This is a genomic window from Streptomyces sp. NBC_00663 (assembly GCF_036226885.1).
In the GTDB taxonomy this organism is placed as follows: domain Bacteria; phylum Actinomycetota; class Actinomycetes; order Streptomycetales; family Streptomycetaceae; genus Streptomyces.
Window position 1 is genome coordinate 9,293,835 of the sequence record NZ_CP109027.1, and the last position, 57,671, is coordinate 9,351,505.

The 57,671-nt window shown below is 71.5% G+C and carries 33 protein-coding genes and 1 pseudogene (2 of these 34 cut by a window edge); 27 read left to right on the forward strand and 7 right to left on the reverse strand.

All coding sequences use genetic code 11. The features are described from left to right. Nucleotides 1-184: the start of a right-handed parallel beta-helix repeat-containing protein gene (locus tag OG866_RS42280; RefSeq protein WP_329343114.1), read on the reverse strand. Its footprint begins 3,131 nt before the window's first position; 184 of the gene's 3,315 nt are visible here — the first part of the coding sequence; its start codon is at nt 182-184; its stop codon lies off the left edge, out of view. Nucleotides 185-369: 185 nt separating this feature from the next. On the opposite strand from OG866_RS42280, the gene OG866_RS42285 reads away from it, so the two are divergent. Continuing rightward, nucleotides 370-1,557 (forward strand): S8 family serine peptidase, encoded by a 1,188-nt coding sequence (locus OG866_RS42285; RefSeq protein WP_329343117.1) that lies wholly within the window; start codon nt 370-372, stop codon nt 1,555-1,557. Nucleotides 1,558-1,753: 196 nt separating this feature from the next. Here OG866_RS42285 and eccCa read toward each other — a convergent pair whose 3' ends face one another. Then, nucleotides 1,754-5,749 carry a type VII secretion protein EccCa gene (gene eccCa / locus OG866_RS42290; protein ID WP_329344547.1) on the reverse strand — a complete coding sequence of 1,332 codons (3,996 nt, stop codon included), beginning with the start codon at nt 5,747-5,749 and terminating at the stop codon, nt 1,754-1,756. Between the two features lie 215 nt (nt 5,750-5,964). Between eccCa and eccD the strand changes: the two genes are divergently transcribed. The 13 genes from eccD (at nt 5,965) to OG866_RS42355 (ending at nt 36,984) form a co-directional block, all read left to right on the forward strand. After that, nucleotides 5,965-7,365, forward strand: coding sequence for a type VII secretion integral membrane protein EccD (gene eccD, locus OG866_RS42295; protein ID WP_329343119.1), 1,401 nt, complete (start codon nt 5,965-5,967; stop codon nt 7,363-7,365). A gap of 75 nt (nt 7,366-7,440) precedes the next feature. Then, the gene (gene eccB / locus OG866_RS42300; RefSeq protein ID WP_329343120.1) at nt 7,441-9,003 is read left to right on the forward strand and encodes a type VII secretion protein EccB; all 1,563 of its coding nucleotides are present in this window, start codon (nt 7,441-7,443) and stop codon (nt 9,001-9,003) included. Nucleotides 9,004-9,129: 126 nt separating this feature from the next. After that, nucleotides 9,130-9,474 (forward strand): hypothetical protein, encoded by a 345-nt coding sequence (locus OG866_RS42305; protein WP_329343122.1) that lies wholly within the window; start codon nt 9,130-9,132, stop codon nt 9,472-9,474. A 54-nt stretch (nt 9,475-9,528) separates the two neighbouring features. Next, nucleotides 9,529-9,849: a WXG100 family type VII secretion target gene (locus OG866_RS42310; RefSeq protein WP_329343124.1), complete on the forward strand. Its 321-nt coding sequence runs from the start codon at nt 9,529-9,531 to the stop codon at nt 9,847-9,849. 74 nt (nt 9,850-9,923) lie between these two features. After that, nucleotides 9,924-10,421: a type VII secretion system-associated protein gene (locus tag OG866_RS42315; protein WP_329343126.1), complete on the forward strand. Its 498-nt coding sequence runs from the start codon at nt 9,924-9,926 to the stop codon at nt 10,419-10,421. A 76-nt stretch (nt 10,422-10,497) separates the two neighbouring features. Beyond that, nucleotides 10,498-13,776 carry an AAWKG family protein gene (locus OG866_RS42320; RefSeq protein ID WP_329343128.1) on the forward strand — a complete coding sequence of 1,093 codons (3,279 nt, stop codon included), beginning with the start codon at nt 10,498-10,500 and terminating at the stop codon, nt 13,774-13,776. Nucleotides 13,777-13,784: 8 nt separating this feature from the next. After that, entirely contained in the window at nt 13,785-14,249 is a 465-nt protein-coding gene (locus tag OG866_RS42325; protein WP_329343130.1) for a YbaB/EbfC family nucleoid-associated protein, read from the forward strand. A 2-nt stretch (nt 14,250-14,251) separates the two neighbouring features. Next, the gene (locus OG866_RS42330; protein ID WP_329343131.1) at nt 14,252-14,617 is read left to right on the forward strand and encodes a hypothetical protein; all 366 of its coding nucleotides are present in this window, start codon (nt 14,252-14,254) and stop codon (nt 14,615-14,617) included. Nucleotides 14,618-14,670: 53 nt separating this feature from the next. Next, nucleotides 14,671-29,637 carry a hypothetical protein gene (locus OG866_RS42335; RefSeq protein WP_329343133.1) on the forward strand — a complete coding sequence of 4,989 codons (14,967 nt, stop codon included), beginning with the start codon at nt 14,671-14,673 and terminating at the stop codon, nt 29,635-29,637. Between the two features lie 264 nt (nt 29,638-29,901). Beyond that, nucleotides 29,902-32,835 carry a hypothetical protein gene (locus OG866_RS42340; RefSeq protein WP_329343135.1) on the forward strand — a complete coding sequence of 978 codons (2,934 nt, stop codon included), beginning with the start codon at nt 29,902-29,904 and terminating at the stop codon, nt 32,833-32,835. A gap of 423 nt (nt 32,836-33,258) precedes the next feature. After that, entirely contained in the window at nt 33,259-34,230 is a 972-nt protein-coding gene (locus OG866_RS42345; RefSeq protein WP_329343137.1) for an RICIN domain-containing protein, read from the forward strand. 61 nt (nt 34,231-34,291) lie between these two features. Further along, complete coding sequence (locus OG866_RS42350; RefSeq protein WP_329343138.1) at nt 34,292-35,419, forward strand: mannose-binding protein; 1,128 nt, start codon at nt 34,292-34,294, stop codon at nt 35,417-35,419. A 56-nt stretch (nt 35,420-35,475) separates the two neighbouring features. After that, on the forward strand, nt 35,476-36,984 hold the full coding sequence (locus tag OG866_RS42355) for a DUF4246 domain-containing protein (protein ID WP_329343140.1): 1,509 nt from the start codon (nt 35,476-35,478) through the stop codon (nt 36,982-36,984). Here OG866_RS42355 and OG866_RS42360 read toward each other — a convergent pair. Next, entirely contained in the window at nt 36,951-39,338 is a 2,388-nt protein-coding gene (locus OG866_RS42360; protein ID WP_329343142.1) for an ATP-binding protein, read from the reverse strand. The genes OG866_RS42355 and OG866_RS42360 overlap by 34 nt on opposite strands. A gap of 230 nt (nt 39,339-39,568) precedes the next feature. On the opposite strand from OG866_RS42360, the gene OG866_RS42365 reads away from it, so the two are divergent. Continuing rightward, nucleotides 39,569-40,249, forward strand: a complete 681-nt coding sequence (locus tag OG866_RS42365; protein ID WP_329343144.1) for a DUF4232 domain-containing protein — start codon at nt 39,569-39,571, stop codon at nt 40,247-40,249. Between the two features lie 125 nt (nt 40,250-40,374). Here OG866_RS42365 and OG866_RS42370 read toward each other — a convergent pair whose 3' ends face one another. Beyond that, nucleotides 40,375-41,064 (reverse strand): GAF and ANTAR domain-containing protein, encoded by a 690-nt coding sequence (locus OG866_RS42370; protein ID WP_329343146.1) that lies wholly within the window; start codon nt 41,062-41,064, stop codon nt 40,375-40,377. 267 nt (nt 41,065-41,331) lie between these two features. Here OG866_RS42370 and OG866_RS42375 point away from each other — a divergent pair, with 267 nt between their 5' ends. The 3 genes from OG866_RS42375 to OG866_RS42385 all read left to right on the forward strand — a co-directional run bounded on the left by OG866_RS42375 (nt 41,332) and on the right by OG866_RS42385 (nt 45,409). Then, complete coding sequence (locus OG866_RS42375; RefSeq protein ID WP_329343148.1) at nt 41,332-41,508, forward strand: hypothetical protein; 177 nt, start codon at nt 41,332-41,334, stop codon at nt 41,506-41,508. Nucleotides 41,509-41,748: 240 nt separating this feature from the next. Next, nucleotides 41,749-42,591, forward strand: coding sequence for a class II glutamine amidotransferase (locus OG866_RS42380; protein WP_329344549.1), 843 nt, complete (start codon nt 41,749-41,751; stop codon nt 42,589-42,591). 139 nt (nt 42,592-42,730) lie between these two features. Next, nucleotides 42,731-45,409, forward strand: coding sequence for a LuxR C-terminal-related transcriptional regulator (locus OG866_RS42385; RefSeq protein ID WP_329343150.1), 2,679 nt, complete (start codon nt 42,731-42,733; stop codon nt 45,407-45,409). Nucleotides 45,410-45,458: 49 nt separating this feature from the next. Here the strand turns inward: OG866_RS42385 and OG866_RS42390 are convergent, their stop codons facing one another. Continuing rightward, on the reverse strand, nt 45,459-47,528 hold the full coding sequence (locus OG866_RS42390) for a SpoIIE family protein phosphatase (RefSeq protein WP_329343152.1): 2,070 nt from the start codon (nt 47,526-47,528) through the stop codon (nt 45,459-45,461). Between the two features lie 227 nt (nt 47,529-47,755). Between OG866_RS42390 and OG866_RS42395 the strand changes: the two genes are divergently transcribed. The 3 genes from OG866_RS42395 (at nt 47,756) to OG866_RS42405 (ending at nt 50,240) form a co-directional block, all read left to right on the forward strand. Then, nucleotides 47,756-49,384 (forward strand): MFS transporter, encoded by a 1,629-nt coding sequence (locus tag OG866_RS42395; protein WP_329344551.1) that lies wholly within the window; start codon nt 47,756-47,758, stop codon nt 49,382-49,384. Nucleotides 49,385-49,402: 18 nt separating this feature from the next. Then, on the forward strand, nt 49,403-49,912 hold the full coding sequence (locus tag OG866_RS42400) for a hypothetical protein (protein WP_329343154.1): 510 nt from the start codon (nt 49,403-49,405) through the stop codon (nt 49,910-49,912). Nucleotides 49,913-50,042: 130 nt separating this feature from the next. Continuing rightward, nucleotides 50,043-50,240, forward strand: coding sequence for a hypothetical protein (locus OG866_RS42405; protein ID WP_059193549.1), 198 nt, complete (start codon nt 50,043-50,045; stop codon nt 50,238-50,240). A gap of 26 nt (nt 50,241-50,266) precedes the next feature. Here OG866_RS42405 and OG866_RS42410 read toward each other — a convergent pair whose 3' ends face one another. Next, complete coding sequence (locus tag OG866_RS42410; RefSeq protein WP_329343157.1) at nt 50,267-51,676, reverse strand: DUF2252 domain-containing protein; 1,410 nt, start codon at nt 51,674-51,676, stop codon at nt 50,267-50,269. Nucleotides 51,677-52,052: 376 nt separating this feature from the next. Here OG866_RS42410 and OG866_RS42415 point away from each other — a divergent pair, with 376 nt between their 5' ends. From OG866_RS42415 to OG866_RS42435, 5 genes are all read left to right on the forward strand, one after another. After that, nucleotides 52,053-52,712, forward strand: coding sequence for an HdeD family acid-resistance protein (locus OG866_RS42415; protein ID WP_443063623.1), 660 nt, complete (start codon nt 52,053-52,055; stop codon nt 52,710-52,712). Nucleotides 52,713-52,977: 265 nt separating this feature from the next. Beyond that, nucleotides 52,978-53,832, forward strand: a complete 855-nt coding sequence (locus OG866_RS42420; RefSeq protein WP_329343158.1) for a YhjD/YihY/BrkB family envelope integrity protein — start codon at nt 52,978-52,980, stop codon at nt 53,830-53,832. Between the two features lie 80 nt (nt 53,833-53,912). After that, the gene (locus OG866_RS42425; RefSeq protein WP_329343160.1) at nt 53,913-54,374 is read left to right on the forward strand and encodes an SHOCT domain-containing protein; all 462 of its coding nucleotides are present in this window, start codon (nt 53,913-53,915) and stop codon (nt 54,372-54,374) included. A gap of 30 nt (nt 54,375-54,404) precedes the next feature. Then, nucleotides 54,405-54,890 carry a DUF7144 family membrane protein gene (locus OG866_RS42430; RefSeq protein ID WP_329343162.1) on the forward strand — a complete coding sequence of 162 codons (486 nt, stop codon included), beginning with the start codon at nt 54,405-54,407 and terminating at the stop codon, nt 54,888-54,890. Nucleotides 54,891-55,091: 201 nt separating this feature from the next. Continuing rightward, entirely contained in the window at nt 55,092-55,826 is a 735-nt protein-coding gene (locus tag OG866_RS42435) for a D-Ala-D-Ala carboxypeptidase family metallohydrolase (protein ID WP_329343163.1), read from the forward strand. Between the two features lie 54 nt (nt 55,827-55,880). On the opposite strand, the pseudogene OG866_RS42440 reads toward OG866_RS42435, so the two are convergent. Continuing rightward, nucleotides 55,881-56,449, reverse strand: a pseudogene (locus OG866_RS42440) (amidohydrolase family protein); the annotation flags it as partial. Between the two features lie 297 nt (nt 56,450-56,746). On the opposite strand from OG866_RS42440, the gene OG866_RS42445 reads away from it, so the two are divergent. Then, on the forward strand, nt 56,747-57,671 hold the 5' end (the start) of the coding sequence (locus OG866_RS42445) for an MMPL family transporter (RefSeq protein WP_329343165.1). It continues 1,301 nt past the right edge of the window; only the first 925 of its 2,226 coding nucleotides appear in the window; its start codon is at nt 56,747-56,749; its stop codon lies off the right edge, out of view.

The window sequence follows — 57,671 nt, forward strand, 5'->3', positions numbered from 1 at the left end:
TCTCGGCGCTGCCCGGCTCGCCGTCGCCGACGATGGTGACGCGGGTCCTGACGGTCAGGTTCTCGTCGTAGCGCCCCGGAGCGACGCGGATCACCGCGCCCGTGCGTGCCTTCGCCAGGGCGTCGCCGATCTTCTGGAAGCTGTCCGACCGGCCTGGGCAGACCCTGAGCAACTGCCGTGACACGCTGTGATCCTCCTTGTGGTGATGCGCCCGCCGGTACCGCTGCGCCCGATCGGGGCGCGGTCGTACGGTGGTGCGCACGCGGTGAACGCTACGGGACGCCGACTGTCAACTTCCAGGACAGGCAGGGGAGATGGCGCGGGACACCGGCGCGGTGCGGGGTGTACGCCGTGCCTAGGATGTGCGCCATGCGCGCTGCTCGAACCCACCGTCCGCAGACCGTCGCGGCCGCTTCGGCGGTCGTCGCCGTGCTGCTGGCGGCCGTCGGGGCCGCTCCCGCGGCGGCCGAATCCGTGGAACTTCCCGCCGTACGGACCTCGTTGGGCTCGGACGAGCCCTGTGCGACGGCCTCGACCCAGCGGGTGGAGACGGAGCCGTGGGCTCTGTCCTCGCTCGGCGCGCGCCGGGCACTGACCCTCTCGGAGGGGGCCGGTACGACCGTGGCGGTCGTGGACACCGGTGTGAGCGAGAAGGCGTCCGGACTGGCGGGCCGGGTGACGGCGGTCGGTGACGCGGGCAGCGACTGTGTCGGGCACGGCACCTTCGCGGCGGGGCTGATCGCGGCGGCACCCGAGGCGGGTGCGGCGGGGCCGTCGGGGCTGGCGCCCCGGGCCCGGATCCTGGCCGTACGGGGCACGGACGAGCGGGGTGACGCCACCGCTCAGCGCCTCGCGGACGCGATCCGCCGGGCGGCCGACGAAGGGGCCGCGGTCATCTACGTCGGCCGGGCGCTGGCCGACGGCAAGGCGGTCCTGTCCGCCGCGGTCGCCTACGCGAGCAAGAAGGACGCGCTGGTGGTGGCGCCGCTCGCACCCGATGCGCTGGCCAAGGACCAGTCCGGGGAGTTGGTGAAGCCCGAGCCCTGGTACTGGCCCGCCGCGGCGCCCGGTGTCCTGGCGGTGACCGATTTCGGGCCTGACGGCAAGCGGCCCGAGAACGCCCCGGTGGTCTCCGGGGCCGACCTCGCGGCGCCCGGTGACGGCGTCGTCGGCATCGGTCCGGCCGGCAAGGGGCACTACATCGGCTCGGGTGCGTCCCTCGCCGCGGCGCATGTCGCGGGAGCGGCGGCCCAAGTCAGGGCGCGTTACCCGGAGTTGTCCGCGGCCGAGGTGTCCCGGCGGCTGACGGAGGCCGCCTACCCGGCCGGACCGCCCCGGCTCGACCCCTACGCCGCGCTGACCGCCGTGCTGCCGGAGACCTCCGGCACCGTACCGACCCCCGGGGTGGCCGTGGTCCCGGCGGCCGCCTCGGTCGAGCCCCGCAACCGTGCACTGGTGGTGGCCGCCGGCAGCGCGGGCCTGGTGGCGCTGGTGGTCGCGGCGGCGGTGGTGATCCCGCGCGGACGTGCGCGTGGCTGGCGTGCGGGCGAGAACTGAGCGTCCCGGCGCCGGCCGTCTGCTGAGCCCCGGTGCGCCGGGACAGCCGGCGGGTGGTGTCACGTCTGGGGCGAACCCTGTCGCAGGCAGGCCGAGTTGACGGCCCGGGCTCCCTTCTGGCGCAGCTCGGGACGGCGTACGCCGCCGGTGCCCCGGTCCCGCGGGCGGGGTGTCCGCCCGCGGGGCGTTGGTGGGTTCACGCATCCGCGCGGACCCCGTCGAGCAGTGCCGTCTGGAGTTGGGTCGACTTGCGGCGGGTCACCCGGGTCGCGCGGCCCGGCGGCAGGTTGCGGCCCTTGAGGCTGCCGATGATGAACCCCTCCGACGGCGGGCAGGAGAGCAGCAGGGTGGGGGAGTTGACCTCCTGGAGGCGGCGCAGCAGGGCTTCGTTCAGGCCGCGTCCCGCGCCCGCCGCCGAGCGGGAGACGATCAGGTGCAGGCCGACCTCCCAGCCGAGGGCGAGGTGGTTGAGCAGCGGGTCGAAGGGGGCGTTCATGGGCCCGGCGCCCAGCAGGTCGTAGTCGTCGACCAGGATGAACAGCCGTGGGCCCTTCCACCAGTCGCACTTGCGCATGCGGGACGGCGTGATCTCCGGGCCCGGCAGACGGGTGGTGACCGCCCGGGCGGCGCCGGAGATCATGTCCTTGAGGGCGTCCATGGAGACCGCGTGGCCCAGGCGGTACTCGTCCGGGATCGCCTCGACGAGTTCGCGGCGGTAGTCGACGACGAGGATGCGGGCCTCGGCGGGGGTGTAACGGTCCATGACGGCCTTGGCCGCCATCCGCAGCATGTTGGTCTTGCCGCTCTCGGTGTCCCCGACGACGATCATGTGCGGGGTCTCGGTGAAGTCGTGCCAGACGGTGGAGAGTTCCTCCTCCTCAAGACCGATCGGCATGCGGAAGCCGCCTTCGGGACCGGTCGCCTGCGCGGGGGCCGGCAGGTCGGCGTAGGGCAGCTTGGTCGGCAGCATGCGGACCGGCGGCGCCGGCGGGCCCTGCCAGCTCTCCTTGACCGCCGCCACCAGCTCGGCGACGCCTTCGGTCAGGTCGTCGGCCGACTCCGTGCCGTCGATGCGGGGCAGCGCGGTGAGGTAGTGCAGCTTGGTGTCGCGGGTCAGGCCGCGCCCCGGCAGCCGGGGCACGGTCGCGGCCCGCCGCATGTCGATCTCCGAGTCCATCGGATCGCCCATCCGCAGCTCCAGATGGGTGGCGGCCTGGTCGCGGATCGAGGACGTCAGCTCCACCCAGCGGGCGGTGGTGACGATCAGATGGATGCCGTAGTTGAGGCCGCGTGCGGCGATCGCGCCGAAGGTCTGGATGTGCCGGTCGAAGTCCTGGCGGACCGTGGACCAGCCGTCGATGACCAGGAACACGTCGCCGTGGCGCTCGTCCGGGAACTCACCGGCCGCGCGGCGGCGCCGGAAGGTGGCCATGGAGTCGATGCCGTGGTCGAGGAAGAACCGTTCGCGGGCCGCGAGCAGGGAGGTGACCTCGGCGATCGTACGACTGACGCGCTCGGTCTCCAGGCGGGCCGCGACACCGCTCATGTGCGGGAGCCCGGCCAGGCCCGACAGGGTGCCGCCGCCGAAGTCCAGGCAGTAGAACTGCACTTCGCGGGGGGTGTGGGTGAGGGCGAGCGCGGTGAGGATCGTACGGACCATGGTGCTCTTGCCGCTCTGCGGACCGCCGGCGACGGCGATGTGCCCGCCCGCCCCCGACAGGTCGAGGGTCAGCAGATCGCGGAGCTGGTCGAAGGGCCGGTCGACGATGCCGATGGGGATGGTGAGCCGGCCGTGTCCGGTCCGGCCCGCCGCGGTGAGACCCAGCTCGGGATCGGGGGTGAGCGGCGGCAGCACCTGGTCGAGCGTGGTGGGCCGGTCCAGCGGCGGCAGCCACACCTGGTGTGCCGCGGGGCCGGCGTCGCGCAGGCGTGCCACGGCGACGGACAGCAGGGTCTCGCCGTTCTCGTCGAGCTCGGGCTCCGGGTCGGGGTCCGGGGCGAGGGGCAGTTGCCGCGGCATGACGTACGTCGTCGTCCACGGCACGGTCTGGCTGGTGACGCGGGCCCGGTGGGCGAGCCCGCGCCGCTCCTGGTAGGGGCCGGAGACGTACGCGGCACGGAAGCGGGTCAGGGCCTCCACGCCGGACTTGAGGAAGCCGCTGCCCGGTGCGGGCGGCAACTGGTAGGCGTCCGGAACGCCCAGGACACCGCGGCTCTCCATCGCGGAGAACGTGCGCAGGCCGATCCGGTAGGACAGATGGCTCTCCAGCTGGTGCATACGGCCCTCGTCGAGGCGCTGAGAGGCGAGCAGCAGATGCACTCCGAGCGAGCGTCCGAGCCGCCCGATCATGACGAAGAGTTCCATGAACTCACGGTGGGCGGCGAGCAGTTCGCTGAACTCGTCGACCACCACGAAGAGGCTGGGCAGCGGTTCCAGCGGGACGCCGGAGGCGCGGGCCTTCTCGTAGTCCAGTGCCGAGGTGTAGTTGCCGGCGGAGCGCAGCAGCTCCTGGCGTCGCATCAACTCGCCGTGCAGGGCGTCCTGCATGCGGGAGACCAGGGCCGCCTCGCCGGCCAGGTTGGTGATCACGGCGGAGGTGTGGGGCAGTTCGTCCAGGCCGAGGAAGGTGGCGCCGCCCTTGAAGTCGACGAGGACGAAGTTGAGGGTCTCGGAGGAGTTGGTGAGGGCGAGGGCGAGGACGAGGGTGCGCAGCAGTTCGCTCTTGCCGGAGCCGGTGGCGCCGATGAGCATGCCGTGCGGTCCTGTGCCGCCCTGCGCGGACTCCTTGATGTCCAGTTCCACGGGCTGTCCGTCCGCGCCGACGGCGACGGGGACCCGCAGGCGCGCCGTGCCGGTGTGCTGCTGCCACAGGGCGGCCGGATCGTGCCGGTACAGGTCGGGGATGCCCAGCAGGGTGGTCAGTTCGACGTTGGTGGAGAGGGGTTCCGCGGCGTCGGCGCCGGTCCCCATGCCCATGCGGTACGGCGCGAGGCGCCGGGCCAGGGCGGTCGCGCCCGTGGTGCCGAAGGCGTCGGGGCGGCCGAGCACGGTGGTCTGTTCCTTGCGGTCCCGGTCGGTGCGCACCAGGGCGAAGGAGTCCCCGGACACCTCGAAGCGGAGCGTGACGCGACCCGGCCGCCAAGTGAGGGCGCCGGAGAGGTCGAGGACGACCGTGTTGCGGTAGCCGGGGCCGTCGAGGCGGTGGCCGCTCGGGACGGTGCCGCCGTCGATCACGATGACGGTGAAGGGCTCCTCCCGGCCGGGGACGGCGTCCGGGTCGAAGGCGGGCCGCTCCTGGAACTCCGCGCCGAGGAGGTCCTCCAGCTCACCCAGGGCGGAGACGGTCATGCGGACCGGGCCGGCGCCGTCGCTGTCGTGCGGATGCAGGGCGTGCGGGAGCCACTTGGTCCACTCCCAGTCCGCGCGCCGCTCGTCCGCGACACAGAAGGCCAGCCACAGGTCGTCCGGCGAGTGGAAGGTGGCCAGTTGGGCGAGGAGGGCACGGGTGAGGGCACGTATGTGCTCCTCCTCGCCGCGGAACAGCACCCGGGCCCAGGCCCGCAGGTAGATGGCGATCGGCTGGTCCGGCACGCTCGCGTAGGCGCGGATGAAGCTGCGCAGCGCGTGCGCGCTGAGCGGTTCCAGGTCCTCGACGGGACTGGTGGAGACAGGTGTGAGTTTCAGGCCAAGTTTCTGGTCACCGACGGCGACCCGGATCTCGCCGAAGTCCTCGTCGCGCGGCCGGCGTTCCCACAGCCGGGTGGTGCCGACCATCGACGACAGGGCCGCGGGCTCCGGGTGGCGCCAGGACAGCGCGCGCTGCTGGTCGGCCACGGCACCGCGCACTTTGCGCCGAATCTGGCCGAGGTAGCGCAGGTAGTCGCGCCGTTCGCCCTTGAGGCGCTGTTTGCGTTCGCTGCTGCGGCGCATCGCCTGCCCGACGATCATCGCGGCGGCGGCCACCACCATCACGCCCAGGGCGAGGTAGATGAATCCGCCGCTGCCCCGGGTGGCGCCGGGCCGCATGAACATGAACATCATCGAGACGGACATCAGGGCCATGGGGAGGTAGGTCCAGATGGCGGAGGAGTCCGGCACCACCTCGGGCAGGGGTGGTGGTTCCTGGAGGCTGAGTTCCCCGTCGGGCATCTCAGGGCCCCGGCGCCGGGCCGGGCGTCGGAACAGGACCACACTCAAGAGCCGTCTCCTTGTGGGACAGGGGAGGAGGGTGGGGCAGGACGCAACCACCGGTCGGCTGATATTACGATCGTCGGGCGGGCGGTGAACTACCGTCCCTCCTGGGCGACTTGGCTGCGCCTGGGGCATTAACCCGATGTTCAGCGGTGCGCCGTCCGGTGTTTCCGTGCCCTGTCAGCACCATCTTCGGAGAGGCGTGAGTCAGCCCGATGACTGACACTCAGGTGGCCGAGCTGTGCCGTCTGACGGTCCGTGCCCCGGCCAGGACCGTGGACCTCGCCGTGCCCGCCGACGTCCCCGTCGCCGACCTGCTGCCCGCGGTCCTCGGCTATGCGGGCGACGACCTGGAGGAGGCCGGACTCGACCACGGGGGCTGGGTCCTCCAGCGCCTCGGCGGCGAGCCGCTGGACGAGGAACGCACCCTGGACGCCTACGGAATGCGCGACGGCGAGACCCTCTTCCTGCGGCCTCGCACCGAGATGCTGCCCGAGGTGCATCTGGACGACCTGGTGGACGGCATCGCCACGACGATGCGTCAACGCCCCTACGGCTGGAGCCCGCAGGCGGGCCGTCGGCTGCTGCTCGGGATCGTCGTGGCGGTGCTCGGCGGAGGGCTGCTGCTGGCCGCCCTGCCCGGTGGCTCGGCGCTTCCCCGGGCCGTGTTCGCCTCCGTGGCCGGGCTGCTGCTGCTCGCCGGGGCGGGCGCCGCGAGCCGGGCGGTGGGGGACGCCGGGGCCGGAGCCGTTCTGGGCTTCATGGTCGCGCCGTACCTGGCGCTGGCGGGCTGGCTGCTGCCGGGCGGCGAACTGAGCGGCAGGCACGCCTACGAGGCACTGGGCGCACGGCTCTTGTCGGCGGGCGCGGCCGCGACCGGCGGCGCGGTCCTGGCGCTCGCGGTCGTGGCGGCGTTCGCCGCGCTGTTCCTCGGGCTCGCCGTGATCGCGGTGTTCGGCGCGGTGGCCGCGGCCCTGATGCTGGCCGCCGATCTGCCGCCCGCGCACGTCGCGGGGATCCTCGCCGTCGTGGCGGTGGCGCTCGGCGCCTTCGTGCCCTCGCTGTCGTTCCGCATGTCCGGCATGCGGATGCCGCCGCTGCCCACCAACGCCCAGCAGTTGCAGGAGGGCATCGACCCCCATCCGGCGTCGGCGGTCGCCGAACGTGCCGTCCTCGCCGATGGCTGGATGACCTCCCTGTACGCGGCGGTCGGGACGGTCGCCGCGGGCTGTGTCGCGGTCCTCGCCCGGGACGGCGGGCTCGCCGAGGTGATCACCACGGCGGTGCTGTCCCTGCTGCTGGTGCTGCACGCGCGGGGGCTGGGCAACGTCTGGCAGCGGCTGTCGCTGGCGGTCCCGGGCGTGGCCGGTCTGCTCCTGCTGGTCCTCGCCGACGCACCGGACCTGGCGCCGGGGACCCGGCTGGGCGTGGCCGCCGCTCTGCTGGCGGTCGCGGCGGCCCTGGCCATCGCGTCCTGGACCGTGCCCGGACGCCGCCTCGTGCCGTACTGGGGCCGGGCGGCGGAGCTGCTGCACTCCGCCCTGGCCATCAGCCTGCTGCCGCTCGCCCTGTGGGTGCTCGGCGTCTACGGCGCGCTGCGCTCCCTCAACGGCTGAGCGCGCCGCCGAGGACCGGATCGAGGCCGCCCGACGGCCGAACCCACGCTGAACCGAAAGGCACCGAACGCCGCCATGCAGTCCCGACGTGATCAGGTCCAGGCGCACATGTTCGTCATGGGGCGGCTCACCTCCAGCATGTTGCGCGCGGATCCGGACGCACCAGAGAGCCCCCAGGGACGGACCAACCGCGGAGTGGTGATCGGCGTGGTGATCGCCGTGCTGCTCTCCGCCGGGGCGTTCGTGCTCGGCATGCTCAAGCCGGGAGCCAAGGACTCCTGGCAGGAGCCGGGCACGCTCGTGGTCGACAAGGCGACCGGGTCGCGCTACCTGTATCTGGACGGCCGGCTGCGGCCGGTGCGCAACTACGCCTCGGCGCGGCTGCTGGCGGGGGCCGACATGACGGTCGCGACGGTCGGGGCGGGCTCCTTGAGCGGTACGCCCCACGGGGCGCCCGTCGGGATCACCGGCGCCCCTGACGTGCTTCCCGGCGGTGCTGAGCTGGACGACGGCCCCTGGCAGGTGTGTTCGGGCACCGCCACCGGTTCCACCGGCACCACGCTCGCCGTCGGCGTGCCGGCCGACGCGGCGGGCCTGCCCACCACGCAGGCGCTGCTGGTGACGGGGCCCGACAAGGCCGACTATCTGGTGTGGAGGGGCAGCAAGCTGCGGCTGGACCGGGACACCGGCGCCCGCGAGGCCCTGGGCTACGGCTCCACACCGCGCGTCGCGGTGTCGGCGGCCTTCTTGAACTCCGTGCCGTCCGGCCCCGACCTGACGCCGGCGGAGGTCCCGGGCCTGGGCGCGCAGGGCCCCGCGCTCGGCGGCCGGAGCACCCGGATCGGCGAGGTGTTCCGCGTCACCGTGCCCGGCTCCGCGGAGCGCTACTACCTGCTGCGCCGCGAGGGCCTGGCCCCCCTCACCGCCACCGGCGCGGCACTGCTGCTCGGCGCCCCGGACGTCCGCGAGAAGGTCTACGAAGGGCGCGCGGCGCAGGTCCGGACGCTGGGCGCGGACGCGCTGAGCGGCCATCTGGCGCCCGGGGCCGACACGTCGGCACAGGACACCGACCGGCCCGCCGCACCGCCGCGGATCGTCGGAGTCGAGGACGGCAGGACCGCCTGCGTCCGGGTGCAGCCGGGCGGGAAGGGCCCGCGCATCAGCGTCGCCCTGGTGGCGGCCGCCGACCTCGGCCCGGCGGCGCAGGCCCCGCCGGAGGGGCTGACACCGGCCTGTGTGCCGGTCGGCAGGATCACGGTGGCGCCGGGCGGCGGGGACCTGGTGCGGGTGCTCGGCGCGAGCGGCAGCGCGGTCGGCGGCACCCTCTACCTGGTGACGGACACCGGGATGAAGTACCGGGTGGGCTCGGCGCAGGCGCTGACGGCGCTCGGCTATGCGCAGGGCCAGGCCCGCGGGCTTCCCGCACCGCTGCTGGCGATGCTGCCGACCGGGCCCGATCTGACCCCGGAGGCGGCGGCGCTGGGGACGAGCACCACGACGGCACCGCGCTGCGGAACCGGTGGGGCAGGCGCTGCCGCGGACGGCCAGGCGGCCGGTGCGCCCGCGGCTGAGCCCCGTGGCACCGGCGCCGCGCGAACGGTCGGTGGACCGGACGGGGCGGAAGCGGACGGGGGATGAACTCTTGGCGTCATCCCATCGCTCGGGTTGGCCAGGCGACCGCGAGGTGAGGTAGACCAAAAATCATTCAACTCACCATCATCTAAGCTCACTTACTCACCCTGAACCTCAGGAGGCGCGGCCCCCATGACAACGCCCACCGGCAAGCAGCAGTCAGAGGAACAAGCGACACGGAACGGCGTCACCGCGCTGGAGCAGGCCTTCGCCGGCGTGCAGCGCTGCCGTCAGGATGTCGACAACATGAAGAACACCCTCTCGTCGGGGTACGCCGGCAGCGACGGCGGCGCGTTCCACCAGCTGCTGGAACGCTGGGACCAGCAGGCAGAGATCATTTCGGTCAACCTGAACAGCATGATCGACACTCTCAACGAGACGCTCCGGGCGAAGGGCTTGCAGCAGGGCTCGGCCGTCCAGTCGATCCAGCAGGCCTACGACCGCTCCGAAGCGATCTTCAACGAGCTGGCGGGCTGACGCCCCCCTCCGGCCCCTCCGCCCGACAAGCCCCGCCAAGAGACGAGGACAGCCATGCCCGACTTCACCGACGGACTCATCTACGTCGACTACTCCCACATGGAGAACGCCGCCGACGACATGGTCCAGCAGACCAAGGCGATCGACAGCATCCTCACCAACCTGGAGGCGGAACTCCAGGAGCTCCGCAACACCTGGGAAGGTGAGGACCGCTCCGTCTACACCGAGAAGCAGGCCGCCTGGGACAACGCTGTCGAGACGATGAAGCGGATTCTCGCCGAGAACTCGGCCCTGCTCACCGACGTCTCCGGGTCCTACAAGTACAGCGAGAACTCCCTGACACAGCTCTGGCAGAGCGTCCGCATCGGCGGCTGACCGCCCTCACTTCCTCCGCGGCCCCCTGACCCCGGGGCGGTAACCGACAGGCGCAGCATCCAAAGGAGTACGGCATGGCGGAGACCGCCCCCACGGTCAATCTGAACAAGGCCTGGTTGCAGAACTTCCTCGACAACGACGTGATCCCGTTCGCGGACGAACTGCGCAAGATGGGCCTGGAGGGCACGGCGCCGGGAGACACCTCCCTCGCGGTGCCGGCCCTCGTCGACCTGGAGGAGGGGGGAGGCAGCCGGGCGGGCTTCCTCACCGGCCAGGACAAGAACCCGATCGCGATCGGGCTGATGGCCGGCGACAACAGCTGGACCAACGGGCAGTACGTGGTGAAGGCGTTGAACGCCTTCATCGGCGAGGTGACCGCGATCCTCAAGCAGCAGGGTGAGCTCTTCGAGGAGATCCAGGACGGCCTGGAGGACACCATCGAGAAGCTCTTCAAGGCCCGTGACGTGAACCTCGACAAGATCAAGGGCGAGGACTTCCTCGACTTCTTCGAGGACGTGGACAGCGTCCTGTCCGAAGGGTCGGGTTCGGGAGCCGGCGACGAGGACGACTGACCTCCGCACCGCCGCCCCACACTCTCCCCGCCGCCGGTCCGACCACCGGCCCACCTGACGGAAAAGGCCCTTCGCCATGGCTCTCGACCCCAGCAAGATCACTGGTGATCTCAGTGCGACGAACGACCACTGGCACGAAGCCATCAAACTGTTCACCGGATACGTCGCACCGGCGCGGGACACCCTCTTCGACACCCTGGTCGGCAACGACGGCATCCCCCTGATGAAGGTCGAGATATCCGACGTCTCCCAGGTGGACTACGTCGACACCGAGGATCTCAACTGGCTCTACGAGAACGCCGGTTACCGGATCCAGAACACCGACTTCGTCATCCCCTTCTACCGCACGAGCGGGAACGGCGGAGCCGGGTCGGACGTGACGATGCACAAGGCGCGCATCACCCTCCTCGGCCAGAAGAGCGGGGACGACCCGCCGTCCGGCGGCTATGTCGAGGGCGGCACCTTCAGCAGCCAGTACGACAACCACCTGGGCATGGGCAAGCCCACCTGGGACACCCGGCCGCTGGCCCAATACAGCTACGGCACCGGGCTCGCCCTCGAAGCGCTGCTCAACAAGCCCGAGGGCACCCATGGCTTCTCCTGGAACGAGGTGTCCGTCGACGAGGCGGCGTCCGTCACCCTGAACAACTTCGACGTGGTGGCCGGGGCGTTCGACCGGGCCGCCAAGTTCTTCGTCGACCAGCAGAAGAAGATCGAGGAGTGGCAGACCCGGGTCGGCCTGGAGAAGAACGACGCCTGGCGCGGCACGGCCGCCGGTGTCTTCTGGGACCTCGTCAAGAAGCTCAACAAGCAGTACAGCGACTACGCCGACGACATGAGTCCCAACGGCAGCTACTTCTCCAAACAGGGCAACGAGATCCGCGACGCCAAGAAGGCGCTGCGCGGAGCCGCCTGGGACCTGCACACCAGCTGGGCCACCTGGGAGTACAAGGACGGCAACCCGCTGAGCTGGCTGCACGCCCTGCTGTCCCGCATCACGAAGTACGTGTGGGACCACAACATCACGAAGATCACCTACGAGATCGTTCCCAGCTACTCGGAGGCCCCGTCGACGGTCAACTACGTCGCGGAGGCCGAGTTCGACAACAACGCGAAGGACCCCGGGGACGCGAACACCCCCGCCCGCGAGTTCGGTGACCTGAAGGACCTCGCCACCTGGGCGAAGATCGGCAACCAGGCGATCCTCGACTGGCAGAAGTCCGTCGTCGACCAGCTCGACAAGGCCGCCGTCGCCGCCCTCAAGGACGTCAAGGACGCCTGGAGCAAGTCCACTTTCGACCTCGGCGACATCAAGTCCCGCGGAGGCAGCTCCCTGGAGGAGGGCCTCTCCAAGGACGAGGCCGAGGTCAAAGAGGAGGAGGCGGAGAAGAAGGCGGAGGAAGCCGCCGCTCAGCAGGCCGCCTACATGCAGTGGATGAAGGACCAGGCGGCGAAGGCCGAGGCGGCGGCCGCGAAGGCCAAGGCCGAGCAGGAGGCCAAGGAGAAGGCGGCGGAGGAGAAGGCCGCCAAGGAGAAAGCCGAGCAGGAAGCCAAGGAGGCCGCCGCCAAGGCTGAGCAGGAGGCGAAGGAAAAGGAGGCCGAGGCCAAGGCGGAGCAGAAGGAGAAGGAGCAGGAGGCCAAGCAGGCCGAGGCGGAGAGGAAGGCCGAGGAGAAGGAGGCCGCCGCCAAGGCTGAGCAGGAGGCCAAGGAGAAGGAGGCCGAGGCCAAGGCGGAGCAGAAGGAGAAGGAACAAGAGGCCAAGCAGGCCGAGGCCGAGGCCAAGCAGGAACAGAAGGAGAAGGAAGCCGAAGCCAAGGCCGCCGAGGCACAGGCGCGTCAGGAACAGCTCCAGATCGCCCAGATGAACCAGTCCAAGGCCGAACAGGAGCGCCAGCGCAAGGAACAGGAGCAGAAGGAAGCCGAAGCCGAGGCGAAGGCCGAACAGAAGGAGCAGGAGGCCGAGGCCAAGCAGGCGGAGCAGGAAGCAGAGCAGGAGGCCAAGGAGAAGGAGGCCGAGGCGAAGGCGGAGCAGAAGGAGAAGGAGCAGGAGGCCAAGCAGGCCGAGGCGGAGAGGAAGGCCGAGGAGAAGGAGGCCGCCGCCAAGGCCGAGCAGGAGGCCAAGGAGAAGGAGGCCGAGGCCAAGGCGGAGCAGAAGGAGAAGGAGCAGGAGGCCAAGCAGGCCCAGGCGGAGGCGAAGGCCGAGCAGAAGCAGGCCGAGCAGGAGGCCAAGCAGGAGCAGCTCCAGGCCGAGCAGGAGAAGAAGCAGGCCCAGGCCGAGGCCGAGCAGCGGCAGTTGGAGCAGGAGGCGGCCAAGCGGGAGCAGGAAGCGCTCGCCCAGTACGACGACGCGCGCCAGGGGATCCTCAACAACGGCGACCCGTCACAACTGTCGCCCACCACCATCAGCGGCCCGGTCAACGACGCCACCCTGGACCTTCCCGGCGGCGGCGAGACCCACATCGACTCCTCCGGGCGCGTGGTCACCGAGTACCCCGACGGCAGCTCCACCACCATCGACCCGCTCACCCACAGCTCCACTGTCACCCGCGCCGACGGCACCACCCTCTCCGGCCCGCTCAACACCGGTGATCTGCTGACCAATCCGGACGGCAGCGTCACCCACCTCGACTCCGGCGGGCAGGTGGTCACGGAGTACGGGGACGGAACCGTCCAGACCGTCGACCCGGACACCGGGGCCACCACCATCACGCTCCCGGACGGCTCGACGTCCTCCGGCTACCTCAACGGCGGTGACCTGCCGACGTACGGCTCGTCCGCCGGCCCCCAGCCGTCGTACGACTACCCCTCCTACGAGGAGGAGCTGTACGACGACACCCCCTACCAATCCCCCCTGGACTACGGCTCGTCGGGCACCGCCCAGCCGGCGTCGAGCAATCGCCAACTGCTGAACACGGGTGCCTTCCCGGGCCTCGCCACGACCGGCGGCGGGCAGGACAGCGCCGCCGGGACGGGGTCGTCCACCGGCAGCGGAACTCCCATGGGAGGCATGCCGATGGGCGGCATGGGCGGCATGGGTGCGGGCGGCGGCGCGGGCAACAACGACGGTGAGCGGGTCCGCAACGTCATCGACAGCGACGTCATCAGCAACCGCCGCACACGCACCGGTTCGGGCGCGGCCCGCGGCAACGGCGGCTACGCGGACGACGAGGTGCGGGTGGCGGCCGGCGGCCCCACGGCCGGTGCGACCCCGTTCGTCCCGCCGGCCGGCGGCCAGGGAGCGCCGGGGCGGCCGGAGACACAGAGCGGAAACCGCGCCCGTGAGGCGTGGGAGCCCGAGGACGAGGACGTCTGGGGCGCGGACGAAGGAGGCGCACCCGCCGTGATCGGCCGATGAGTGAGTCGATGAAGCAGAAACTGGCCCAGGCCATGGCCGAGTTGGAGGCCGTGCAGGAAGCCGTGGCACGCGCCGAGGGCGAACTCAACCAGGCCTCGGCCACCGCGCGCTCCCGGGACCGCACGGTGGAGGCCACGGTCGGCGCGCAGGGAGAGCTGACCGGGCTGAAGTTCCTGGACGGCCGGTTCCGCAACCTGCCCGGCCCCCAGCTGGCCGCTTCGATCATGGAGGCCGTGCAGGAGGCTCGCGCGCAGATGGCCCACCGCGTGATGGAGACCTTCGCCCCGCTCATCCAGCGGGAGGGCGGCGGCGCCACGGGAATCGGCGGCATCGACATCGACTGGGACCGCCTCTTCGGCTCCGCGCTGGAGGACGGCACGGGGACCGGCCGCGGCCGGCCGGCCAAGGACCGGCTGCGCGACGAGATCCACGAGGACCCCGAAGACAACCAGCCCCGAGGACAAGGACGGTAGCCATGAGCTCGGACAGGTACGAGGCGAACCCCGCCGGTCTGCGGCAGGGCGTCGAACTGATCGGAGCCCTGCCGGACCTGGCGAAGAAGTCCGGTGACGACTTCGTCGCCCAACAGGCCGAGTACCAGGGCGCGTACGGCTACGACGACGAGTTCTACCAGCAGAACTACCCGGCCTACACGGAGGCCAACGAGACCCTGCTGTCCGTGTTCCGGGAGTACGGCAACGCCTTCGCCTACCTGGGATCGGCCACGCTCGGCAACCTGCGCAACATCGAGGGCACCCAGCAGGACGCGCTGGAGGGGATCAACCTGCAAAACAACCGGCTGGACTCGTTCGGGGACGGTTCCGGGTCCGGGAAGCACTGAGCGGGCGGACACGTATGAGCACGATGGCGATCGCAGGGGATGGGAAGCGCTGAATGGAGGAGATCAACTTCCCGCCGGACGTCCGGAAGATACTGTTCGTCCTCATCGGTGAGATGCCGTTGCAGGCGAGAGAGAATCTGCTCTACGCCAGCCGCGAGCTCTACAGCTACTACGGCAAGAACCTCACCAAGCTCAGGGACACGGCCCGCGAGACCATCCAGAAGTCCCGTGACTCCCTGCCGCCCGCGGTCGCGGAACAGTACGTCCAGGGCCTCACCATGCTGATCGGCGAGGGCCGGGGCAACGACCCCGTCCAGCGGGTCCTCGACCAGATCACCGACCTCGAGAACCGGCAGATCGACCTCTCCCAGAACGTCCAGGGCGCCAAGTGGGAGATCATCGCCGAGATCATCATGCTGATCGCCGAACTGGCGATCCTCACGGCGCTGATGGCGTTCACGGGCGGTGCCTCCGTGTCGCAGATCTTCCTGGCCCGGGCCCGGAGCAGGTTCGCGGTCCTGATGATCATCGACCGGCTGCTGACGATGACGCACATCATGCCGACCCTCACCGAGGCGGTCACCGAGGCCCTCCAGACCCTCGCGGTCCGGCTGGCCCAGATCGCCCTCAACAGCGGCCGGCGCAAACCCGACGGCATCGACTGGGGCGACGTCGGTAAGGCCGCCGCGTTCGGCGCGGTCGTCGGATTTTTCGGCAGTGTCTTCGAATGGGTCGCGAAACCCTTCAAGTCGATCTTCAAGGACCTCAACGCCGACGTCCTCGACAAGTTCAAGTTCAACCCGAACGACTTGACCTACAAGTTCCTCAGGAACGGCCCGCCCGAGGTCGTCGGTGCCTTCGTCATCGCCGGCGCGGCCGAGGGGCTCGGCGAGTACATCGTCACCGGTGCCTTCGAGGGCAACTGGGACTTCAAGTGGGAGACGTTCGTCGGCAGCGGCTCCAGCGCGGTCTTCGAACTCGGCGCGTCCGTCGCCCTCGGCGGCGCGGGGCTGTGGGCGTACAACAAGTACTTCGACAACAAGGACACCTTCACCGAGATCAACGACCTGTCCGGGTCCGGTGGGGGAGCGGGAACCTCATCAGGGTCCGGGCCGGGGTCCGTGAACTCAGGTGGCGACTACGGCGGTTCGGGCCCGACGAGTGTGGTGACGTCCTCGCCGCCGGTGCTTCCGGGACCACTGCCGTCGTCGACCACGTCCTCGACGTCGAGTCGTACGACGCCGAACTCGACGTTCACTCCCACCCCTTCGCCCACGACCTCGGTGACAGCGCCGCTTCCCTCGTCGCCTACGGCTTCATCGCGGACGTACAACCCGCCCTCGGACGCCACGACTTCGCCGTACCGGTCCGATCCCACTGTCACGCCCATCGACTACCCGGTCCCGTCGTCCCCGGCGTCGTCGGACATCGAGTCCGTGCTCAACCCCGCTTCGCCGCTCCCGACCACCTCCACGGTGACCGGTGACCTCGGCGACACCTCCGGACTCACACCGCCGAAGTCCTCCGTCCCCCTTCCGGGCTCCACGGGTACGGACACCGCTGCCACGCCCACCGACCTCGACGACTCGGAGTCCGTGGGGTCGGACACCTCGTCGTCCGACCCGAAGACCATCACGCCCGCGAGCCCCGTGTCGACGGGCACGGGCCCCTCCCACACGCCGGGCATCGGTACGGGCGGCGCCGCGCGCCAGCCTGCCCCGGAAGCCGTCACCGAGGCGCGGGACGAGCACGCCGAGGCGAGGCGTGCCGTCACCGAGGCCCAGGGCAGGGCCGACACCATCCGGCAGCGGGTGGAGGCGGGCGTGGGCTCCAGTCGCGACGCCGACGCGCTCACGCGGGCCACCGAGGACGTGCGGCAGGCCGAGACCCACCTCATGGAGACCGAGGAACGCCTGCGGGAGTGGGGGATCGACCCCTACGCCCCGGACCAGCACACCGGGCAGGTGCCGGTCGTCCGGCGCGACGAGGCGCAGCGGCACTGGATCGCCGACCGGATCACGGTGGCCGACCTGCCCGCCGAGCCGGGCGACGTGACCGACCCGTCCGACCCCACGGTCCTCGACCAGGTCAAGTCGCTGATGGTGCAGCCCGGACCCTGGTCCCCGGAGCTCGACACTACGGCGGCCAACGCCACCCGGCGCATCTGGCAGGAGGCCTACGTCGACTTCGCCGACGCTGTACCGGACGAAACCAGGGACAACGCCGGGCAGGCCTGGAGCACGGCAGTCTCCCTCGTGCTCCCACTGGAGCTGCATCCGGTGCTCGCCGACTCGCGGCACGCCCTGGAGTCGTACCAGAGCGCCGTACGGCAGGTGGCCGACGTGCTGGTGACGGGCGGCGGCCGGGAAGCGGCGACCACCCTGGCCGACCGGCTGAGACACGGGCTCGACCTGCCCGCCCGCCTGCGCGGCGGCGCTGACGGCGGTGTACCCGCCCCGCCTACGGCGGTGCCCACGGCCGGGGAAGGCGGCTCCCGTTCGGGCCCGCAACCCTTCGCTTCGGACGGCGAGTCCTCGGACGCCGACGACGAATCCTCCGACTCGGCCGCATCCGAAGACGAGTCGGACCTCGACGACGACTCGGACGACGAACCGATCGCCGCACCGCCGCACCGCCCGCCCACGGCGTCCGCACCGGCACCCGCACTCGCACCCACACCCGCGCATGACCCCGATCCCGACTCGGAGGACGAGACCTCGTCCGAGTCAGAGTCCCACTCCGAGGCCGACTCGGACGAGGAGTCGGACTCCGATGACGACGGTCTGGTCGCGGCGCCTGAGGCGCGCCCCACGACGGTTGCCGCAACAGCGGAGGACTCCGCATCCGAGTCCGAGGAGGACTCCGATGACGACGACTCGGATGATGACGACTCTGATGATGACGGCCTGGCCGGCCCCGAAGACCTGGAGCGGCTGCGGTACCAGAGCGAGGCGGAGGAGTACGAGCGCAGGCTCGCGGACTTCCTGTCCGAGCACCCGGACGTCACGGCGGAGGTCAAGCGGTTCGTCGCCCTGCTGTGGGAGAAGACGCCTCCGCTGTTGCGGCCCATGCTGGGTTCCCTCGACAACTCCGTGCCCGGTTCGGTCGGCCGGTCCCTCAGCGCGCTCGAACAGGTCGTGGAGAACGGCAACTTCCGTGAGCAGACGGTGCTGTTGTGGAACGCCCTGCGCTATCACGTCTTCGACAACCTCCAGAAGACGCGGAAGACGTATCCGCCCCTGATCGAAGCCGACCGGCGCTGGCGCGGTGCCCCCTCGGACGGCCCGACGCCGCAGCGCGACCCGAACAGCCTGCGCCCGCCCCTCAGCCAGGCCGAGCGGGACTTCTCCGCGGGCGGCAGCGCGTGGACGACCGGCGCCGAGCGCTCCGGCATCTCCCACAGGCCGCCCGCCCCGCTGCCCACGGACGAGCGCCCGCTGACCGTGGAGGACTCGCCGCACTATGCCGCCCAGAGCACCGGCGCCCTGCTCATGACCGGCCTGTCCGGTACCGCCTACTTCTGGCTCAACGCGGTCGAGGCGGCCAACACGCAGTGGGAGGCGGGCCTTGACCTCGGGCTGATGCGCCTCGCGCTCATCGGCACCCTGCTGGGCAACCGCCACCACTCGCTGCACGAAGTGCTGAAGGCCGCCGAACTGTGGGCCTCCGAGGACGACCATCCGGAGCGTCACGACCTGGACTTCGGCTACGACGACTCCTGGGACCGGTACAACCGGCTGGAACCGCTCAGCGAGCAGGACCTGCGCGACCATGTCGCGGTCGGCGGCCGGTTCCCGAACGAACGGGTCCGGGAGTTCTACCAGGGCGGCACCTCCGGCCGGCCGCCCCGCTCCGCCGTACCGCGCCTGTCGAACCTGCTGCTCCAGGGGTCGTGGTGGCGCCTGTTCATCGACCCGAACGTGCATGACGAGGTCTTCGCGCCCCAGCCGGAGGACATCGGCGGTCACCTCGACCGCACCAAGTACCCGGGCTACCGCAAGGGCATGACCGAGCTGTACGCCGAGGTCCTCGATGGCGGCAGCGGCGACCGGGACTGGACCCGCGTCGATGTCGCCGCCTACGAGGAGATGCACGACCTCGCGACCCGTCATCTGACCGACGGCGGCCAGAACAGGTCCACCACCTGGTCGGGTTCCTCGATGGTCACCCATCGCGGTACGGGCGTGGAACGCCTGGCGGCGGACGTCGGCGAGGAAACGGTTCTCGGGCGCCCCCTGCTGGTCGACTTCAACGCGCAGCAGCCGGGTGGCCCGCGACCGATGATGGTCTTCTGGCTGGGTGGCCGGGTCTCCAGCAACTACACCGTCGAGGACGCCCGCAACGCCGTACAGGAGCTGCTGGACCGGTACTACGACGAGGTGGCCGTCGCGGTCAGCCCCGACGACAAGCTCCGGGCGATCGCTCGGGTGGCCCGTGCCCTCCAGGTCCTCCAGCCCTTCACGGACGCCAACAGCCGGGTCAACGTCCACACGTTGATGCAGAAGTTCCTGCTGGAGCAGGGTTTCCGGCCAGCCGTGCTGATGAACTCCCACTCGTTGTTCCTCGGCGGATTCTCGGTGCCGGAGATCGTCGCCCATCTCAAGGACGGCATGGAGCTGTTCGACCAGCATCTGCGGTGGGCGCGCTGGGACGGCTTCAACCAGTTCGGCGGCCCGCGCGACATCCACCTCCTCGACGGCCTGGCCCAGGGCATGGGCCTCACCGGCGACTCACCGGGGGAGCTCCGTCGCCGGGTGGTCGACACCGTACGGACCGCCAGAGCCATGTTCGGCGACGAGATCCCCGGCAACGACCAGGCCGGCCAGGCCAGCTGGCTGGGGGCGTTCCAGCGTCTGCGCGACACGGCGGGCACGCTCTTCCCTGAACTGTCCGGGCCCGACGCGATCTCGGAGTACGTCTCCCGGGTCTATGAACTCGGCCCCGAGGACGACCTGTTCGACGAACACGTCCTGGCGACCGTCGAGTCGGTGGGCAGCCTCCCGGCCGACGGGGGCCCGCTGGACATGGACGCCGTGCGCGAGCACCTTCCCGAACTCGCCGACGATGCGGCCCAGTCGGAGGCGGACGGGGCCGCGGCGGAAACCGATGACGACTCGGAGGACAACTCGGAGGACGACTCCGACTCCGAGTCCGATGAGGACTCCGACTCCGGCTCCGACCAGGACTCGGACTCCGACGACGACTCGGATTCCCCCTCCGCCGCCCCGCCGCTCCCGCTGCCGCAGACCGCGTACGTTCCCAGTGCGCCCGCCGGCAGCACCAGGACTGCACCCGAGCCCCGTGCCCCCGCCGCCGAGGCGCCGCTGCTCCTGCCCTCGATGGCCTTCGATCCCCATGCCGGGGCGGACGGCCGGCGGCGGGGCGGGCTGCGCGGTGGATCCCGGGACAACGGAGTCGACCCGCTGGCGTCAGGCTGGCCGGTGGGACGTTCCGTGACCCTGATGGCGCCCCGGCGCGCCCCGGAAGGGGAGACCGGCCCGGCCGTCGTGCCCGTGGGGAACGTGCCGGTGCCCGAGGGCAAGGGCAAGAACACACCGGAGGAGACATGGTTCCCCATCACCCTGCGCGAGCCGTCCGACCCTGACGACTCGGTGTCGGTCCGGTCCGGCTCGTCGGCCGCCACGCCCCTGGGGTACGAGGTCAGTGACACGGGCCGGGTCAGGCTGCCCGACGGGGTGGAACTGACCGCGGAGGGCTGGGTCGGATTCGGCGACGACTTCGTCCACCTGCCGTCGGGGGCGTATCTGCGGGGCGACAGCGGCTGGATCGGCCGAGTGGAGAACATCGACGCCTTGCGCGACGTCCTGGACGAACTCGACCCCGAAACGGCCGCGTACAGCCTGGTGGCGGACCGCTCGAAGGGTGTGTTCCTGACGCCTGAGGGAGAGGGCTCCCAGGCCGTTCACCTGCCGTTGGACCTGCCCGGTGAGCGGACGGCACCCCAGCAGGCCGAGGAAGCGGTCGACACGGCTCCCGCACCGGTCGCCACCACGACCCCGCAGGCCATGCGAGACACCCCTGTGCTCGATGCCGCCCTGCCGGCCCCGTCCGCCCGGCGGCGCACCCCCGCACAGCTTGATGCCGGCCGCACCATGCCCGCGTATGTCGATGATCTCGAAGCACTCCTTCCGAGCGACCTGACCGACGACGAGCGCCGTCAACTCCTGGACAGTCCCAGCACCTTCGGCCAAAGCACGGTCGCCCTGCGCGGGATCGCCCAGGTGGTGGACAGGATCCGGAGCGAGCTGGGACGTCGGCCCGGCGCGCGGCCTCGCGATCAGGATCAACTGTCCGCCGACATCACGCGGTTGCTTACGCAGAAGCCGAAGACCCTCACCGACCGCGGGCGCCCGCTCCCGTATCCCAACGAGGACGGCAGACTGCGGGTCCTGCACATCAGGACGCGGCATCACGGCAACTGGACGCCGTACGACGACGGCATCGGTCACGCCTCGAAGATCGACAGCATGCACCGGGCCGCGGCGGTCTTCGGCTTCACCAAGAACATGCAGGCCAACTCCCAGTACGGCCTCGGCGGGCCGCTCGGACCCGTCGGCGCGGCGGCTTTCGGGGGCTACGGCCGCCTCGCCTTCCGGTTCGGCTTCATCGACAAGGTCGGCTACACGCTGACGGACCAGCGCCAGAACCAGATGGAGACCCGCACACTCGACGACTCCCGGACCTATCTGGACGACCTTCACTATGAGCTGTGGGTCACCGACGCCACCGGGCAGATCGTCACGGGCAGAGACACAGAGACAGACCCAGGCACAGAGACAGACTCAGACACGGATACGCACACCGGCACCGACGACTCCGAGAACGCCCAAGTGGTGCCGGTCCGCTTCGAGTTCGGTGTCCGCAACGGGCTCCAGGTACGCCTCCCCGACAGTGTGACCAAGGTGTCGAGGCCCGGCCGCATCCCGCGATCCATCGACCTCGGCCGCGACTCCCAGTACCGCTTCGTCCGGGTGGAGGGCTACGGGCCGGTGGCGGTGATCCGGGACTGGGCCGCCCGGCTCATCGGCGCTGTGCCGGGCAGCACGGCCTACGACGAACTGGACACCTTCTTCTCGGGCGACAGCTTCCAGCGGCACAGCGCCACGATGGCGCGCGGCCGTATCACCACCCCGCCGCTCTTCGCCGACGACAAGAACAAGTCGCCCCTGGGCGTCTTCGTCGTCGAGGAGGTCGTTCCCCGTACCGCCGTGCTCTTCGGGGAGACCGACAAGGCCGAGATGCGGGACATCAACACCTCCACGGTCCGTAGCGAACGCAGCCGGGCGCAGGGCACAAGTGTGCTGCTCCAGGCCGCGGCCGGGCCCGCCTTCAACTTCTTCGAGCCGGGCCTGGCCCCGTTCGACCTACGGCTCCAGTTCGGGCCGAACGCCCAGTACTCCTTCGCGCGCAACCGTCAGGGCGGCCTTGGCGGCGCGGGGTCGCTGAAGTCGGCGGGACAGGTCAAGGGCCTCAGGACCGCCCTGTATGTGGTCGTGAAGTCGGTCCGGGTGCGCCGGGCCGGCGACAGCGGGCCGCCCGCCCAGTTCCTCACCTGGAGCCTGGACCGGATGACCAGCTCCGAGGCGCGCCGGCTGGCCGGCTGGGACGACGGCACCTCGCTCGTCCTGCGCCACGGCGCGGTGCCGTTCGCCCCGGCCTATCTGACGGTCGACCGGCCGCGGACCCTGGGCATGCACCGGGTGAAGGAGTTCGCCTTCGACGACGGCCGCCGTACCCGGCTGTTGCCGGACGCGGCGGACGGAGTGGGCCGCACGCTGCTGGACGCCTTCGCGGACAGCGTGGTGAACGCCGTCGCCGCCCGGCGCCGGGGCCTGGTCGTCCCCCTCGACCAGCTCAACCTGCCGAAGGGCTGGCGCGCCCGCTTCCACGACATGATGCGGCGCGACCCAGGCGGGGTCCTCGACGCGGCCAAGAGCCTGCCCGTGCCACCACATTGGTCGGACCCGGTGAAGTACCACGCGGCCCTCCAGAACACCTTGCAGATCCTCGGTGTGCTGTCCCAGCAGAGCGTCACTGCCGGCCTGGAGGCACTGACCACGGTGGGTCTGGGCATCCGGCTCACCGACCCTGGTTCCGTCGGACAGACGTACTACACCGTCTGGGTGCACGGCACGCTGACCGGACGCCGCTACGAGGGCAAGGACCTCAACGAGGGCATGCGCTTCAGCGCCCAGGGCGTGGAGCGGATGGACGGCCAGACCAGTGCCAAGCGGGGTGTCGACCTGGGATTCGAGGGCACGTTGTCGGGGCGTGACAACAACGTCGACGACGCGGGGCTGCCGCGGAACACGCTCGGGCTGACGCTCGGCGCGCGCAAGGGCTGGCAGCGGGAGGCGGAGAGCGGCTTCGGCTCGACCGTCACCAACGAGCCGATGTCGGTGAGCAACCAGCCCACTCACCTGTACCGCTACGACCTCGAACTCACCGCGACCCTGGGCGGGTACTGGCGCCCCCGCGGCCTGATCCGCGGCCTCGGTTTCGGGCTGCCGGGACTGCTCGTCCTGGACGAACCCACCGACATCCTGTTCGGCCGGACGGCACAGGGGCTGCTGCGGGGCGGCGGCCCGGTGACGGGGCAGGTGCTCATCAGCGTCCCCGTCCAGCACACCCCCGAGGCCGACCCCCACGCGGACGGGGCGCTCAACCCCTATCTCACCGACGAGCCCGCCCTGGTGACGATGAGCACGGAGCGCGCCCTCGCCCTGGCGAAGGGCGACCTGATGCTGCCCGACGACAGCGGGCGGGGAACGGAACGGCTGTCCGGGCGCGGCACCGACCAGTTCCGTGAGCTCGGCCGGCACCCGTACGTGATCGTGAACGTGGTCCTGTCACCCCAGTTGGTGGCGGAGGCGAACCGGGTCCTGCGGCGTGCCTCGGGCAGCGCCTGGCAGCTGGTCAAGGAGGGTGCCCCCACCCGAGAGGCGATCACCCGTGTCTTCACTCCCCAGTACCTGACCGCGAACTTCGACCAGAGTTCCGGCCCGTTGGGGCTGACGGGCAGCGGTCTGCTGGGCAAGGGGCCCGCCGCCGAACTGTGGGGGACCTTCCGGTACGCGACCACGGTGTCGGGGCTGACCATGCTCACCGGCTCGATGGCCATGGACACCGAGATGATCCTCGGCGGCACCCGCCAGGCGTCCGGCAAGGTCAGCAACACCACCACGTTCGTCTTCGGCGGCCAACTCGGCTACAACGCCGCCCGCGACCCCGGGCACGGTCTCCTGAGCGTCTACGGGCTCGTCGCCAACCCCGTCTCGCGGTCCCGCGCCCACGGCAGCAACATCGTACGCACCGTCGTCGCGGACATGAACCGCAAGGGGTTCACCCACCAGGTGCTGGTCGCCGGCGATGTGCAGCACTGGTTCGCGCTCACGACCAGCCGCCTCGGCACGGGCCGGTTCGGGCGGGCCGCGGCGGGCAGCTCGCTCGTCCCGTCGGCCCTGGCGGGGACCGCGGGCACGGAGGTGGCGACCCCCGCCGGTCTGCTGGCGCACCTGCCGGAGAAGAGCGCCTACCGGATGGGCCTGATCGACGACGGACTCGGCGACGTCCCCCGCTACACCCAGCACCTCTGGGCGCCGCAACCGTGGCTGCTCGGGGCCCCGTTCGGTACGTACGCGGTGAACTCCCTGGACCCGACCGCTGCGTTGCTCGCCTTCGAGCGGCGGCTCGACGGTCTCGGACTGGACGAGCCGAGCCGGGAGAAGATCCGGCAGCTGGTGACGGCCCGCGCGACCCGAGCCCTGAAGGGGGAGATGGCGACCACGGGCCCGTCGACGATGGTCGCGGTCAAGGGCTCCGGATGGGGCAGCGTACGGATCGGCACCCGATGGGTCCGGGTGCGGGTCGAACTCGTCGCGGGGACACCCGAGTTCCACGGACTCGACCACAGCGTGGAGATGGAGGAGAACCGGCGGGCCATCGAGGCGGTCCAGAAGAACTCGGAGGCGTCCTCCGGCGCGGACCTCGCCCTCCAGACCAGCCAACTGGTGCACACCGGCAACGCGTCCGTCGCGGGCGCCGGACCCACGTACACCGAAGGCGGCTCCTCCAAGCGGACGGTGTCGTCGAGCCACACGACCACCACCGTCACGATCTACCGGGCGGCGTCCACCGAACCGCACGCGGAGATCGTCACGCCGTACACGATGCGGATCACCCTGGAAGCCGACGACACCCCGAACTCGGGGGGTGGCACCGGCCGGACGGCGGAGGACGGCACGACCACGGCCCTGGACCGCTTCCGGGGCAGACGGAGGATCGTCGAGGAACACGCGGTCGGGGGCCTGCGCGAGCATGTGCCGCTGAGTCTCATGGAGCCGGCGCCGGCCACGCCCGCCGCAGCCCCGTCCGGCACTGTGGTGCTCGGCTCACGCAAGGCCCTGCCCGCCCCGGACCCCGGCTCCGATCCCGCGCTGGCCAGGGCACCCCGGCCGACGCCAGTCCCACCGGTGCGGCGGGAGGTGACCGTCGTGTACGGCGACGGTGTCCGACGGCCGTTCACCTTCCCCGAGAACGGCTTCCACCCCCGGGCCGTCATCGGGGTGGAGAACATCCGCGCCGCGAACGACCTGCTCCTCACGCGGTCCTACGACGGGGGCTTCTCCCTCACCGCCCTGGAGTCCACGGACGGCCCCGACGCCGCGACCCTGACCGCGCTCCTGCGCACGACCCGGACGACGGGCCTCACACGGCTGGGCACCGGCTCCGCGCAGGCACTGGAGGACGGCACCAGCCACATGGCGGTCACCGCGTTCTACCCGCGCACCCTGGAGCCCGAGGGCTACCGGATCGCGGGACTGACCGAGAAGTCCTTCCTGGGCACCGACGACGGCGAACTGTCCCTGCACTCCACTCCGGACTTCAGCCGCGCCCTGCTGCTGACCGTCGCCGACGGAAAGAAGCTGGAGGTGCTGCGGCGGCACGGTGAGAACGCGGGCACCTCCTCGGCCGGGGAGCACACACAGGGCGGCAACCTCGGCGGCGGTTTCCTGTACGACTCGCCGAGCGGCGTCGGCCTCAACCAGATCGGGCTCTTCGGCCCCGGCCCCAACGCCCTCGACGGCGACGGCATGCCGGTCGGGGACGACCATCTGACCTCAAGGAACCTCAAGCCGAAGACCGGGCGCACCTTCCTCTTCGCGATCCCCACCACGTTCGTCGGTGTCGGCGACGTCCACCGCACGTTCAGGGACTCCAAGGCCGTGACCGTCCTGCGCGGGACGTTCGGCCACGTCCGGCCGGGGCCGCAGGCCATGGAGTCCGAGGCGTACGTCGTCGCCTGGGTGCGGGAGGACGTCGCCCGCGAGCTGCTGCTGATCACCGACGAGAACTTTCCCACCTCCGTCGGCACGTCCTGGGACGCGGTGGGGAAGGCGAGCAAGGGCTGGGTCGACGCCGACCAGGCGTACTGGAAGAAGCGGCGTACGGCGATCCACCTGCGAGACGCGGTACGTACGGCCGAGAGCGCGGCGAACGAGGCGAGGAACCGCCTCAACCCGCTGCTGGACGCCGCCGAAGCGGCCGACGCGGCCCTGGAGCAGGCCGCGGCGGACGCGGCGACGGCCCGCGACGCCGCACGCGACCTCGACCGGGCGGCGGACGCGCTCGACACGGCCGAGGCTCGCCTGAAGACGGCGCGGGACACCGCGAGGGCCGACCGCGCCACCGCGGCGGCGCTGGTGACCACGGCGCAGGAGACGCTGGACATGCTGCCCGGCTGGGCCGAACTGCCCGGCAACGAACTGGCCCCCGACCAGCTCGACCAGGCAACCGCCGACCTGGCCGCCGCGCGGCGGCGAGCGGACGAACTGCGTGACGCGGCCGACCGCGCCGTCGGGACCGCCCGACGCGAACGCGACGAGGCCGCCGACCGACTCGCCGCGCTGGAGCAAGCCGCACACGGTCGGACCACGCCGCTCACCCCGGCCGCCGACGCCGCTCGGGCCCGGCAGACCGCTGACACCCGGCGCGAAGCCGCCGCCCGACGCGTCGCCGGCGCCCGCACCCGGCAGACCGCGGCGGCCCGACGGCTCGATCAGCCCGCACGGGCCGAGACCGCGGCCACCGAACGCCTTCAGGCGGCCCGTGACGCCTTCGAGTCCCGACGCCAGGACCTGGAGCGACTGAGGGCAGCGGCGGACACCGCCGCGGCCGAATACCACCGGGTGCGGGCGGCGACCGACCAGCTCACCCGCTGGCACCGGCTGGCGGCCACCACGGACGGCAGACGGCAACTCGACGGCCTTCAAGAACCCCCCGCGGTGACCTACCAGGCGCCGCCGAAACCGACCACGCCCCCGCCCCCTGAGCGGCCCCGCTACACCCGGACCGTCACCGAGGAACACACCGTCCTCACCGCACCCGGCGGCCGGCAGGCCTATGTGCTGAGCGAGGTGGACCACGACGGCGACGCCTTCTTCCACGCGCTCCTGCACGGCCTGGACGGCGTGGCACCCGAACTGCTCGCCGCGGCGGGCATCGACGCCGCGAGCCCCGACGCCGTCCCTCAGCTGCGCCGAAGGCTGGCCGCCCGGCTGACCGATCCGGCCGACGTGGATCTGCTGACCTTCGTGACCCCGGACGAGACCGACTCCTTCACCGCGCGGGAGGTGAGCGACGCGGGCCTGGACCTCGGCACGGACACGCCGGTCCGCCGCGAGTTCGAGGCCCTGGGCGTCATCCCGCACGCCGCCGACCTGAGCGCGGAGGCCCGCGCGGGACTCGCGGTCGCCCAGCTTCTGCGGCGCGGCGACGCCGACTCGGAGCGTGGCTGGAACCACTCCGCCGCGGACCTCCTGCCGATGCTGGCCGCGCGGACCTTCGGCGTGCGGATCACCGTGGTGAGGGCCGACGGAACCTTCGACCACTTCGACCCGGCGAGTGCCACGGCAGGACGCGGGCTCCGGGGCCTGACCGACGACGCCGGTGTCCCTCGCCCGCACGTGGTCCTCAGCCTGGCCGACCGTCATTACCAGCCGGCCCGGCCCCTGGGGCTGCCGCCCGTGACGGAGGCGGAGACGGCACGGACCACGACCGCGGTGCCACCTGTGACCGACGAGGACACCGCGGCACGGACCTCGACGGGCGGCGGCTCCACATCCGTAGTGCCGTCGGCGCCACCTGGGGGATCGCAACGCAGGGTCGACACCGGCGACCGGTCGTTCACCGTACGACCGGTGGCCGGCGACGGTGACTGTCTGTTCCACGCGGTGCTGGACAGCATGGCGGCTCAACAACCGGGCCGGCAGGCTCCCGGTTCGGCCGCGACCCTGCCGCAGGTGCGAGGCGACCTCGCCCGCTGGTACACGGAATCGGCCGACGCCGCTGCCTTCCGCGCCCTGCACGCCGCCCAGGATCCCGTGGAGACCCTGGTCGCCGACCTGTTCCCCGGCCTCACCGCGCTACAGGATCTGCTGGGCCACAACGAGCCGCCAGTGCTCACCGACGAGCAACGCGACCGGATCAGGCGGCAGTTGTCGCTGGATGGGCGCCGGGCGGATCTGGGCGCCCTGGCGGCCGACGACCAGGAGCGCGAGCTGCTCTCCGGTTTCCCGGCGGCAGCCGTCGCGGAGCTCCTGCCCGCTGCCCCGACCGACCCGTGGCAGGCGGAGCCGGACCGGGCCCGCAGCCTGACCCGGCGGGCCCAGGCCGACACGCTGCGTGCCGAGGTGCTGCGCCTGCTGCGCGCTCCGGCGGGCGACGCACGGGCGGACGCGGTGTGGCGACGGATCCGGTCCTCCCTGCCACCGGAGTCCAGGGCCCACATCCCGGCGGACCGCCGCGCGTTCACCACCATCGGCTACGGCGCTCTGGTCGCCCGCTCGCTGGCGTCTTCGGCGCTGTGGCACACCCCGTTCTACGACGACGCGCCCGCGCTGCTGGCCCACCGGCTGGGCGTGCGGCTCGTCCTCGTCCAGCCGGCCGCCGACGGGGGCCACACCGTCGTGGACCTCGCCCCGGATGTCACCGGCCCTGTTGTGTACGTCCACTACAACGGCCGCGACCACTACGAGGCGCTCATCCCCGCGGAGCCCGCACCCACCGGCACCGCCCCGGGCCCGCGGCCGGAACGAGAGGACCGGCCGACCCCGCCGCCCGCCCTGTCCGCACAGGACGTGGAGACACGGGACCGGCTCGCCGGCCTCCTGCGCCGGCACGGCGCGGACGAGGCCGACGCGGCACGGCTGACGGCCGGACTGTCAGCGGCGACCCTGGCGCGACTGCGGGCAGCGGCCCACGACAGCGGTGCCCTGGCCGCCACCGCCGACGGGCCGAGCGAGCCGGAGAAGCCGACGGAGCACACCGTCGCCGCGGACGAGGAGAGCCGGCCTGCCGCCCCGCCCACGCCCCTCTGGAGCGAGGGAGGCGTGCTCACCCTCGGCGGCACGCCACTGCACCTGCACGAAATACCAGGAGAAGGCGAGCGAGAAGGCGAGGGAGAAGGCGAGCGGTTCACCGAGGCGCTGGTCCACGCGCTGCGGGCTGACCCCGCGCAGCTGACACAGGGCGACGCGGAACTCGTAGCCGCACTCTCGGCCCCGGGCGGACCTGACGCGGTGCATCGCTGGGTCGAGCAGCGGCTCGCCACCCCTGACGCCGCGGACAGGGCGCCGCTGCTCGCCGACCCCGGCTGGCTCGGCGGCCGGCAGGAACTGTCCACCACCGACCTCATGAAGGCGGGCGTGGCGCTCAACGCGGAGCAGCGTGTCTTCGTCGAACTCGGCGGGACCGGCCTTCCCGTGGCGGAGATCGACCTCTCCCTGCCCGAGCGCTACCGGTTGCTGCGGCAGAGCGGGGACGGCGGCCGCGTCACCGACGTCGTCGCTGAACTACTCAGTGAGGAGCTGGGCGTGAGACTGACGATCATCGAACAGGACGGCGGGGTGAGGCAGTTCGGACCCGTGTACGGTCCTGCTATCGTCCTGGCCCGGACAGACGGTGTCTATCGTGCGGCCACGGCACCAACTCCCCTGTGAGTACAGGTCTACTGATGCTCCGTCAGGTGCGGAATCGTCCGTTCGGAACCGGCCGTTCATGTCACGCACACCGTCAAGTAACCATGCGGGGCGGTCCGGTTGGGGCGCCGACCGCAGACTCGCCGCTAGAAGCTAATGTGTTCGAAGAGGCTGACGAGGCCGAAGGGATGGAACGCGTCTTGTGCTGCTGGAGGACGTGCCGGTGACCGGGCACGACAACGGTCCCGCCGCGGTGGTCATGCTCCCGACCGGCAGCGGTGCCGTATGACGCGCTGGAGTTCCTTCGGCAGGCGTCGCGGTGGCGGCGACCGGCCGCAGGCCGCTCGCCGGGCCGAGACGGCGAGCCCCACCTCCCGGGACGACACCACAGGACCGGCGGCACAGGTGCTGGTGGAGGACTACGACGGCCTGCTCCTGCTGCGTTCCCCCGCGGACGACTCGCTGAGCCCCACCGACATCGCCGACCTCGCCCGCGGCCAGCGCTCCGACGATACGACGGTGACCCTCATCGCGGGCAGCGACAGCGTCACGGCGGATTCCTTCTGGCCCCGGCTGAGTCAACTGCTCGACAGCCTCGGCGACTCGGGCACCGAAACGGTCAGACTGGCCATGGCCGACGCCGGACTCGAGAGCGCGGACCGGCCCGCCACGGCACGCCGGATCGCCGACGCGTGGGGCCTGGCCGTGGAAGCCCCGGACGGGCCGCCCCTCCTCGTGCCAGGAGGCACGCTCTTCGTCCCCGGCGTCCAGGTCGGATCCGCGACCGACGGCGGATGGTGGCGCTTCGCCCCGCAGACCCGGCCCAGGCCGCTGGGGCCGCGCAGCCCGGCCCCGTCCTGGCAGAGCGCGCTGCGCGACGTGCCCGCGGTCACCGCGAGCGGGTGCGTCGTCGAGCAGATCCCGGCGGGACTGCTGGTCCGCCCCGCCGAGGCGGCGCCCGCCAGGCCGGGCGACCTCTATCACGCCGTACCGGTCTCGCCGGGGCGACTCGCGGTCGTGGTCGGTGTTCCCTACGGCGAGGACGTGCTGGCCGACGATGTCGGCGACGTGCTCACCGCGCTGCCGGAAGCGGTCAGATCGGCGGTACGGCTGGCACCGGGCGGCCGGCGCGACCTGCTCCCGCTGGCGCAGTCGGTGGCCGACCGGCTGGACGTCGAGGTGGAGCTGATGACCGGGCTGCCGCTCATCGCCGCCGACCGGCCGCTGGGGACGTACTCCGCACAGTCGGTCCTGGTCGGAGCCGACCGTACGCCGCGATGGCTGCCCTTCGTCGACGCCGTCATGTGCCAGCCCTCCCGGGGCGCGGACCGGGCACCGGCACCGCGGCTGCTGCGCTGGACGCCGCCGATACCGGGCGTCGCCCAGCCCACGGACGGAGTGGTCGCCCTTTCCGACCAGTGGCAGGTCACGGTCACCAGGGCCGGTCTGTGGGTCGGCCCGCTCGCAGGCCCCGGCCTGTCCCACACGGAGCGCCCGGTCAGCGCGTCCGGCCCGCTCATCGAGGTCGGCCTTCCGGGCGAACACCTCGACCCGTCCCTGTGGCCGGCCCTGTCGAGCCTGCTCGGCGCCCTGCGTCCCGCTCTCCGGGCGAGCGTGACCCTGCATGTGCACGGCGTTCCCCGGGACGCGGGCCGTGAGCTGCGCCGACTGGCCGCGCGACACGGCCTGAGGACGATCCGATTCGCTTCCCTGACTACTCCCGGCCCGGTACACCGAGAGGTGCCCGGCCGGCCGGACGCGACCGTACGACCGCACACGACGTCCGAGCCAGGACGCGCTGAACGCCCGGCCCCGCCGTCCCCGGCATCGCCAACCGGCCAGAGCACGCGGCCCGCGCAGCCTGCCGCTGCCACGGGAGTCGGCGGACAGCCCGCGGCCGGCGCGAGTGCGTCGACCGCGCATAGGCCGAACACGGCGGCTTCGGAACCGACTTCACCGGACGGCACGTCGGCTGCCGCCGAAGGCGCCCGAGGCGCCCAAGGCTCCGTCCCGCCACAGATATCCGAGCAGTCCGTCCTTCCGGAGCCATCCGAGCAGGGTGAGGAATCCACGGCACCGAGCGCACCCCAGGCAACGGCGCCCGCAACAGCGCCGCCGCCGCAGCCGGACGCGTCCCGAGCGCAGGGGACGAACGAGCCCGACACCATCACCGGCGATGCCGCGCCCGAGTCGGCGGCCACGACAGCAGAGCCGAAGACATCGGCTCCCACCGTGTCAGAGAGCCTGCCCGCCACCCCGCGTGGCGTCGTCACGACCAGCTCCTTGCCCGGCGAGGCTACGAGCGAGGCCCCCGACGAACCGCAGGCGCGGCGCTCCGGCCGGACGCCGTCACCCGCGTCGGCGTCTGCGTCGGCGGACTCCGATACCGGCGCTCGAAGCCCCCGCGTACCCGAGGGCCCAGAGCCCGTGAACGTGACGTTGCCTCCCGTCCCCTTCGGACCGGGGCACCGCAGTACAGAGGACGAGCGCACCGTCTTCCGTACGTTGGCGGACACGGAATGGGACCGGCACGGGACGGCCGTGGCCCGGGCGCTGGCCCGGATGCCCGCCCTGCGGGGCAGGGAACAGGAAGCCGCTCGCGCCGATCTGATCGCGCTGAGGCTGTATCTGCACAACAATGAGGGGCCGTTGAGCCATCAGGCTCTGCTGCACTCGCTGCACACACACGACGCCGGTTTGCTGCCGTACGTGGCCTGCCTGGCGTCAGCGCTGAGCCGACTGCCCTCCTACCGAGGCGTGGTGCTGCGCGCCACCGGCCCCATCTCCTCCAGCGGCATGCCAAGCCCCGGGACTCTGCTGCGCGATGTGGCCCCGGTGAGTGCCACGCCGCTCGACCCGGTCCGTCCGTCGATGACGACGGGTGCCAGTTACGTCATCTGGTCCGTCGGCGCCCGCCGGGTACGGCAGCTCCTGGACCCCGGCGACGGGCCGGAGGAAGTGGTGTTCACCCCCGGCACCCTCTTCCGGGTGCTGGACGTACGCCGAGGCGGACAGGACCGGGCCCGACAGATCTTCCTGCGTGAACTGCCCGGCTCGCAGATGCCGGTGACGTCCGATCCCGAAGGGGACCGCGCCGCACTGGCCCGGCTGGACGAGGCGGTGCACGGACGCTCGGCCCCGGCGAGTGCCGATCAATGGCCGGAGCGCTGCTCCGGACCCTTCGGCACCGCGACGCCGGAAACCACAGCGAACCACTGACACGAGTAGGGGAGTCGTATGGCTCGTCAGACCGATCCTGCCGGTGAGGCGTTGCCGACCGAGCCCGGAGTGCCCGGCAGCTCCGGAGCATCCGGGGCATCGTCCGCGCCCGGCTCGCCGTCGGTGACGATCCGCCGGGCGGTACCGCTCCAGGGGACAGCACAGGACCCCGGCGCGGCGCTGGCACCGGGTGGAGGAGGACGCGGGGGCACCGGCGCCGCGTCAGCGGCTCCTGTATCGTCGGCCGTTTCCCCGAACCCGGGAAGCGAGCCTGTCCGCACGGAAGGCCAGACGTCGGGCGGCGCCAAGACCGAGAGCGCCGAGGCGGCGCCGCCGGTCCGAGAAGGAGAGGCGCCGGCGGCCCGAGAGGGAGAGGTGCCGCCGGTCCGAGAAGGAGAGGCGCCGGCGGCCCGAGAGGGAGAGGTGCCGGCGGAGTCCACGACCGCCCGCACCGAAACCGAGCCCGACGCCGCGGACATCGCGCAGGGCGCCGACATCGTCGCTGCGGGAGCGGGAAGCGATGGTGGGGGAGCCGCGACCGCCGGCGAGTCGCACGGCGGCCCCAAGAAGCCGATGCTGGCCGCCGCGGCCATCGTCGGGGCGCTCCTGATCGGGGTCCCGTTCCTTGTGGCGGGACAGGGCGACAAGGACGAGCGCGGCTCGGACCGGACCGGCAACGCGGCTGGAACGGTCCTGGACACGGACCGGATCCCGCACGCCTCGCAGAGCTACGCGACCGAAGCGCCGTCACCCTCCGTTTCCACCTCCCCTTCGCCCAGTGAGTCACCCGAGGAGAAGCGGTCCAAGGGCCCCGGCCGCGCGCCGGTGGCCGAGCCGAAGCAGGCCGCCCCGACGGCCACCGAGTCCAAGAAGACCGAGTCGAAGAAGGCCACCACGCCCAGCGCCGCCGAGAAGCAGCGCCGGCAGGCCAACGCGGCCTCCAGCGCTCGCACCATCCTGGTCAGGAACTCCACGACGGGCCTGTGCGCCGACGTCCCCGACTACGGCAACGGCAAGATCGACGGCCCGGTCAACCAGTACCCCTGCAACGGCACGGCCAACGACAACCAGCTGTGGAACCTGGAGGTCGCGGAGGCCGAGAGCGGACCCAAGGGCGCCTCTCTGTTCCTGATCAGGAACAGCAAGGACAAGTACTGCATGGACCTGCCCGACTACGGCTCGGCCGCCACGGGCACCAACGTCACCGAGTACTACTGCCGCGCGACCGCCGACAACCAGCTGTGGTGGCTCGATCCCCGCTCGGACGGCACGTACTGGATCCGCAGCTACTCCAGCAACAACCTCTGTCTCGGACTTGAGGGAGGCGCGTCCGCAGGCAACGACGCGCACCTGGAGATCGGCGGCTGCGGTCCCGCCGACCGGTGGACGATCTGACATCCGCCCGCGACAGCGCCAACTGCCCCACAAAAGCCGACAGATGACGGAGAACGCCGGCATGAGTGCACAACGTAAAGCGGGAGACGGCACCTCTCCCGACACCGCCGCAGGCGCGCCGCAGGTCCGGGTCGCGGTCACCCTGTCCGCTTCCCCGGAGCCGCCCGAGGGGGCGTTCACCCCGGGCAGGACGGTGCCGGCCCCGGACGCGGCGAGGGGCGAACCAGCGGAGCCCGAGGGTGTTTCGGCCGCCCCGACCCGTCCGGAGACCGGGGGAGAGGACGCCGACGAGGAGACGACAACGCTGTCCGGCACCTCCGTCACGCGCGCACCGCAGGAGGAGCCGGCCACGGCCGAGAAGCCGGAGCCCGCCGAGGCGGAGGGCGCGGCCCAGGCGGAGTTCCACGGTGAGGTGCCCGCGCTGACCGGGGCCGCGCCGCTGGTCGCTGCGGACGCCGACCACCCCGGCGCCGACTCGGGGGAGTCCCACGGCGGACGCCCCAAGAAGCCGATGCTGGCCGCCGCGGCCATCGTCGGCGCCGTGCTCATCGCCGTGCCCTTCCTGCTGATGGGAGGCACGCAGGACGACGACAGCAAGCAGCCGACGGCGAACGCCGCCGCCAACGAGGACGCCGACACCGTTCTTGGGGCGGGCGCGACGAACCAGGCACCGGACGGCTACGCCACCCGGACACCCACTGCCGCCCCGAGCGACAAGCCGTCCAAGAAGCCCAAGCCGAGCCCCGAGGGGAGCAAGGAGCCGAAGGACGACGTCGGCACGGTCACGGACACCAAGCCCAAGACGACCCCCAGCGCCACCCGATCCGCGAAAACCACGGAGAAGGAGGCCGAGGCCAGGACACCGGTGTGGACGAGTACGTCCGTCTCGGCCCCGAGCACGCTGTCCGCAGGCGAGTCCTGGAGCACCAACCGGATCAAGATGACCATGCAGTCGGACGGCAATCTCGTCGTCTACAACGAGAAGGGCAAGGCCACCTGGGCGTCCATGACCTTCGGCGCCAACCACACGGCCCGTTTCCAGACGGACGGCAACCTGGTCATCCACAACGGTGACGACAGGCCCATCTGGGGTGCCGACGTCTGGGGTCATCCGGGCGCGAAGCTGATTCTCCGCGCGGACGGGAAGGTGGTCATCATGGACGGCACCACCGTGACCTGGTCCACCTGAGCCTGTGGCCAAAGCAGTTCCGACGCACCACTCATCTACCGGGAAGACCAAGAGAGTTGACTGACCTGTCCGCTTTTCCGCTGCCCTTTCACTCCTCCCGTTCCATAGCGTTCGCGGCACCCCGGACCCTGCGGGAACTCCAGATGATGGAGTGCAGTTCACAGATTCGGGCGAAGCCGCGGTGGTTCGAGAAGATGAACGACGGCGGCATCGTGGCCAGATGGACGCGGGAAGCGCTCGCCCAGGGCCTCACCGAAGCACAGGTCCGCTACGTCCTGGCCGAACTGCGGCATTACGCCGCGCTGCGTGACGCGTCGACCGGCATCGAGGTGTCCGCCGTCGATGGCGTGTGGCACTCGGACGCCCTCATCGACGATGAGCTCGGAGTGCGCCTGCGTGAGGCGGTGCGCGCCCTGGAGAACGTCCCCGACGCGGAACAGGACTGGCACCCCGGATCCGACGGCCTCGTCCTGGATATGGTCCACCCCTCGCTGTTCTGCCTGGTGAGAGAGGTGAGCGGCGAACCCGAGCGGGCGTGGCACAATCCGACGAACCAGTACTCGAAGTACGAGTTCTCGGAGAAGTTCCAGTGGCTGCCGACGGACGTGGACGTCAGCGATGACGGCGCTGTCGCCTTCCGGTCGTACGTCAACAACGTCCATCCCGATACCCATCGCGAACTGGCCGCCGTACTGCCCGACTTGTTCGCCCGCTTCCGCCCGCTCCTGGAGAACGTGCTGACCGACCTGCGTCATCCGCGCCCTCTGCGGATCGAGGCCGATCCGTACGGGTGGTACGACGCGGAGCCGGAGTACCCGGACAAGTCCTCCTACAGTGACGATGAGGCGTACGCCGAAGCTGTCCAGGCGTGGGAAGAGGCCCAGGACACCTGGTGGGAGAACCGCCGTCCGGTCATCCCGGACGCCCCCGCCTTCACCCCGCCGGAGCCGCCCGACGAGGCTGCCCGAATCGACCTGCGCGGCCGCTCTCTTCAGGTCATCGTCAAGGTCGCCGCCATCCACCTCACCCCGGACAAACCCGAGTACGCGGGCGGTTCCTGGCATGTCGAGGGGATGATGAACGAGCGGATCGTCTCGACCGGCATCTACTACTGGGACAGCGAGAACATCACCGAGAGCCACCTGAGTTTCCGTGCGGCGCTCACCGAACCGGACTACGAACAGAGCGACGACAACGGTGTGCGAGAGGTCTACGGCCTGGAAAACGAGGACGCGCTGAACCAGGTGCTGGGATCGGCCTCGACCCCCGAAGGCCGCTGCCTGGCCTTCCCCAACATCCTGCAACACCGCGTCGGTTCGTTCCGACTCGCGGATCCGACCCGCCCGGGACACCGCAAGATTCTCGTCTTCTTCCTGGTCGACCCGTCACAGAAGATCGTCTCGACATCCGATGTGCCACCGCAGCAACCATGGTCCGACTCCTCGACCATGACCCTGGAACAGGCCAAGGAGTACCGCGAACAGCTCATGCAGGAACGCAAGTTCTTCGTCGACGAGCACAACGAGCAGCTCTACGAGCGGGAGTTCTCCCTCTGCGAGCACTGAGCTTCATCAATTGCCTGTGCGTGCGCAGGGCGAGGCCCGTTCTCGCTCAGTGCGGCGAGAGCCGCCGAGGCCTCGATATGGAGGGGGCTCTTGAGCGCTGCCAGAGCGTCCCGGGCGGTGAGAAGTGTCTGCCGGGCCTCGGGGTGCCGCGTGCCGCTGAGGGCACGGCCCAGGTCCAGGCGGGCGTGTTCAGCCCAGATGGGCATGTGTGCCGCCTCGAAGTCGGCGAGTGCCTGGCGCAGTGGTGCCTCGGCCTGGTGCCAGCGCTCCAGGGCCACGAGGTCGTTGCCGATCTGCTGCCGGGCCACCGCGTGGTAGAGCGCGACCAACTCGGCCGTACGGCCGGGAATCCCCGTCCGGCAGATCTGCTCGCTGCGGCGGTGGATCTCCAGTGCCTCGGCGGCTCGGCCGATGTGCCGCAGCAGGTTGCCCAGGGTGTTGAGCATGGTCAGTTCGGCGAGCCGGGACTCGGGGGAGTCCAGCGCGGCGAGGCAGCGGGCCGACTCCCGCAGCCGGTCGTGCGCGTCCTCCACTCGGCCCTGCCGGTGCAGCGCGCCCGCGCCGTAGCCGAGCGCCCAGCCCTCTTGCAGGCCGTCCGCGCAGTCCCGGGCCGCCACCAGTGCGGCGTCGGCCGCGGTCAGGGCGGCTTCGGGATTGTGGGCGCAGAGGTTGTGGGCCCAGGCGAGGTAGTTGAGGTGGACCGCCTCCTGCCGACGGTCGCCCAGCGCGCGTGCGGAGTCGCCGGCGCAGGTGAACACCTCCACCCACTGCTCCCAGTGCTGGGTCATGTCGGAGAACCAGTGCATGGCCTCCGCCGTGTCCAGCACCTCCCGGTGCCAGGCATTTCGGTGCGCCCGGTGCAGCGCGGCGAGCCACTGCGCCCGCTCGGCCTCCAACCAGGCCCGCGCCTGGCTCTTGCCGACCGGCGCCGTCTCGGGATCGGGGTCACCGGCGGGCATGGACCGCTCCTGGTGGACCTCGTAGTGCAGCGCGGCGACGGTGGCCCGGCTGAGCATCCAGCGCGCCGTACGGTCCAGGGCGGCCTCGCGCACGTCCGGACCGTCCTCCGCCTCGGTCTGTTCGAGGGCGTAGAGCCTGAGCAGATCGTGGAAGCGGTAGCGCTCGGCGACGGCGTCGCTCTGGAGCAGCCCGGCGTCGGTGAGTTCCTCGGCGCAGGCGACGGCCTGGTCGTAGGAGAGGCCGGCCAGCAGGGCGCCGGTCTCGGGACCGAAGTCGGGTCCTGCGGCCAGCGCGGCGCGGCGCAGGAAAGTCCGTGTGTCGGGCGGGAGTTGACGGTAGGAGAGGGCGAACGCGGCACGTACCTGGAGGCTTCCGGCCTGGAGGCCGTCGAGACGGCGCCCTTCGGCGGCCAGGCGGGTGGCGAGTTTGGTGAGGCGCTCGTGCGGCCGGCTGAGGAGGCGTTGACCGGCGATGCGGACCGCCAGGGGAAGGTGCCCGCACAGGTCGGCCAGGTCGCGGGCCGCCTGGGCCTCGGCCTGGACACGTTGCGGTCCGAGGATGCGGGTGAGGAGCTCCACCGCCTCCTCGCGGCGCAGCAGTGCCAGATCGGTGCGATGGACGGACCCCAGACCCGCCAGGGAGTTACGACTGGTGACCAGCGTCAGTGACGAGCCGGTACCGGGCAGCAGGGGAAGGACCTGATCCTCGTCGACTGCGTTGTCGAGGAGCAGGAGCACCCGGCGGTCACTGAGCAGGGAACGCCACAGGGCGGCGCGCTCGTCGAGGCCGTTGGGCAGCGCGGCGTCGGCGATGCCCATCGCGCCGAGGAGCCGGGCCAGCGCGTCCCTGGGCGGCGTCGGCTCGGCGTCCATGCCGCGCAGGTCCAGAGCGAACTGTCCGTCGGGGAAGTCAGGGGCGAGGCGATACGCGGCGTGGACGGCGAACGCCGTTTTCCCCAGCCCGGGTTGACCGGTGATCACCGAGACCGCGGAGACCGGGGGCTCGACGCCGCCGGGTTCCCCGTCCCCCACCTCTGCTGCCAGCTCCAGCAGCCGGGCGAGCGCCGGGCCCCGCGCGGTGAAGTCCCGGATGTCGCGCGGCAGGGCCAGGGTGTTGGGGCCGGCAGGGCCCGCGACGGCGCGGGGACGCGGGCGGCCCAGCGCTGCGGACTGCTCCAGCCGCGCCGCGTCGTCGGCGCTCAGCTCCAGCGCTTGTGCGAGTGCCTGGACCGTGCGGCGCTGCGGCCCGAGCGTGCGTCCGCGTTCCATGTCGGCCAGTGCTCTGACGCTGATTCCGGCTGCCTCGGAGAGCGCCTCCTGGCTGAGCCCGGCGCGGGTCCGGAAGTGCCGCAGTCGCTGCCTGAATTCGTCGCCGGCGGGTGTGGCACCGCGCACCGCTGAGATCCCCGATCGTCCGGCTCCCCCTGTGCGAGCCTCCGGCAGAAGTATGACGGACGGTACTTCTGCCGGGAGAACTGCCTGGTGGCGAAGGTTTCGCGGTGATCGACTGAGGTCCGACGCGCAAGGTGCCGCAGGCCCCGCATACACGCGTCATGCCCACCAGATCATCCCGGCCGCCGGGGAACAGACCGACGGCTGTGCACCACTTCACGGGGGAACCCATCATGACCGCTCTCTTCACCCGTTCCACGATGCTGGCCGTCGCCGGTACGGCACTCGCCCTTTCCCTCACCGCCTGCCAGAGCGGTGAGGACGACAACGCGGCGGCTACGTCGCCCACTTCGGCCACCGCGACGGTGTCGGACGGCGCGTCCGCCGCGGCGACCGTCACGTCCTCGGCCGGTTCGACGGGGGCGGGTACGTCTTCGGGAGCGGCGGACTCCAGCACCTCCAACGACTCCTCCGGCCGGCAGACGAGCACCTCCACCCCGGTGTGCGCAGCCGCCGACGTCACCATCACGGCGGCCAAGCAGGACGGCCCGCCCTACACCCACCTCGTTCTCACCGCGAAGAACACCTCCGGGCACTCCTGCCGTCTGGCGGGCTTCCCGCACGTCCAACTCCTGGAAAGCCACAAGCAGGACGTGTCGCCCGTCGCCAAGAGCAAGCCCGCCGCCCCGGTCGTCCTGTCCGCCGGAGCCCCCGCCTACGCCCTGCTCAAGGTCTCGGACGGCGGCACCGACGAGGACAACGAACCCGTGTCGGCGTTCTCGGTCACCCTGGAGGGGGACTCGTCGGTCATCGCGGTCTCCGCGCCCGGATCGGACGGCATCGCCGCCGACCCTGCCCAGGCCCTGGTCGGCTACTGGACCCCCGAGCTCCGCAACGGCGCGGACGACTTCTGACCGCCTCGCCCCTTCCCGGCGGTTGCTCCGCCGGGAAGGGGCGTCCTCGACCCGCGCTCGTCTCTTCGGGATGCCGCACCAACCGCACCAACCGCACCTGCCGCGCGTCGCTCTCGGTGTGTGGTTCAGATGGGGCTGCCTCGTTCGCAGACGCGGCGGGCGACCTCGCGGAGTTTGGTGTTGGTCTCCTGGGAGTAGCGGCGCAGGGCGTCGAAAGCCTGTTCCTCGGTGAGGTGGTGGGTGGCCATGAGGATGCCCATGGCCTCACCGATCAAGTGCCGCGTCGCGACAGCCTGTTCCATTTCCGCGTGGGTGCGAGCACTGGAGAAGGCGACCGCGGCGTGCGAGGCCAGCAGCCAGGCGGCCAGTTCACTCTCCGCCGTGAACGCTCCGGGCCGGCGGGAGTAGAAGTTCAGTGCGCCGAAGTCGTCGGCGTCGGTGAACAGCAGGATGCCCATCATGCTGCCCACCCCCAGTTCGTTGGCTTGGGGAGCGAAGGAGGGCCAGCGCTGGATCTCGGCAGTCAGGTCCGGGATCCGGTAGACGCGCTCGCCGTTCGGGTGGCGCGCGGCGTCGAAACAGGGCCCCTCGCCCAGGTCCCGTTGCAGGGCGTCGCTGGCGGTGACCAGCTGTTCGGTGGGTGCGAAGCTGCCCTGCTCCCTGCCGTGCAGTACCAGGATTCCGGAAGCATCGCAGCCCGCGACCAGCTCGGTCGCCGATGCGGTGATCCGCTGGAGGGTCCCGGTCAGAGAGTCCTGCGCCAGCAAGTTCCGTGCCATCGTCGCCATCTGCTCCGCGAACCGGGCCCAGTCCACGATTCCTCCCGTACTCGATTGGGCCTGTCAGAGGCCGTCTACCCAGGATCAGCCCCCACCCCTCGCCCCGGGCGGAATCCCCCATGGACGCCCCACTCACAGGAAGCCGCAGCACACTGCCTGGCCCTCTGTCGGCAGGAGCAGCCCATCCGTCGCTGCCATGAGCCGGTGACCACAACTCATCGGTGGCCGGCTGTGTGTTCCGGCGGCTGAGGGGCATTCGGACGGCACACGGGCGAAGCATCCCAACTCGAAGGAGGCACTGCCATGTTGGCCATCATCTCCGCAGTCCTGTTCTTCATCGCGTTCCTGATCAACGCGGCGGACATCTCGACCAATGACACCTTCAGCTCGACCAACGTGATGCTCCTCGGGCTGGCCGTCCTCGCCCTGCATCTCGCGGGTATCGGCAGTGGCTGGTCACGTGGCGGTCGCAGACGCTGACGCCGGTGCCGGGGCCGTCCGCTCCGGGCTCGATGTGCCCAAAGGGCCGGGGCAGGAGATACTGGTGGTTACTCGCAGGGACGACGCTCCCACTCCGCCGCCTCCGAGTCAGTCCGGCCGCCCCGGCACGGCGGACCGCCATCGCCCGTGCGCGCAGCGGCGTCGCGCGGGGATGCCCATGAGCGGCCCTCGCATCAGCCGGTGCAGATGCTGTCGATCCTCGCAGCGGAGGGACCTGAAATGTGCCGCTGGATCGCCTACTCGGGCACCCCGGTCCTTCTCAGCCGGGTGCTGTTCGAGCCGTCGCACTCGTTGATCGACCAGAGCCTGCACTCCCGTTTGGGGGTGGAGACGACCAACGGCGACGGTTTCGGTATCGGCTGGTACGCCGACGCCGCGCCGGCCACTCCGGCTGTCGTACGGGACGTGGACCCGGCCTGGAACAACCGCAATCTGCGCGAGGTCGCCCACCACGTACGGTCGGGGCTCTTCTTCGCCCACATCAGGGCGGCGACAGGGACGGCCGTGCAGCAGTCCAACTGTCATCCCTTCCGCAACGGCCGCTGGCTGTGGATGCACAACGGAATGATCAACGGCTTCCGTCTCCTGCGGCGTGACCTGGCCTTGGCGGTCGATCCGACGCTGTACCCCGACATCGAGGGTTCCACCGACTCCGAACTCATGTTCTTCCTGGCCCTCACCTTCGGTCTGACGGATGATCCACCCGGTGCCGTCGCGCGCATGGCGGCCTTCGTCGAACGAACGGGGCACACGCACGGTGTGCGGCACCCCCTCCAGATGACGGTCGCGGTGGCCGACGGCGAGCGCGTCTGGGCGTTCCGCCACTCCAGCGAAGGCCGCTCGCGGTCGCTTTTCTTCAGCACCAGGGTGGACACCCTGCGTGCGCTCCATCCGGACGCCGAGTTCCTGCGGGAGGTCTCGGACGACACCCGCATGGTCGTGTCCGAACCGCTGGGCGACCTCCCCGGCGCCTGGAACGAGGTGCCGGAGGACAGCTACGGCGTCATCGAGCCGGACCATGACGCGCTGCACGCCTTCCGCCTCGAACTGGACACGGCGTGAGGCTGAAAGCGTGCATACGGGCTGGTGAGCGGGCCGATGGTGCTGTCTGTCGCGCCGTGCCGGGAAGGCTGGGATGCTGGTGTCGGGAGCGCCGCCCATGATCTGCCCCTGATGGACAGGGGCGAGGGTGGTGAGCGGCGTGTCCGAGAGTTCCTGGGGCGGTCAGGGGCCCGGGGTTCCGATCGTTCCCCGCACGGATCCCCTGGGGGACCCGTTTCTGCGCACCCGGTTCGCCATCCCCGCGAGGCCGGCCACATTTCTGCTGCGGCAGCGGCTCGTCGACCACCTCGACCAGGCTCTCCGGACACCGCTGACACTGCTCAACGGCGCGGCCGGGGCCGGCAAGACCCTGCTGGCCGCCGACTGGGCGGCCGGTCTGCGGCATCCCGTCGCCTGGCTCAGCGTTGAGGCGGGGGACCGGCAGCCAGAGGTGTTCTGGTCCTACGTCGTCCAGGCCCTGCACGCTGCCGGTGCGCCGGCAGCCGGCCCGGCCGGAATCCCGGCGGACCCGCCCCGGGTGGACGGCAGGCTGCTGGCAACGCTCGCCGCCGAACTCAACGACCGTGACCGCCCCGTGGTCGTCGTGCTCGACGACTGCGACCGCGTGACCGTACCCGAGATCGCCGAGCAGTTGGAGTTCGTCCTGCACCACGCCGGGCGATGGCTGCACCTCGTCCTCGTCACCCGCACCGAACCGCTGCTGCCGCTGCACCGATACCGGGCGGCCGGTGAACTGACGGAGATCCGTGCCGCCGAGCTGGCCTTCACCCCGGAGGAAGCCGTCGCCCTGCTGGAGCTGCACGGTCTGAGCCTTCCGGTCCCCGCCGTGCGCGCCCTGGTGGACCGCACCCGGGGATGGGCGGTCGGCTTGCGCCTGTCCGCGCTGGCCGCCCGGGAGAATGCCGATCCCGAGCTCTACTTGAAGGAGTTCGAGGCCGAGCGCAGTACGATCGCGGACTTCTTGCTGGCCGAGGTCCTCAAGGGCCAGACGGAGGAGACCCAGGACCTCCTGCTGCGCGTCAGCGTCCTGGAGCGCTTCTGTCCCGAGCTGGCCGACGCGCTGACCGGCCGGACCGATGCCGAGCCCCTTCTCCTCGGGCTGCACCGCGCGAACGCCTTCGTCGAGTACCTCGGGCGCTCCTGGTACCGGCTCCACCCGCTGTTCGGGGAGATCCTCCGGGCGCATCTGCGCGTGCGTCTGCCCGGGCTGGAGCCGGAACTGCACCGGCGGGCCGCGCGATGGCTGCGAAGTTCCGGATTCCTACCGGAGACGGTCGCGCACGGCGCCGCCGCGGGCGACTGGGACGTCGCGGCAGGTGCCCTCATCGACGACCTCGCGATCGGCCGACTCCTCACGGGACCGCCGTCGGACGACCTGGCCCAGATGTTCTCTCCCATGACGCCCGGGGCCACGAGCGCCGAGACGAACCTTGTACGGGCGGCTCGCGAGCTGGCCCGCTACGACCTCGACCACGGTCTGGCAAGCCTGCGCCACGCCGAGGAACAGCTGGCGGACCTCGCGCCCGACCGGGCCGCCGCCCAGCTGAGCTGTGCGCTGCTTCAGACGCTGGCCGCCCGCCTGGCCGGCTGCCCCCCGCGGGCCGAGAAGGCCGCCGAAGCCGCCGACGCGCTGCGCCGGGAAGTCCCGCGGCGCCTCCTGGACAAGCATCCCGAGCTCACCGCTCTGCTGCTGACCCATCTGGGATCGGTGCGTCTGTGGGCCGGACGTTTCGAGGACGCACGTGCTGCCCTGACCACGGTGGCCAGTGCTCCCGACGGAGCCTCCACCGCGATGCCCCGGCAGGAGTCGAGGGCGCACCTGGCCTTGCTGGACTACCTGAACGGCTGGCTCGGCCGGGCCGAGCGCAAGGCTCTGGCAGCGGTGTCCGAGGCCGAGCGGGACGGTCTGCCTCAGTCGCCCGGCTCCGGCATCGGACGACTGGTTCTGGCGGCCGTGGCCGTCGACCGCCATGAACTGGACCGGGCCCAGGCCTTCCTCGACGAGACGGCCCAGCTGCCGGCGGGAACGAGTGATCCGGTGCCGATGGCCGGACGTGCCCTCGCCACGGCCCGTCTCCTGCTGGTCAGGGGCAGGGCACGAGATGCCGTCGAGGCGTCGGACGCGGCCGTCTCCGGCATGGTGTCCTCGCCGTGGGCGGCAAGCCATGAAGCGCTCGTCACCTCCGCCGCCCACCTGGCCGAAGGACGGCCGGACGAGGCCGCCGAGGCGCTCCGGAACGTCAGCGGCGACCAGCCGGCATGTGCCGTGGAGGCCGCGGCGATCCAGCTCGCCGCGGGACGCCCCGAGGCGGCCATCGACCTGCTCGACAGCGTCCACACCCAGGGCGGGACGGGTCCGGCGGTGACCGTGCGGGCGGCTCTGGTCAGGGCACAGGCCGCCGCGGGGGCCGGCGACTCCGTCACCGCTCACCGGCTCGTGGCGCGGGCGCTCCTGGACGCCCGCCGCGAGCGGCTGCGGCGTCCGTTCCTCGACGCCGGAGCCTGGATCCGACCCTTCCTGGCCACCGCCGAGCTGCACGAGCTGGCGGCGGGCTGGCTGGCTCCGGGCCCGCCGGCACGCGGTGAGCGGTCGCGGCCAAAGTCTTCGCCCTCACCGCTCGTCGCGGTGGAACTGAGCGGACGCGAACGGGACGTGCTGGAGCGGCTGGCCGGGATGATGTCGACGGAGGAGATCGCTGCCGACCTCTACCTGTCGGCGAACACGGTGAAGACGCACCTCAAGAGCGTCTACCGGAAGCTTGCGGTGAACCGGCGAGGCGATGCGGTGCGCCGCGCCCGCGACCTGCGGCTGCTGTGATCCGGCGGCCGGCGGCCTGCTCCGACCCCTCGGCCGGACGGGCTGTCGTTCAGTCGACGGGCGGCAGCGTCTGCTCGGTCCAGATCGTCTTGCCCGACGCCGTGTACCGGGTGCCCCACTCCAGGGCGAGCTGGGCGGTGATGAACAGGCCGCGTCCGCCCTCCTCCACGGCGCCGGCGTGCCGCAGGTGGGGAGAGGCCGAGCCGGCGTCGCGGACCTCGCACGTCAAGGTCCGGTCGTGGATCAGACGGAGCTCGATGGGAGGAGTGCCGTAGCGGACGGCGTTGGTGACGAGTTCGCTGACGATGAGCTGGGTGTCGTCCGCGGTCTCGCCGTCCAGACCCCAGGCGCCGAGCTGTTCCCGGGTACGGCGTCGGGCGACGGCGACGGCCGCGGGGCTCGATTCGAGCCGCCACGAGGCGCGCCGTTCGGGCGGGAAGGCCCGGGTGCGCGCGACGATCACCGCCGCGGCGCCGATCCCCGGGCCCGCCCCCAGCGCGTACACCAGTGCGTCGCACAGGTCCTGGAGCGGGCGGTCCCGGAAGTGGGGCGCCGAGGGCAGCGGTCCGGAGACTTCCGACAGGTACGACGTGAGGAGCGGATCGCTGGTGAACACCAGCACGCTGCCTTCCGGTACGTCGATCTCCGTGGCGGCGAAGGGGGCGTCCGGTGCGGTGCCCAGGCGCGGCCCCGCCGGTGTCGGGGGAAGAAACACGGTGCCATCGGGGCGTACGACGAGCGGGGTGAGTGCGCCGGCCGCGGCCAGCGTGCAGGTGTTGGACAGGGGGTCGTGGAGCGCGTACACACAGTCGGCGCTGAAGGCCTCGCGTCGCAGCGGATCGCCGAGGGGGAGGTCGGCTCGTTCCGCGGCCAGCTGACCGGCGGTCGCGTGCAGACGAGCCATCAGCTCATCGGGAGGCAGGTCGAACGCCGCCAGCGAACGTACGGCGGTGCGCAGCTGCCCCATGGCCGCGGCGGCGTTCAGGGCGCGGCCCGACACGCTGCCGACGACGAGCGCGGTGCGGGCGCTGGAGAGGGCGATCGTGTCGTACCAGGCACCGGGGTCGACGCCCGTGAGGGTGAGATAGGCGGCCTCCAGTGACGTGTGGGTCTCCGGGTGGCGGGGCAGCAACTGCCGCTGCACCGTGGCCGCGACGGTGTGCTCACGCGTGTAGCGGCGCGCGTTGTCGATGCACAGGGCCGTGTGGGTGGCCAGTTCGACGGCCAGTTCCTGGTCGCCCGCGTCGAAGGGGGGCGACTGCCCGGCGCGGTACAGGCTGACCACGCCGAGCGCCGCGTCACGCAGCGCCAGCGGGACCACGAGCAGGGAGTGGGCCTTCGACGAGCGGATGGCCTCCGCACGCGCGGGGTCGACGGACAGCCAGGGGGCGGCGCCGTCCAGCGCGACCGTACGCGGGCGCAGGTCTGCCAGGGCCTGGGTGAACGGCGTGGGAGCCGGCAGGCTGCACACGTCCCCCACCGGGTGGGCCTGGGGCGAGGGCGTGCGGTTGCTGCGGAACGCGGTGCGCATCAGCGGGGTGCCCGGCGGCAGCGGAGCCAGCGGCGGGTCGTCGCCACGGATCACCGCGTCCACCACCTCCACGATGGCGACATCGGCGAACCCGGGGACCACCGCGGCCACGAGCTCCTCGCCGGTCGCGGTGGGATCCAGCGTGCGGCCCACACGCACCCGTACGGCGTCGAGCACCCGGGCTCGGGCCCGGGACCGCTCGCTGTCGGTGACGTCGACCACGGCGACCGCCACCCCGAGCACCCTCCCGTGCGGGCTGCTCAGGCGCAGGGCGGTCATCTCGTAGTGCCGCGGCACCCCGTCGATGCGGGCGGGCACGATGTGCCGCGACAGCGGGACGCCGGTGTCCAGGACCTTGCGCAGGAGGGGCTCGACATCGGCGTCGACCATGGCGTAGACCTCGCGGGCCGGGCGCCCCGCCGGCTCGTCCTCGGCCCTGCCCCGCATCGCGGGCGTCGCGGTGTTGACCCGCACCACCCGAAGTTCGGCGTCGAGCAGATGCAGACCGATCGGTGCCTGGTCGAACAACGCGTCCAGCATCGAGACCGCCGTCTCGTCCGGCAGCCGGCCGGCAGCACCGTGTGCCATGGAGATCACCTACCGCTTCCCTCGCGCACCGGGACGTCCTCCCAGCGTCCTCTGCGCTCCGGACTGCTGCATCCTCGGGTGCGAGCCGTGTCCGGACGGCGGCGGGCTTGCGAAGACTCACCCGCGGCGGGGGAAGTCGGCACGGGTCGGCCCCGGCCACGGTGGGCAGACACCGGCGCCACGGCGACCGGGACGGGCCGCCGGAAGGAGCTCCGACCATGGCGGGCATGAAGCACTGGCGGGCTCTGATCGTCCTCGGAACGGCCCAGTTCCTGATGGTCCTCGACACTTCCGTCATGAACGTGTCGGTCAGCCAGCTGGTCGAGGACTTCGACACGGAGGTGACCGCCATCCAGGCGGTCATCACCCTGTACGCGCTGGTCATGGCCGCCTTCATGATCATCGGCGGCAGGTTCGGGGACATCCTGGGGCGCCGCCGCATGTTCCTCGCCGGACTGGTCGTGTACGCCGTCGGCTCGGCACTGACCGCGGTGGCGCCCACGCTGTGGGTCCTCACGCTGGGCTGGTCCGTCATCGAGGGACTCGGAGCGGCCATGGTGCTGCCGGCCATGGCCGCCCTGGTGGCGGAGTCGTACCGCGGGAAGGACCGGGCGGTCGCCTACGCGGTCATCGGCGGGCTCGCCGGTGCCGGAATCGCGGTCGGCCCCTTGCTGGGCGGCTGGGTGACGACGTATCTGACCTGGCGGTTGGTCTTCGCCGGCGAGGTCGTGATCGTGGTGGCCGTCCTGCTGTGCCGGCGGGTGATCGTGACGCCCGCCCCGTCCGGCCCGCGTCCCCGGCTGGACTGGGTCGGCGCGGTGCTCTCCGCCGCCGGGCTGGGGCTCTGCGTGCTCGGGGTGTTGCAGAGCAGCACCTGGGGGTGGGTGCAGTCCCGCAACGCTCCCTTCACCGTCCTCGGTTTCGCCCCCACGCTCTTCGTCGTCGGAGCCGGGGTGGCCGTCCTGGCCGCCTTCCGGCACTGGGAGCGGCGACGTGACGACGCCGGCGCCGACCCCCTCGTACACCTGTCGCTGCTGGGCAGACCGGCGCTGCGGTCCGGGCTGCTGACGCTGCTGAGCCAGAACCTCATCCTGCTGGGGCTGTTCTTCACCATCCCGCTGTACCTTCAGGTGGTTCAGGGGTTCGACGCCTTCGAGACGGGGCTGCGGCTGCTTCCGGTGTCCGTGACCATGTTCGTGACCTCCCTGTCGGCGTCGTCGCTGGGGCGGATCATGGGGCCGCGCCGGGTGGTCCGGCTGGCCCTGCTGATCCTGGCGGCTTCCATCGTGTGGCTGCTGGCCACCATCGAGCCGGCCATCGACGACGCCCAGTTCGCCGGAGCCATGGCCCTGCTGGGTGTGGGCGTCGGCCTCCTCGCCTCGCAGCTGGGCAATGTCGTGCAGTCCACCGTCAGCGAGGAGGAACGCAGTGAGGCCGGAGGGTTGCAGTTCACGGCACAGAATCTGGGCTCCGCGCTGGGCACCGCACTCATCGGGTCCATCCTGATCGGCGCACTGGCGCACGGCTTCACCTCGCAGGTGGAAGACCATCCCCAGCTGTCCGAAGCGACGCGTGCAGAGGTCGGTGTCTCCCTCGAGGCCGGGATCACCTTCGTCCCCACCGACCAGGTGCGCTCGGCCGCCGAGCGCGCCGGACTGCCGCCGACCGAGGTGGAAGCCGTCGCGGATTCCTACGCCGCCGCGCAACTGGACGGTCTGAAGGCGGCCATCCTGGCCACGGGCGGCATCGCTCTCGCCAGTTTCCTGGTCACCCCCCATCTGCCGGGCGCCCGGGAGAGCCGGCCGCGGCGGCCGGACGCCGGTGCCCCGGCCGAAGCGACCGGCTCGACGCGCTGAGCCCGGAGGGAGTCACCCGTGTCCAGCAGAATCAGGACCGGCACGGCCACGGCCAGGGAATCGCGAGAGGACTACACCGGCGGCGTCTACGGATCCATGCTCGCGGCCTCCGTGGTGATCGGCGCCGGTTCCCTGGGCTCGTTCCCCCGCACCGAGCTGGTGCTGCTGCTGTTGCTCACCGGGGTGGTGTTCTGGATCGCGCATGTGCATGCCCAGCTGTTCGGGGCCCGCCTCGCGCGACAGCCCCTGGACCGCCGGGTCGTGGCGCACGTGTGCCGTGATGAGTGGCCGATCGTCAAGGCCGCCGTCCCGCCGGCCGTGGCGGTGGCCGTCAGCCCGCTCCTGGGCATGGGGGTGCGCGGTGCGGTGTGGCTGGCTCTGGCCGTGGCCGTGGCCGGCCAGGTGGGCTGGTCCGTGGCCGCTGCCCGGCACGCCGGTGCCTCGCCGCGACTGATGGCGGCCACCGCGGCGGTGAACCTGCTGCTGGGCCTGCTGATCATCTCCTTCAAGATCGTCTTGACGCACTGAACGACGACGCTGTCCGACCGGCGCGAGACGGTCACCTGTACCGGGTGAGGCCCGCACCGACGCGGCGGCGAGACGATCGCAGCCAAGGGCACCGTCCACCCGTCCCTCGCAGTCGGTGGGAGAACAGCTCGTGCGCTACGAGATCCGAGTCGAAGGACACCTGTCGGAAACGCTGGCCAAGGCCTTTCCGGAGCTCGGCCACGTGGTGATGGCAGGCCAGACGGTCCTGTTCGGCCCCGTCGTGGACGAGGCGCACCTGTACGGACTGTTGGCGAGGTGCCAGTCGCTGGGACTGCGCGTCCTGGAAATGCGCCAGCTACCGGAGTGACGGGACCGACGTGAGCGGCAGTCCGCTCAGAGCCGCTCCGCCCTGATCCGCCCGGAGCGCCGGGCGGCTTCCAGCGCCGCGAAGTCCCGCTCGTTCTGGTCGGCGTAGGACTGGGCGAACTCGGTGAGCGCACGGTCGAAACGGTCGCCCGCCCCGAGGTAGGCGGCGAGGGCGATGGGGTCGCCTGAGCGGGCGTGGGCACGCGCCAGGGACGCCCCGCAGAGCCGGGCGAAGCGGCCGAGCAGGCTCGGCCGCATGGTCTCCGGCTGGGCGATGCCCTTCCAGTCCCACAGTTGGCGCACGTAGAAGTCCCGCCCCAGTCCGTCGAGGCCCACGACGTCCGTCCAGCCCAGGAAGATGTCACTGGTCGTCTGGATGAGGCGCTGTCCGGTCACCACCCGGCGTCCCTGGTTGTCGTAAGGGTCGCCGCCGGTGTGGGCGGACAGCACCGACTCCCCGGCTTCCTTGGCCTGAAGCAGCAGCGGATCGTCGTCGTCCCTGCCGAGCAGGAGCAGAATCCAGCAGCGCGTGCCGACACTGCCCACGCCCACCACCTTCCGGGCCATGTCCACCAGACGGTAGCGGCGCAACAGATGACGGCGTTCGGACGGAAGCGTCCGCGCGTACCGCTCCAGCAGGTCGCGGAGCTCCGCCTCACGCCCCTCTTCGGAAGGGTCCTCCAGGAGCTGGTCGAGCGGCGTGATCAGTGGAGGATCGGGGGTGATACGGCGACCCTGAGCCGTCATCCGGGTGAGCTTGGCGTAGGCCCGCAGATGAGTGCGGGTGCGGGCCCGCTCCGTCGCCCGGGCGGTACGGAGCGCCTCCTCCTTGTCCATCTCCGAGGCCATCAGCTCGCGTATCCGGTCGGCGGCGTCCTGTGCGTACCAGACGTCCAGGGTGCGCATGCCGGCGAACTCGCGCATCCGCTCCCGGTAGGCCCGCACACACACCCGCACGGTGCTGTTCTGCTCCTTGCGCGAGAAGCCGTTCGCCCGGGCCGCCGTCACGAAACCGGCTGCCAGCCGTTTGACGTCCCACTCGAACGGCCCGGGCAGCGTCTCGTCGAAGTCGTTGATGTCGAAGACCAGCCGGCGCTCCGGCGAGGCGAGCAGCCGGAAGTTCAACGGGTGGGCGTCCCCGCAGAGCTGGACCTGAAGCCCGGTGTCGGGCAGGGCCGCCAGATCGGCCGCCATGATCGTGGCCGCACCGCGGTAGAAGCGGAAGGGCGACTCAAGCATGCGGCCGTAGCGGATCGGTACCAACTCCGGTACCCGCTCCGCCGACTGACGCTCCACCGCCTCCACGGGATCGAGCCGCTGCGGTGCGGCCTCGTACCAGCCGTGGGACGACCGCGTCGCCCGCCGACGCGCGTCCCTGCCGTAGGCCACTCGCTCGGCCGGGGACAGCGACGCGGTGAAAACGCTCGGCACGGTCATGATCCCGCCTCCTTGCCCGGTGCCCCGGCGCCGGGGCCGGAGCGCTCTGTTGCCGACCACGGGAGAAGCGGTCGGTGCGCGGTGCACGGCGTCGTCCGTCCTGTTCAGCGCCTCGTTCAGGGAGTTCGGGGCGGAGCGTGCCCGGGGGTGGCAGGGGCCGGCGGACAGGACCGGTGGGGCGGTCGGGGCCTCGACGGGCCGCAGTCGCGGATGAGGGACTTCCAGCTCACCGCCACGGCGGCGGCGACGGCTCACCCGTGGTGGGTGATCCGGTCACCGAGGGGCGGGCGTGACCCTGGAGCGGTCGGGTGTGCACACCCCGCTTCACCCGCCCCGTCGGCTTTCGGAGCGACGGCTGAACACGCGAGGAGGAGCCATGACCATGTCGCGTGAACCGGTGTCGCCTACCGGGCAGCCGTACGGGCCCGACGGGGCGGACCACCCTGCGACGGGCGACTCCGCGGAGGAACTCGCGCGTCTTGGCCGTTCCTGGACCTGGCTCCTGGGATCGGCCGCGGCCACGCTCGTGCCGGGGGTGCTGGTGCTGGTCTGGCCCGAGGCGACGCTGCACGTCCTGGCCGTCCTCATCGGCCTGTACCTGCTGGTGACCGGCGCGTTCCGGTTCGTGGCCGTGTTCGGCCGGGAGGGGCACGAGCGGTTGCCGGGGCTGCTCCTGTCCGTGCTGTACGTCCTGGCCGGGGTGCTGAGCCTGCGCAACCCGTTGCAGACGATCGCCGCGCTCTCGCTGATCACCGGGGCCCTCTGGCTGGTGTCCGGCATCCTCACCCTCTACACGGCGATCTCCGCCGAGTACCTGCCCCACCGTGGCGTCGTAGCAGCCGCCGCCGTGCTCGGCATCGTCGCCGGGATCGTGGTGCTCGCGCTGCCCACCGAGTCCGCCCGCGCCCTGACCCGGCTGCTCGGCCTGTGGCTCGTCCTGCTGGGGCTGGCCGAGGCAGCGGTCGCCCTCGCGTGGCGAGCCGTGCTGCGCAAGACGCTGCCCCCGGGGCCGCAGGCCCCCGACACGACGGCATGACACCGCGCGCGGGGTCTGGTCCGGCTGCCTCCACGATCATCGTCCCGGCCGGTACCGCGCGCCGCGGTGCCCCCGCGACGCAGCCCGAGACACCCGGCCGCGCCCCCGGATCCGCCGCCTCCGTGCCCCCTCTCGCGGCCCTGCCGCCGGAAGCACGGACCGCCGATGACGCCGCTGCGGTCGGAGTGACCGTGCCTGCCCAGGCGGCGGGCCGGACGGCAGAGCGGGCGGCCCCGTGAGTCACGGTCGGAGAACCCTGCCACGGGTGCGCGTCCCGCACACACCCATCGCCTCGCGCGTGCACGGTCACGCGATCATGGAGAGTCTGCGGGCCGGCGCCCTCGCCCGGCTGCTGTCTCGACTCACCGCACTCAATGTCGTCGAGGGCTCCGTACGGCTGGCCGCGCAGGCGTTCCTCACCGCGCTTCCCTTGCTCATGACCGTCGCGGCATTCGCCCCCGGCTGGCTACAGGACCTGCTGGCCGACTCCCTGCGGGCGGTGCTGGGAGTACGCGGCGACACCCTCGACGAGCTGCGCGAGGTCTTCTCCGCCACCGGCCCGACCAGCAACACCACAGGGGCCGTCGGCGTGGTCGTCACACTGGTGTCGGCCACCGCGTTCAGCCGAGCGCTTCAGGCGGTGTGCGAGCGGTGCTGGCATCTGCCGCGCGCGCCGGTGCGAACCGCGGTCTGGCGCTGGCTGCTGTGGCTGGTCGTCTGGCTGGCCTTCCTCCTGCTCCAGGCGCCACTGCGCGACGGATTCGGAGCCGGTGCCCTGACGGGGCTGGTGCTCTCCCTGCTCTCGGTGACGATGCTGTGGTGGTGGTCCCAGCATCTGCTGCTGGGCGGCCGGGTCGGCTGGCGGAGCCTGCTGCCGGGAGCGGTGCTGGCAGCCGGGGGTACGGTCCTGCTGAGCCAGGCCGCCCATGCGCTGCTGCCCGGGGCCATGGAGCGCAGCCTGGACGAGTTCGGTCCCCTGGGCCCGGTCTTCACCTTTCTCTCCTGGCTGATCGCCGTCTTCCTGGTGGCCGTCTCCGGCTTGGTTCTCGGCGAGTACATCGCCTCCACCTCCTGGTACCGGGCGGCCACCGGCCGCCGCCCGTTCACCCGCATCGGGTGAGGCCACCACGTCCTCGTCCCGTCCACGCTGAGGACAGCACGCAACGGCGTCCGGGCGGGCGCCCGGAACGGAGGAGAGAGATGAGCGCGCAGACGTACCTGGCGTACGACTACCCCCTGCTGAGCGTCTTCTGGAGCATGCTCTGGTTCTTCCTGTGGATCATGTGGTTCATCCTGCTGTTCCGCATCGTCGTCGACATCTTCCGTGACGACCGCCTGAGCGGGTGGGCGAAGGCCGGCTGGCTGGTGTTCACCATCGTGCTGCCCTTCCTGGGCGTGTTCGTCTACGTGATCGCCCGCGGCAAGAACATGGGGCGCCGGGAGATCGCCCAGGCGCGTGCGCAGCAGGACGAGTTCAACGCCTACATCAGGCAGACCGCGGCCGGCGGGACCAGCAGCGTCGACGAGCTCGCCAAGCTGTCCGAGATCCGCTCCCGCGGCGACATCACCGACGAGGAGTTCCGCAGGGCGAAGGACCTGGTCCTGGCCGGCCAGGGGCCGACCCAGCACGCGGGTTCCGCCTCCGGTACCACCGGTGGCTGAGCATCCGGACCACATGAATCGAGGCGCACGATGACCGCGACACATACCCGGCCGGCTCACACGGCGAAGCAGGAATGGGCGACCGGCCTGGCCGCCTTCGGAGCCGTGATGCTCTTTCTCGTCGGCCTGCTCGACATCTTCCGGGGCATCATGGCCATCGCCGAGGACGACATCTTCGTCACGACGCGCAACTACGTGTTCGAGTTCGACCTGACGGGCTGGGGCTGGGTCCACCTCGCTCTGGGCGTGGTAGCCGTGATCGTCAGTATCGGGCTGCTCCAGACGGCGACCTGGGCGCGCGTCTCCGGCGTGGTCATCGCCGGACTCGTCATCATCGCCAACTTCCTTTCCCTGCCGTATTACCCGGTGTGGTCGGTAGTGATGATCGCCCTCTCGGGCTTCATCATCTGGGCCCTGTGCGTGGTCCAGCGAGACAACCTCTTCGACCTGTCCGAGGAGCAGCGCCCCATGTCCGACCAGCGCCCACCGGTCTCCACGCCGCACGGTCCCGCATGAGCACGGATCGGGCCGACCGGTGCCGTCCGGCATGCCCGCCGGACGGCACCGGCCGTCTTACCAAGGTCTGGACAAATGACGGGAGTTCGAGCGGTTGACGCGCGTAGCCGACCGGCCTCACGCTGAGCGGTGGACGGCCACGCTGTGGCCGTCGATCCGTTGGCCGGGGCTGGTTCGGGACGTACGGTCGGGAGGCCGGAAATGTTCGTACGGGTGGCACGCTTGGTCGCCTCATTTGTCATGGTCGCGTCAGGAGTTGTGGTGGGGGTGGGGTTCGGAGCGGGCACCGCCGCGGCCGACGAGTGCTACACCTGGGGCCGCACCCTCTCCCAGGGGGCGTCCGGCAGTGATGTGACACAGCTCCAGATACGTGTCGCCGGGTGGGTGACCTCCGGCGAGCGGCTGTCCTACGACGGCCAGTACGGGGCGCGCACCGCGGCGGCGGTCGCGAAGTTCCAGTCGGCGTACGGTCTGAGCGCGGACGGTGTGGCGGGCCCGGCGACCTACGCCAAGATCTACTCCCTCCAGGACGCGGACTGCACGCCGGTCCACTTCGCCTACGCGGAACTCAACAAGTGCAACGGCGACTGGTCGGGCGGTGCGGTCTCCGCGGCCACGGCGAAGGCCAACGCCCTGAAGACCATGTGGAAACTGGAGGCGATGCGCCACGCGCTGGGTGACGTGCCGATCACCGTATCGAGCGGATTTCGCTCCTACGCCTGCAACAGCGCGGTCGGGGGATCGTCCACGAGCCGCCACCTCTACGGCGACGCAGCCGACCTGACCGGTTCGGTGAGCCTGTGCCGACTCGCCCAGCAGGCCCGCACCCACGGCTTCTCGGAGATCCTCGGCCCGGGCTACCCGGACCACAACGATCACACACATGTGGCGCTGGACCCCTCGCCCTACTGGTCCGCACCGACATGTGGCATCTGACCGGGCGTCACCAGGGGGCGAAGCGCAGCCGCAGCGGCAGAACGTGCTCCTGGGCGAGGGGCGGGGCAGGACGGCGGCGACGAAGTCCATCGCCGCGTGCTCCACCGGATGGCCGGTGAGCCGCCCGCCCGTCGGTCACCAGGTGCGAGCGCTGGGCGAACGAGCGGGCCGGTGACACCCGCCGCGACGAGCGCGGCCCCGGTGACGAGCGCGGAGTGGCCGTCGTAATGCCGCAGGAAGGCCGGCGCCCCGGCCAGGACGTCCTCGACGAGGGCCCGGTCGACGGGCCGCCCGCCGAAGACGTTGTGGTCCAGGCCGTACCCCACGACCCAGCCGTCGGTACGGGCAGCGGTCACGAGCGCTGCCCGCAGCCCGTCGAGATCGGTCACCTCGGACAGGTCGATGCCGGTGGCCATCTCCAGCCCCCACACCGGGGTGGCTGTGCCCGTCGACCAGCCCCGGCACCAGATGGGCGCCTCCCAGATCGACGACCTCGGTGTGGGCACCGCGCCAGTCGCGGCGGCGATCAGCCCGTCGCGGACGGCCACAGCGGTGGCGTACGGGCACCGCGGGTCGAGGGTGCGGATCCGGGCGCCGGTGACGACGAGGTTGGCGGTGGGCATGTGCGGGGCTCCTTGAACGGCTTCTCGTGAGGGGGCGGTGAGGGAGTCAGGCGCCGGCCGCGTCGGCAGCGGGCTCGGCCGCCCGTCCGGTGTGGCCCCCGGGACGGCGGCGGCGCAGCCAGGCGGCGAGCGCCACGCCCGACGTGGCGTGGCGGCCTCCTCCTTGAGGATGAGGAGCGCGGGCTCGCTGGTGCTGTGTCACCAAGCGGAAGTGCGAGCACAGGCACGAAGCCCTCAGGCGGGCCCGCGGGCGAGGCTGGTGGTCCACCCGAGACCAGACCTGGAGATCCGTTTCCTGTGGCTACCTTGCTCTACCGGCTGGGCCGGACCGCCTTCCGGCGGCGTTGGCTCGTGACGTTGTTGTGGGCAGTGATCCTCGGTGCCGTCGGCCTCGGCGCCGCCAAGGCCCCGGCCGCGTCCGACGACGGCACGTCCTTCATGCCCGGCATCGAGGCGCAGAAGGCCTTCGACCTCATCGGCGAGCGTTTCCCCGGTTCGGCCGCCGACGGCGCGAACGCGCGGATCGTGTTCGTCGCTCCCGCGGGGGAGAAGGTCACCGCCGCGCCCAACCGTGCCGCGATCGACGCCTTCGTCAAAAAGGCCGCCTCGGAGCCCCAGGTCGCCGGCGCGGTGAGTCCGTTCACCGCGAAGGCGGTGAGCGAGGACGCTTCCACCGCGTACGCCACCGTCAACTTCAAGGTCGAAGCCGGCGATCTCACCGACGCCGACAAGACCGCACTGGAGAACGCCATCGGGCAGGCCCGGGACGCCGGGCTCACCGTCGAGGTCGGCGGCACCGCGCTCGCCGAACAGCCGGCGGCGGGCGGATCGGCCGAAGCGATCGGCATCATCCTGGCCGCCGTCGTGCTGCTGATCACCTTCGGCTCGCTGGCCGCCGCCGGACTGCCGCTGCTGACCGCCGTCATCGGCGTCGGTGTCAGCATGGCCGCCATCCTGGCCCTCGGCAGCACCTTCGGCCTCTCCCTCACGACCGGCACCCTCGCCACGATGCTCGGCCTCGCCGTCGGCATCGACTACGCCCTGTTCGTGGTCTCCCGCTACCGCGAGGAACGCGCGCACGGGCACGCGCCGAGTGAGGCGGTGGGACTGGCCGTCGGTACGGCCGGCTCGGCCGTCGTCTTCGCGGGCCTCACCGTCATCATCGCGCTCGCGGGGCTGTCCGTGGTCGGCGTACCGATGCTGACGAAGATGGGGCTGTGCG

What these genes read in the sequence shown, in the direction of transcription:
- OG866_RS42320 (WP_329343128.1), top strand. Translation starts at nt 10,498, where the DNA reads ATGGCTCTCGACCCCAGCAAGATCACTGGTGATCTCAGTGCGACGAAC.
- OG866_RS42415 (WP_443063623.1), top strand. Translation starts at nt 52,053, where the DNA reads ATGACCATGTCGCGTGAACCGGTGTCGCCTACCGGGCAGCCGTACGGG.
- OG866_RS42435 (WP_329343163.1), top strand. Translation starts at nt 55,092, where the DNA reads ATGTTCGTACGGGTGGCACGCTTGGTCGCCTCATTTGTCATGGTCGCG.
- OG866_RS42315 (WP_329343126.1), top strand. Translation starts at nt 9,924, where the DNA reads ATGGCGGAGACCGCCCCCACGGTCAATCTGAACAAGGCCTGGTTGCAG.
- OG866_RS42310 (WP_329343124.1), top strand. Translation starts at nt 9,529, where the DNA reads ATGCCCGACTTCACCGACGGACTCATCTACGTCGACTACTCCCACATG.
- OG866_RS42375 (WP_329343148.1), top strand. Translation starts at nt 41,332, where the DNA reads ATGTTGGCCATCATCTCCGCAGTCCTGTTCTTCATCGCGTTCCTGATC.
- OG866_RS42335 (WP_329343133.1), top strand. Translation starts at nt 14,671, where the DNA reads ATGGAGGAGATCAACTTCCCGCCGGACGTCCGGAAGATACTGTTCGTC.
- OG866_RS42350 (WP_329343138.1), top strand. Translation starts at nt 34,292, where the DNA reads ATGAGTGCACAACGTAAAGCGGGAGACGGCACCTCTCCCGACACCGCC.
- eccB (WP_329343120.1), top strand. Translation starts at nt 7,441, where the DNA reads ATGCAGTCCCGACGTGATCAGGTCCAGGCGCACATGTTCGTCATGGGG.
- OG866_RS42285 (WP_329343117.1), top strand. Translation starts at nt 370, where the DNA reads ATGCGCGCTGCTCGAACCCACCGTCCGCAGACCGTCGCGGCCGCTTCG.
- OG866_RS42395 (WP_329344551.1), top strand. Translation starts at nt 47,756, where the DNA reads ATGAAGCACTGGCGGGCTCTGATCGTCCTCGGAACGGCCCAGTTCCTG.
- OG866_RS42380 (WP_329344549.1), top strand. Translation starts at nt 41,749, where the DNA reads ATGTGCCGCTGGATCGCCTACTCGGGCACCCCGGTCCTTCTCAGCCGG.
- OG866_RS42410 (WP_329343157.1), bottom strand. Translation starts at nt 51,676, where the DNA reads ATGACCGTGCCGAGCGTTTTCACCGCGTCGCTGTCCCCGGCCGAGCGA.
- OG866_RS42325 (WP_329343130.1), top strand. Translation starts at nt 13,785, where the DNA reads ATGAAGCAGAAACTGGCCCAGGCCATGGCCGAGTTGGAGGCCGTGCAG.
- eccD (WP_329343119.1), top strand. Translation starts at nt 5,965, where the DNA reads ATGACTGACACTCAGGTGGCCGAGCTGTGCCGTCTGACGGTCCGTGCC.
- OG866_RS42305 (WP_329343122.1), top strand. Translation starts at nt 9,130, where the DNA reads ATGACAACGCCCACCGGCAAGCAGCAGTCAGAGGAACAAGCGACACGG.
- OG866_RS42340 (WP_329343135.1), top strand. Translation starts at nt 29,902, where the DNA reads ATGACGCGCTGGAGTTCCTTCGGCAGGCGTCGCGGTGGCGGCGACCGG.
- OG866_RS42365 (WP_329343144.1), top strand. Translation starts at nt 39,569, where the DNA reads ATGACCGCTCTCTTCACCCGTTCCACGATGCTGGCCGTCGCCGGTACG.
- OG866_RS42425 (WP_329343160.1), top strand. Translation starts at nt 53,913, where the DNA reads ATGAGCGCGCAGACGTACCTGGCGTACGACTACCCCCTGCTGAGCGTC.
- OG866_RS42330 (WP_329343131.1), top strand. Translation starts at nt 14,252, where the DNA reads ATGAGCTCGGACAGGTACGAGGCGAACCCCGCCGGTCTGCGGCAGGGC.
- OG866_RS42390 (WP_329343152.1), bottom strand. Translation starts at nt 47,528, where the DNA reads ATGGCACACGGTGCTGCCGGCCGGCTGCCGGACGAGACGGCGGTCTCG.
- OG866_RS42430 (WP_329343162.1), top strand. Translation starts at nt 54,405, where the DNA reads ATGACCGCGACACATACCCGGCCGGCTCACACGGCGAAGCAGGAATGG.